Genomic DNA, 54936 nt, shown 5'->3' on the forward strand with positions numbered 1-54936 from the left:
AATCCACACCAGGCCAGAAGGCCCTCACCCATTTCAAGATCCCTCAGCGGAGACCTACATCACCCGTCCACAACCTCCCTGGACAGAACACCTAGCGACCTGGCGACGGCCTGGCGACGGCCTACGGACGGCCCAGCAGCGGGTCGTGGACGGCGCACGGCGGGCGCCGGGCCGGTGCGGGGACCCGGTAGTAGACCCGGTCGCGCAGGCGTCCCGTCCAGGGCTCCCGCTCCGAGCGCCGTTTGACCAGCAGGTGGCGGCTGCTGCCCTCCTCCAGGTGGGAGCGGTACGCGGCGAGCAGCGGGTCGGCGGGGCCGAGGAAGTCCCGGATCTGCTCTTCCACCAGGCAGAACGGGCAGTCGGGGCCGGCCACGAGGTGGAACTGGCGGCCCTCCGGGTGGGCGTCGTCGGCGAAGGCGGTCAGGGCGAGCGCGCCGCTGAACATCACGCACACGCCCACGACCTGGGGGCCGGCGGCTTCCGCGGCCCGCCGGATCAGGCCGCGGAAGGCTTCGGCGTCGACCCGCTGGATGCGGGCCGCCAGGGTCCGCGCCGCCGCCAGCAGGCTGTGGACCGCGGCCGCCAGGGACACCAGTGCGACGGCGGCCACGGCCCAGGCCGGCCCGGTGGCGGCGAGCAGCCACAGCACGCCCGCGTTCAGGAGGGCCATGAGGAGCACGGCGGCCCGCAGCCCGGCGCCACTCGTGCGGACCAGGCGGTACGACACGACCAGGAAGGCGCCGGCGAGGACCGGGTGGATCCAGTCGGGCATCAGCCGATCCTCCGTCAACTCCGGTGAGTACGCGGACCGTTACAGCATCGCCCGGCCGCGCCTCCTCGTCGACCCCCGTACCGGCCCGCGGCCGTTCGGGGCCGTTGGGGCATGCTGGGTCCGTGAAGATCGCAGCAGCGCAGCTCAGCTGCATTCCGGCCGACGTGCCCGCCAACACGGAGCGGTGCGTCGCACGCGCCGCCGAGGCCCGGGCGCAGGGCGCCGAGCTCGTCGTGTTCCCCGAGCTCGCCCTCACCGGCTACGAGTTGGAGGCCCTGGCCGCCGACCCGGGGCTGTGGCTGGCGGACGCCGACGACCCCCGGCTGGATCCGCTGCGCTCCGCCGGCATCGCCGTCGCGGTCAACGCCGCCCTGCGCACCGCCGGTCCGCTGCCCGCCCTCGCGACCCTGGTCTACGGCGCGGACGGCGGGCACGTGACGACGTACGCCAAGCAGCACCTGTACGGGCACGAGCAGGGCGTGTTCGCGGCCGGCGGGAGTCCGGGCCGGTTCGCGCTCGGCGGGATCCGCTTCTCGCTCGGCGTCTGCTACGACAACCACTTCCCGCAGCTCACCGGCCTCGCGGCGGCGGACGGCTGCCGGGTCCACCTGGCGAGCTCCCTGTACGGGACGGGCGACGGCATCCGGGAGCGCGCCACCGTGTACCCCGGGATCGCCGAGGAGCACGGCCTGTACGTGGTCCTCGCCAACCACGTCGGTCCGGCGGGCCCGTGGACCGGCTGCGGGCGCGCCGCGGTCTGGGCCCCGGGCGGCGCGCTGCTGGCCGAGGCGGACGACCGTACGGCCTCCGTGGCGACGGCCGAGGTGGCGACGGCCGAGGTGGCGACGGCCGAGGTGGCGACGGCCGAGACCGGCGCCTGACGGCCCGCCGGACCGGCGGGCAGGCGGATCGGCGGGGCCGGGCCGTCAGCTGATCGCCGGGACCTTCGAGTGCCGACCGGAGCGCGGGCCGTCCTCCCGCTCCGCGGGAGCCTCCACCGCCGCGGCGGGCTCGCGCTCCCGCACCAGCGCCGGCAGCACCAGGGCGAACGCCGCCGCCGTGTACACGCCGGTCCACAGCACCCAGCCGCCGGGCGGTGTCCAGTGCGCCGAGAACGGCACCCACGGCCCGTTGACGCCGACCGCGAAGCGCCGCAGCGCCCAGAAGAACGCCGCCGCGTTCGCCAGCGCCAGCCCGGCGACGCCGAAGCCGACGAGCCGGCGCCACGGGAACCCCCGCTCGGGCGCGCGGCTCGCGCAGATCAGGGCCGCCATCAGCGGCAGGCCCACGGCGAACGGCAGCAGGTAGCGGCCCTGCCAGACCATGCCGAGCTGCTCCGCCTGGGAGGCCTGGGCCACCACCGGCACCACCACGATGGCCACGAGCATGCCGACCAGCGCCACCACCTCGCGCATCCGCCCGTACGCCAGCCCCAGCGCGGTGACGACCGCGATCACGCCCAGCCAGACCAGCCAGGTGAAGGCGGGCGCCGGGGTGTCCAGCCAGCCGAAGTAGCCGAGCATCTGGTGGACGTACGTCTCGGTGTTGCCGAAGGTCTGCCGGGCGGCTTCCTTGGCGGTGAGCGTCTTGGGCGTGTTGATCACCGAGTTGTCGGGGTGGGCCCGCGCCCAGAGCAGCGCACCGGCCGTGGCCAGCCCGAGCAGCGCGGTCCAGACCCACAGGGCCTTGCGGCGCAGCACCGAGCGCAGGACGCCGCGGCGGGCGAGCAGCAGGCCGAAGAAGACCGCACCGGCGAACCAGATCAGCCCCAGCGGGCGGATGTTGATCAGCACGAGCCCGCCGATGCCCACCCGGGCCAGCCGCCGGCCCAGCAGCCGCGGATCGGGTGACATGAGGATCGACAGCAGGGCGGTCCACACGAGGATGCCCGCGGCGATCTCACCTCCGCTGGGGTTGACCATGCCGGCCATGTACAGGGCCATCGGCGTGGCCGCGGTGAACACGCCGAGCAGCGCCACCGAGCGCCGGCGCCGCCACTCGGCGGCCGTGACCACGGCACTGGCCAGCAGCGCCGAGCACAGCGCCGCCGACATCAGCCGCATCAGGTACAGCCCCTTCGGGCCGTCGACCAGCAGGCTCGGCCATCCGGTCACGAGGTAGTACGCCGGGTGGTAGCGGCCGGCGGCGGTGGTGACCTGGACGGTCTTCTCCGAGTGCCCGATCGCGGGCGCGCAGGAGGCGGGCTTGTCCTCGTGCCAGGCGTAGCACTCGTGCTGCTTGGGCAGCGGCTTGTACCACTCGGGGAGCTGCACGCCGGTCTCGGCGAACTTGCCCTCGATGCCCGCCACCATGTGCGGGACCATCACCTCGGGGCCGCCGAGCTGGCCCCGGGCGACGGCGGCCGCGCGGATGAAGTGGGCGTGCTCGTCCGGGGAGCCGCCGAGCGGGGTGGCGGCGGACCAGGAGGCCGCGAGCGTGAAGAACAGCGCGAAGGCGATGGCCCAGAGCCGCTTCGGGGTCCGGGCCGACCAGTCGGCCAGGCGCGTCAGTGCGGAGATCATCGCTTCCTTCTGATCATCGGATGTAGCTCAGCCAGCTCTGGTCGCCGTCCTTGGAGCACTCGCCCTTCGGCGCGAACTTCGGGCACTTCCCGTCCTGCTGCCGGACGGTGTGCGAAACCCAGGGCAGGATCCGGTAGGTGCCGTCCTGCGCCGGCATGTAGTGGTCGGACATCGAAGAGGAAACCGTGCCGAGCAGCAGGAGCAGGGCGCACAGGGTGCCGATCACTGCGCCCTCGCGGCCGGGGAAGCCGGTACGGACGGCGGCGGCCGCGGGCGCGCCGCCGACGGCCGCGGTCGCCTCCGACCCGGGCTCGGTCGCCTCGGACGCGGGCGCGGTCGCCTCGGACGCCGTGCGCCGCTCGGCCGACTTCAGCGAGACCAGGTGCGCCACCAGCGCGCACAGGATCAGCCCGCAGTAGAGCAGCTGGTTGTTGGTGCGCGTGTACAGCTGGACCGTCTGCGTCTCGTACATGTGCGAGGCGATGAACATGCGCATGATCCACGCGCTGATGAACATCGCGGCGATGGTGACGACGAGCGGCTTGCGCAGGCCCAGCCAGATCGCGGCTCCCAGGCACACGAAGGTCACCAGGGCGAACAGCCCGACCCCGCCGAACTCCCCCGGCGGCGGCCAGTCGCCCACCTTGCCGGGCATGTCCGTGCGCCACATCAGGTAGTAGGCCGGGTCGGTGAAGTTGTCGAAGCGGAAGTTGTAGTCCTTGGTGGTCTGCCCTTCCTTCAGCATGACCATCAGGTAGCGCCCGGCCACCACCAGGAACGCCGCCAGCGCGCTGCCCATGAACGCCGCGCCCTTGAGCCGGCCGGTCTTCCACGGGAAGTACAGCAGGGCGGCGAACAGCACGCCGGCCGCACTCCAAAGGAACCAGCCCGAATACGTGAGGAACAGCACGCCCAGCACCGCGCCGAAGCCGGCGCCCTTGAGCAGCAGCGGGCGCCAGCCCTCGGTGCCGCTGCGGCGCAGCGCCACGACCATGGCCACCAGCACCGGGACCAGCAGGACGAGCACGGTCTGGCTGTACGGCTTGTACGAGTCGATCAGCGCGAAGGCGGGCACGACGCCGAAGGCCAGCGCCCGGAGCGGGCTCAGCAGCATCCGCCAGGCGAGGTAGACGAGCGGGCCGAAGGCGGCGGCGCCGAGGATCTGGAGGTCCTTGAAGGCGTACGCGGTGTTGCCGCCGTGGAACCACTCGGCGTAGTAGCCGAGGGTGTAGAGCGGCATCGGCGGGTAGACCGGCGAACCCGAGGGCTGCCCGTTCGCGACGGCGTGGGCCCATTCGACGATGCGGCCGCTGTCGCCGTTGAGGCCGAACATCGGCCACGGCGTGCCCAGCAGCGCGACGACGGCGCCCGCCGCGACGAAGCCGCTGGCCAGGCCGGCGAGGCCCGCGGCGGCCAGGCGCGTGGCGAGGTCGAAGTGACGGCCGCCGCGCAGCCGCATCGCCAGCACCACGGCGGCGATGAGGAGCAGCCCGATCAGCGCGAACCGCAGCTGGATCGCGGCCAGGCCGCTGACCTGCGCGATCCGGTTGAGCGGGTTGAGCTTGAGGCCGCGTGCCAGCAGCGGGAGGACCAGTGCCGCGGCGAACGCCACGGCGGCTTCCAGCAGCAGGAGCCCGCCTCGGGAGCGCAGGGCGCGCCGCGGGGCCCGGTCCGCATCCGAGGACTTCGAGCTGCCGGGGGCGTTCGCGGCCGGCCCGCTCGGGGGAACGGGGCGCACGGCCGCCGACCCCTCGGTACTGACTGTCACTGACGGTGTCCCTACTGCTGGTCGGTGCTCGGCGCGACGGCCGGTCGTCGTTCTCGGCGATCCACTGCCCGGCTCCGGGCCCACGGCTTCGGCACCCGGAAGCTCCGACGGCTCCGAACGACGGCGGCGGGCAAGCGGACTCAAGGACGGTGTGGGACAGCCTCGGCTCTTGCCGCCACGCATACTATCGGTCCGCCGCTGACGGCCACCGGTCCCGGAACGGCGGCGGCCGACCGGGACGGCCCGGTCAGTTGAGAGCCCCGAACCCGGCGAGCAGGAAGAGCAGCACCCAGCCGCCCACCGACAGCCAGCCGAGCACCAGGCCGATCGTCGCGAGCCCGTCGCCCTCGTCGCCGCGCGCGCGGATCTGCGCCTTGGCGACGTGCCCGGTGGCGACGGCGCCCAGGCCCGCGGCGCCGAGCGTCGGCAGGCTCAGCACGCCGAGCGCGAGCGCGGTGATCGCCATCCCGTTGACCCGGCGGGCGGGCAACGGCATGGGCGGCGGAACCGGCATCGGCACCGGCCCGTACGCGGCGGGCAGCCCCGCCGCGGCCGCGCCGAACGGGCCCGGCATCGGCCCGGCCGGAAGGTCCGCGACCAGCTGCGCGAGCTGGCCGTACGTCTGCGCCTTGTACGCGGCGTCGAAGCGCTGCCCGTACTCCTCACGGGAGAGCCGGCCCTCGGCGTACGCGGCCTTGAGCACGTCCACCGTCCGGTCCCGGTCGGTGTTCGAGGCGCGCATCGCGGACTGCGCGGTGGGCGCGGGCTGCCACGGCTGCCCGTACGTCTGCTGCGGGCGGACCGGGTACGGCTGCCCCCACGGCTGTTCGGCCATCCGGCCACCTCCGAAGCCCCTGCGCGCGGTACGCGTCTCTCCAGGATGGAGGACGAACGGGCCGCCACGATAGTTGCGGGGCCGCCCGGCCCACACCTGTGACGAGGACGACGTGTGTGATGGGGTGTCGGGCATGACGGACTTCGAGACGATCACGGTTCCGGCCCGCCTCAGCGGATATCCCGGTGTGGCCTTCGGCGGCTACGTGGCCGGGGTGCTGGCCGCGCGGGCGGCCGCGAAGACCGTACGGGTGGACTTCCGCCGGCCGGTGCCCACGGACTCCCCGGTGCGGCTCGCCCCGACCTCCGACGGCGGCGCCCGGCTGGTGGACGGCGAGCTCCTGCTGGCGACGGCGAGCCCCGCCGAGCCGGCCGCGGAGGCCCCCGAGCCCCCGACCTGGGAACAGGCCTCGGCGGCGGCGGACGCCTACCGGGCGGCGCCCCCGGACGGGATGGTCGACTGCTTCGGCTGCGGTCTGCACCGCACCCCCGACACCGGACTGCGCCTGCACTGCGGCCGGGTCTCCGGCGGCCCGCTGGTCGCCGCCGCCTGGACCCCGGGTCCGGCACTCGGCGGTGCGGACGGACTGCTGCCGCCCGAGCTGGTGTGGGGCGCGCTGGACTGCCCGGGCAACGCGGCGGGGCGGCTGCTCGACGACCGGCGGGCCGGGGCGGTCACGGCAGCCCTGACCGCGCGGCTGCTGCGCCCGGTGCCGGTCGGCGCCGGCCTCGTCTCGTACGCCTGGCTGCTCGGCAGCGAGGGCCGCAAGTACCGCGTGGGCACGGCCCTGGCCACCGCGGACGGCGACCTGTGCGCGGTCGGCGAGGCCCTGTGGGTGGAACCCCGCGCGCAGCCCTAGGGCTACGAGTAGGCGGGCGGCGGCGGTCCGAATCCCCCGGCCGGAGCCTGCGCGCCCGCGCCCGCACCGGCATCAGCCCCGGACTCCGCAGCTCCGGCCTCCGGGGCCGCGTCCTCCCCGGTCAGGTCCCGGACCATCAGGGTCGCCCCGGCCACGGCGCCCGGCATGAGGAACACCGCCACCAGCGGCACCAGGAAGGCCAGCACCAGCGGGACGCCGAAACCGAGCACCAGCATCCGCCGCGTCCGCAGCAGGGCGAGCCGGTCGCCCAGTTCCACTGCGCGCCGCGCGAGCGCGACGGCGGTGAGCTCCTCGGCGAGGAAGAACCCGGACACGCAGAACCCGATCGCCGGGATCACGGTCTGCCCGACCACCGGGATGAATCCGAGCGCGAAGAGCAGGATCCCGTACAGCAGCACCCGGACCAGGACCTTCACGCTGTCCCGGGCCGAGACCCACAGCTCCCGCCAGAGCGGCAGCCCGGACTCGGGGGCGTCGCCGCCCTCGCTGCGGTCGACCTCCTCCGAGAGGGACTCGTAGAACGGCTGGCCGATCAGCAGGGTCACGGCGGTGAAGGTGATCACCGCGAGGAACAGGCCGAGGCAGAAGACGAGGGCGGTCAGGAAGCCGCGGAACAGCCCGAGCCACGGCGCGGACCAGTCGTCGGCGAAGGGCGTGGCCCAGGCGGTCAGGTCGTCGGCGCCGTAGCCGAGCCCGATCAGCGCCCCGGCGTACAACACGAGGGAGACCAGCCCCGGCAGCAGGCCGAAGCCCAGCCAGCGGCCGTGTCGCAGCACCCATCTCTGTCCGGCCAGCAGATAGCCGAATCCCCCCGCAAGATCACGCATGGGTCCAGCTTAGAACGGGCCCCGGACACGGCGAAGGCCGCACCCCGCGGAAGCGGGATGCGGCCTTCGGCGAGCGCGAGCCGGATCAGACGGCGAGCTCGACCGTGATGTTGCCGCGGGTCGCCTTGGAGTACGGGCAGACCTGGTGGGCCTTCTCGATGAGGTCCTTGGCGGTGGCGGCGTCCACGTTCGGGATCGAGGCGGAGATCTTGACGATCAGGCCGAAGCCGTCGTCGTTCTTGCCGATGCCGACCTCGGCGGTGACGGTCGAACCGGAGACGTCCGCGTTCTCGTTGCGGGCGACGACGCCGAGCGCGCCCTGGAAGCAGGCGCTGTAGCCGGCGGCGAACAGCTGCTCCGGGTTGGTGCCGGCGCCGCTGCCGCCCATCTCCTTCGGCGGGTTCACGACGACGTCGAGCTGGCCGTCGGTGGTCGCGACGCGGCCGTCACGGCCGTTCTCGGCGGTGGCGACGGCGGTGTACAGGACGTCGGACTGCTGGATGGACATGCGAAGAGATCCTCCTGGTAATCGCCGTGACTCGCGCCCACGATCACGACGGCGTGGGGTGAGCCTAGCCGGTGAAAGAAACGATCATCTTTCCGGTGTTGTCACCGCGGAGCATGCCGAGGAAGGCCTCGGTCGCGTTCTCCACGCCCTCGACGACGGTCTCGTCGGCCACGAGCTCACCGGAGCGCAGCCAGCCGGCGACGTCCTGGACGAACTGCGGCTGGAGCCCGGCGTGGTCGCCGACGAGCACGCCCTGCAGGCGCAGCCGCTTGCCGATGACCAGGGCCAGGTTGCGCGGGCCGGGAGTCGGCTCGGTCGCGTTGTACTGGGCGATCGCCCCGCACAGGGTGGCGCGGCCGTGCACGTTCAGGGAGGAGATGGCGGCCTCCAGGTGGTCGCCGCCGACGTTGTCGAAGTAGACGTCGATGCCCTCGGGGGCGGCCTCCTTCAGCTGCTCGCCGACGGGGCCGTTCTTGTAGTTGAAGGCGGCGTCGAAGCCGTACTTCTCCGTGAGGAGCGTCACCTTCTCGTCCGAGCCGGCCGAGCCGATGACCCGGGCGGCGCCCTTGATCTTCGCGAACTGGCCGACGAGGCTGCCGACCGCGCCCGCCGCGCCGGAGACGAAGACGGAGTCGCCCTCCTTGAAGGAGGCCACCTCGAAGAGGCCGGCGTAGGCGGTCAGGCCCGGCATGCCGAGCACGCCGAGGTAGGCGGAGAGCGGGGCGAGCGAGGCGTCGACCTTGGTGGCGTGCTGCGCGGGCACGTCGGCGTACTCGCGCCAGCCCAGGCCGTGCAGCACGTGGTCGCCGACCTCGAAGCCCTCGGCGGCGGAGGCCACGACCTCGCCGACCGCGCCGCCGTCCATCGGCTTGTCCAGCTGGAACGGCGGGACGTAGGACTTCACGTCGTTCATCCGGCCGCGCATGTAGGGGTCCACGGACATGTGCAGGTTGCGCACCAGGATCCGGCCGGGGGCCGGAGCCGCGACCTCGACCTCGCGCAGGGCGAAGTCCTCGGCGACGGGCCAGCCCTGCGGACGGCGGACGAGGTGCCACTCGCGGCTGACGGCAGGGATCTCAGACATGTGCGCTCCCGAATCGAGGAATCGACGAATACTTCAGTAGGTGAAACAACCATGCGCCTGGATATTTCATGTTGTCAAGTAAGTGGGTACGCTGGATCCATGCCCAGTCGTCGCGCAGATCCCCTGACCCTTGAGGTTGTCGAGCTCATCGGCTCCGTCGTGGCCCGCTACCACGAGGAGTACGAGGACGCGGCAGCCAGCCACCAGCTCACCGGCGCCCAGGCGCGGGTGCTGAACCTGCTGTCCCTGGAGCCGATGCCGATGCGCCGGATCGCGCAGCAGCTGAAGTGCGAGCCCTCGAACATCACGGGCATCGTGGACCGGCTGGAGTCGCGCGGCCTGGTCGAGCGCAGGCCGGACCCGGCGGACCGCAGGGTGAAGCTGGCCGCCCCGACGCCGGAGGGCCTGCAGACCGCGGACCGGCTGCGCGAGTCGCTGGACTTCGCCCGCGAACCGCTGGCCGGACTGTCCACGGCCGAGCGGGCGGTCCTGCGGGATCTGCTCAAGCGGATGCTGGGCTGAGCGCCCGGCCGCTCAGCAGAAGAAGATGAACCAGCAGCCGGTCTTGGTCGGCGCGGGGCTGGGGCTCGGCGACGGCGGCTGCGCCGACCCGGAAGCGCTCGGCGAGGGCTTCCCCGACTGACTCGGCTTTACGGACGGTCCCGGCCCGGTGGCCCCTTTGGTCGGCCCCGGCTTCCCCGATGCGGAGGCCGACGCCGTCGGACCCGGCTGCGCGGACCCCTCGGCGGAGGCCTCGGGCCCGCCCGGCTGCGTAGCGCCCGCGGTGGCCTTCGCGGACCCGGACGCCTTCACCGGCTTCAGTGCCGTGGGCGCGGCGGGAGTCCCCTTGCCGCTCGGCAGCGGACCCGGATCCTGCGGGCCGTTCCCGTCGGTGAGCTCCACCTGTGCGGCCCTGTCGCTCTTCTGCCCCTCGGTGACGATCCGGGCCAGCGCGACCGTGCCCCCGACCGCGAGCACCAGGCCCATCCCGAGCGTCAGCATGGTCCGGCGGCGCCTGCGGTGCGTGGCGCGGCGCCGCGCCCCGGCCCGGCCGCTCCGGTCGGCACCGGACAGCACGACGAGCGAGTCCGCGAACGGGTCCGCGAGCGGGGCGCCGCCCTCGGACCGTACGGAGCCGTAGGGAGCGGCGGGCACGGCCGACCCCCCGGGCGCGGCGGGCGGCAGGTACTCGACCGGGGTTCCGCAGCCGGCGCACGCCAGGGCGCCGTTCAGATGCCTCCGGCACGCGTGGCAGTAGTCCATGACGTCCGCACGCTACGTGGTTCCGCGCAACATCCGTATCGCGGGTTCGTGGAGGTCCTGTGTGGAATCGTGGCCTCCATGACACCGTCCGCGCCTTCGGGAACCTTCGGTCCGGCCGCCTTCCAGCTGGTGCTGCTGCGTCGGATGGCGGACTTCCAGCCGGGCCTCGCCGAGGCGGCGCGCCGGCGTCTGGGAGCCTCGCTCGCCGAGCAGCGGGAGGCCAACAAGCGCTGGCAGGCGATGGTCCGCTCGCCCCGCTCGCGCGGTGCGCTGGCCCGCTACCGCTCGGTGCTCGGGCCCCCCGAGTCCACGGCCGCCCGCGCCATCGGCGATCTGCGGTGCGAGGCCCTGCTGTGGCCGGTGCCGCTCTGGCCGGACCTGCGCTTCGAGGTGCTGGCCGCACCGGACGGGGCGGTGTGGAACGAGTGGCTGGTCCGGGCCCCGGGTGCGCACGGGCCCGTACTGGAGACGCCGCAGGACCTGTTGCCCTGGTCGGCCACGGTGGACGAGGTGGCGCGGGCCTTCGCCCCGGTGCGCCCGATGGAGGGGACGGCGCCGACCCGGTGGCGCCTCGCCTTCCGTGCGCAGGGGCGGCCGTGCGTGGCGGAGTTCACGTACGGCCTGCTCCAGCGCGTCGCGGTCGACGGGGCCGAGGTCCGGGCCGCGCCCTGAGCGGCGGGCCCTACGAGGCGAGGAAGGACCTGACCCCCGCCGAGGTGGCGTCGTCCCCCAAGAGGTCGTTGTGCCCCAGGCAGCCGACCGGCGTGTTGGCCGCCCCGACGAGCGGGACGCTGTCGTCCGGGTTGACGACCTCGTCGCAGTTCGACCAGAACGTCGCGTACTTCACCGCGCCCGGGGTCTCGTCCCCCGCGTTCAGGTTCTTCACCACGTACGAACCGGGGGTCATGTCCCGGCAGGCCTGGTCCCACAGGGCGCAGGCCCACGCCGTGGAGGTGCCGTGGTTGGGGCCGGCCAGCGACACCCAGTGGTCCACGGTGGCGGTGCCGCCGCCGAACTTCACGTACCAGCGGCCGACCAGCGAGCCGAGCGAGTGCGCCACGATGTCGACCCTCGCGGCGCCCGTCTGGCGGCGGACCTGGTCGACGTACGCGCCGAGCTGCCCGGCCACGACCTCGTTGACGGACCGGTGCGTGTCATAACCCCAGGAGAAGAGCTCCGAGTCCGTGTACCCGGCGGCGCGCAGGTCCTCGCGCAGGCCGCCCCAGACGCCCGGATCCGCGTTGTAGCCGTGGATGAAGACGATCGGGTTGTGCGGCTGCACAGGGGTGGCGGCCCGGGCCGGGAAGGGGGCGAGCAGCGCCGGGCAGAGCGTCAGGAGCCCGAGCAGTTTCTGGCGGGGCGTCAGCATGAGGTCGCCTTTACCTTGTTACGCGCGAGTAGCGCGGTCAGTGGCGGCATCGTGCTGCCTGTCGGTACAGAAATCCACCCCCGTGCAGCACCCCTCGCCCCGTGCGACACACCCGGCCGGAGCAGCCCAACGGGCGGTACGACCCATTCGCCCGAGAAGATATGAAATGCAACCGGCAGTCGCCGGACTCTTGCACCAGCGCTCTCGGGAGGATCTGCCGTGACCGTCAGTCTTGAGCAGTTGCGCCGCTGCCACGTCGCCGTCGACCTGGGAGCAGCCAGGACCCGCGTGTACGTCAAGGGCGCCGGCCTGGTGGTCGACGAGCCCAGCGTCGCCGCCGTCAACACCCGCACCGGCGCGCTCATCGCGGTCGGGTCCTTCGCCGAACGGATGACGGGCCGCACGCCCGACTACATCCGCGTCGTACGCCCCGTCTCCGGCGGCACCGTCGTCGACATCGACATGGCCCAGCGGATGCTGCGCCACCTGCTCGGCGAGAAGCTGCGCCGCGCCCTGCGCCGCAAGCCCCGGCTGCGGGCCGCCGCCTGCACCCCGCACGACGCCGACCCGCTCGCGCAGCGGGCCGCCGTCGAGACGATGGTCGGCCTCGGCGCCCGGCGCGTCGAACTCGTCGACACCCTGATCGCGGCGGCCGTCGGCTGCGGCCTGCCCGTGGAGCAGCCGACCGCGACGATGATCATGGTGTGCGGGGCCGCCGCCACGCAGGTCGCCGTCCTCTCCCTCGGCTCGATCGTGACCGCCCAGCGGATCCCGGTCGGCGGCGAGGCCATCGACCACGCCGTCGTCCAGCACCTGCGCCACGCGCACGAACTGATGCTGCCCAGCCAGGCCGTCCGGCCGCTCCAGGTGGCCCTGCACGGCAACGGCATCACCGGCGGGGGCCCCGCCTCCACCCTCATCCACGGCCGCGACGTGGCCACCGGACTGGCCCGCTCCGTCCACGTGGACACCGCCGCCGTCCGGGACGCCATCCACACCCCGCTGACCGCCGTCCTCGACGGCATCGGCAAGGTCCTCCGGGACTGCCCGCCGGACCTGGTCGCCGACCTGACGGACCGGGGGATCATGATGGTGGGAGGCAGCGCCCTGCTGCCGGGCCTGGACCAGATGCTGCGCGACGCCACCGGCATGCCCGTCGCCATCGCGGAACGGCCGGACGTGTGCGCCGTGCTCGGCCTCGGCATGATGCTGGAAGGGAAGATCGCCCCGATGGTCCTCAACCCGCTGGCCGAATGACGAACGCGGCGCCCGAGCCGGCCGGTCCCGCGGAACGGGCCAGTCTGCCCGTACTCCTGGAGGCGGTGCTCAGCGTCGACTCCGACCTGGAGCTGCAGGCCACCCTCCAGCACATCGTGGACTCGGCGGCCGAGCTGTGCGAGGCCCGGTACGGAGCGCTCGGGGTCATCGACCCCGAGCGCCTCCGGCTGACCGAGCTCTACACGGCCGGGCTCAGCGAGGCGGAGCGCGCCGCGATCCCCCGGCTGCCCGACGGGCGTACGGGCCTGATCGGAGCGCTGATCACCGATCCGCGCCCGCTCATGCTCGAGGACCTGACCGAGGACCCGCGCTCGGCGGGGTTCCCGCCGGGCCATCCCGTCATGCGCAGCTTCCTGGGCGTCCCCATCCGGGTCCACACGGAGGTCTTCGGCAACCTCTACCTCACCGAGAAGCAGGGCGGCGGGGCGTTCACGGACGAGGACCTCGCGCTGGCACGCGTCCTGGCCTCCCAGGCGGGGATAGCGATCGGCAACGCCCGGCTGTACGAGACGGCGCGCCGCCGGGAGCGCTGGATCGAGGGCGCCGCCGCGGTCACCACGACCCTGCTGGCCGGCCGCCCGGCCGCCGACGCGCTGATGTGCGTGGCCGAACGGGCCCGGCTGCTCGCGGACGCGGCGGCCGGGGTGGTGCTCCAGCCGACCCCGGAGGGCGGCATGGAGATCGTGGCGGCCTCCACGCACGGGGACCCCGGGGACCTGGTCGGGACGGCGATCGCCCCCGGCTCACCCGTCCTGGTGCAACTCCTCGGCGGCGAACCGGTCTTCATAGAGGACTCGGCGACGGACCCCCGGATGACCACGCACGTGCGGGAACGATTCGGCCCGAGCATGATGCTGCCGCTCCAGAGCGGCGGCCAGCTCATCGGCACCCTGGCCCTGCCGCGCACCCGCGGCGGGCGCCCGTACGACGCCGTGGACCGGCTGCTGGCCTCGCAGTTCGCCTCCCAGGCCGCGCTGGCCCTCGTGCTCGCCGACGCGCAGCACGACCGCGAGCAGCTGGCGATCTACGAGGACCGCGACCGGATCGCCCGGGACCTGCACGATCTGGTGGTCCAGCGGCTGTTCGCGACGGAGATGATGCTGGAGAGCACGAAGAAGCGGTCGGCGTCCGCGCCGGCCGGGGACACGGTCGGCGACGAACTCGGCCGGGCGGTGGACGAGCTCGACTCCACCATCCAGGAGGTCCGCACCGCCATCTTCGCCCTCCAGCAGCCGCCGACCGACGCCCCGACGACGTTCCGCGGCCGGGTCCTGCGGGAGACCGGCGGGGCGGCGGTCCTGCTGGGATTCCAGCCGTCGGTGCACTTCACGGGCGCGGTGGACGCGCTGCTCCCGGAGCCGGTGGCGGGCGACCTCCTCTCCGCACTGCGCGGAGCCCTGGCCGCGGCCCACCGCCGCGCGCAGACCACGTCGATCGACGTCACGGTGGCCGCGACCCCGGCCCGCGTCCGCCTGACGGTCACGGACGACGGCCGCACGGAGTCGGGCGCGCGGGGTACGACGCTGGAGTGGGAGTCGGCGCTCTAGGGGGGTTCTCCGGCTCGGGCCGGGTCAGTCCGCGGGGCGTGCGCGCCCTTGAGCGCGATCCGCGTACTGGACTGCGCCACGCCGGCCTCGCGCTTGAGCCGGCGCAGCAGCGCGTCGAGCGCGGCGGGATCGGCGGCCCGGGCCCGTACGAGGTAGTCGTACTCCCCCGTCACGTGTACGACCTCGGTGATCCCGGGAAGCGTGACCACCCGCGCCTCGAACTCCTCGTTGGTGGTGTCCTGGCGCAGGCTCAGGTCGATGAAGACCACCAGCCCGCCGCGGGTGTCGGCGGCCGGATCCACGATGACGGTGAACCCGCGGATCACCCCGTCCCGCCGCATCCTGCGCACCCGGTCGGCGGTGGCATTGGCACTGAGCCCGACGCGGACGCCGAGGTCGCGGTACGAGATCCGCGCATCCTGCTGCAGGATGCCGAGGATTTCCCTGTCGAGACGGTCCATACCGCGATTCTCGCAGTCGGGGCCGATAAGCGCTGCTGCACCCGATGCCCTTGCGTCCACCCTCGTCGCCATGAACGGATTTCTCTCCCCCGCGCTGTCGGGGGCGGTCGCGGGCCTGGGCGTGGCGATGCCCATGGGCGCGATGAGCGTGCTGCTGCTCCAGGAGGCGATACGGCACCGCCGTACGGCGATGGCCGCGGCGGCGGGCATCGCCGCGGTGGACCTCGCCTACGCGGCCCTGGCCACGGCCCTCGGCCCCTGGGTGGCCTCCCACGTCGCCCCGGTCGAGGCCTGGATCCGCCTCTTGTCGGCGGCGGTCCTCCTGTCGATCGCCGCCCACGCCCTCTACCGCAGCCGTGCGCTCCCGGCCCCGCCGGCGTCCGAGGCTCCGCAGCCGCCCCCGGCGGCGGCCGGGGCAGGGCCCGGACCGGCCAAGGCGTTCGCCCGGTACGTCGCCCTCACCGCCGTGAACCCCACCACCGCCCTCTACTTCGCCGCCCTCACCACCGCCCAGGCCTCCACCCTCACCGCCCCCGCCACCGCCGCCGCCTTCCTGAGCGGCGTCGCTGCCGCGTCCCTCCTCTGGCAGCAGACCCTCGTCGCCCTCGGCGCCGCGGCCGGCCGCCGGATCTCCCCCGCCGCGCGCGCCTGGACCTTCCGCCTCGGCTACGGCTTGGTCGCCGCCTACGCCCTCAAGCTCGCCTTTCCGTTGCCCTAGGAGGCCCATAGGGTGATCCCGTGACGACGACCCGCCTCTCGGCCCGCGCGGCCATCGCCTCCGTGACCGACCCCGGCAGCTTCGCCGAACTCCCCTCCCCGCAGCGGGTGTCCGCCCCGGACGGCCCCCTCGCCTGGGCCGGCTACGACGACTCGCGCGCCCGGGCCACCGCACGGACCGGCGAACAGGAGTCCGTCGTCACCGGAACCGCCCTCATCGGCGGCCGCCAAGCCGCCTTGATCTCCTTCGAGTTCGGCTTCCTCGGCGGTTCCCTCGGCGAGCGCACCGGAGACCGGCTCGAAGCCGCGTACACGTACGCTCGCGAGCACCGCCTCCCCCTCGTCTCGCTGATCGCCACCGGCGGCTCCCGCATGCAGGAGGGCATGCTCGCGCTGACCCAACTCCAGCGCGTGGCACGCCAGTCCGTCCTGACCCGGGCCGCCGGGCTCCCGCAGGTCGCCGTGCTGCGCGATCCGACCACCGGCGGCGGCTGGGCCACCCTCGGCGCCGGGGCGGACGTCGTGCTCGCGCTCCCCGGTGCGCAGGTCGGCTTCGCCGGCTCCCGGGTGCGGCCGGCGGACGCGGACCCGGCTGCGTACACCGCCGAGGGCCAGTACGCCGCCGGGCACGTGGACGCCGTCGTCCCGCCCGCCGAGCTGCCCGCACGCCTCGCCGACTGGCTGCGCGTCCTGGCCGCGCCCCGCTCCGCCGAACCCGTCGGGCCCCCGGCCGCGCTGGGCGGTGCACCCGGCGGCCTGCCCCCGCAGACCGGCTGGGACGCCGTACGGCAGGCCCGCCACCCCGACCGGCCGCGCGCCGAGGCGTACCTGGACGCGTACTTCGCGCTCCGCCTGCCCCTCTCCGGGGACCGGGCGGGCGGCACGGATCCCGGGATGCTGTGCGGATTCGGACTGCGGGAGGGCCGGGCCGTCGCGTACGCCGCCCAGTGCGGCACCGCCACACGCCCGGCCGGATACCGCACGGCGGCCCGCGTGATCCGCCTCGCGGACCGCCTCGGGATCCCGGTGCTCACCCTGGTGGACACCCCCGGCGCGGCCAACGACGCCGCCGCGGAACACGCCGGAGCCGGAGCCGCCATCGCGGACACGTTCGCGGCGGTCGCGGCGGCCGCGGTCCCGGTGACCACCCTCCTGATCGGCGAGGGGGGTTCGGGCGGAGCCCTGGCGCTGGCCGCGCCGGGCAACACCTGGGTCACCCCGGACAGCTACTTCTCGGTGATCGCCCCCGAACTGGCGGCGGCCATCCTCAAGCGCCCCGCCTCCGAGGCCCCCTCGACGGCGGACCAGCTCCGCATCCGCCCGCAGGACCTGGTCGCCCTGGGCGTCGCGCGGGGCGTGGTCGGCCCCGCCTGACCCGACTCCCCGGCGTTGTCACAGCCCTCGGCCAGAATGTCCGTCATGACGGACGGAATCACCTGGCTGGCGGCACCCCGGTCGATCGCCTTCGGCGGCTACAGCGTGGTCATGGCGCGCGGGCTCACCCCGGAGGAGCTCGTCGTGCGGCTCACGGAGACCCTGTACGGCCCCGAGCACACCGCCGTACCGGTCGGGAACCTCACCGGAGACGATCTCGTCGAGCTCATCGCCGACTCGTGCGGGAGCCGGTTCGACGGCATCGGCCTGCGCCACGGCCGGTGCGGCGAGTGGTCGTACGCGGTCGCCTACGGCGGCTGGATGGGCGAGTTCGAGGACGAATCGCCGATCTCCCGCGGCGGCGTCGACGTCTGCCGCCTGGAGTTCGAGGAGGAGAACGGCAAGCCGGTCCCGCCGCAGTTCGCGTACACCCGCGACGAGGTCCGCCTCGGTTCCTTCAACCTGCACCTGGACAGCTCTTGGGGCTATGACGGCGTCGACGGAGAGCCCGAGACGGCCTCGCGCCTGCATGCCGAGCTGACCGCGGCGGGCCTCCCGGCGGACGAGGACGCGGACGAGAGGGAGGTCCACCGCACCGCCCTGGGGGTGGTGGAGCGCTATTTCGGCCTCTCGCTGCCCCGGGAGGAGATCGTCACCGGCACCCTTGCGGCCGTACTCCTGGAACCGGCCTGACACCCGCCCCGGCCTGACACCCGCCCCGGCCGCCGCCGGGGGGTCCGGGCGCGGGCGTCACGCCTGCGGCGACCTCGCGTCGTACCGGGCGAACCCGCGCCAGCGCAGGGCCAGCAGGAGCAGTACCAGTACGCATCCCAGGCCGCCGCCCGTGATCGCCACGGCCGGGGAGGTCAGGTCGGCGGCGGTCCCGGCGAGGAAGTCACCGAGCCGGGGCCCGCCCGCGACGACCACGATGAACACGCCCTGCAGGCGCCCGCGCATCTCGTCCGGGGTCGCGGCCTGCATCATCGTGGAGCGGAACACCATGGAGATGGTGTCGGCGCAGCCCGCCAGGGCCAGGAAGAACAGCCCGAGCCACAGGTTCCGGGTCAGCCCGAACACGGCGATGGCCAGCCCCCAGGCGGCCACGGAGATCAGGATCGCCAGCCCGTGCCGGCGGATCCGGCCCTGCCAGCCGGAGAACAGCCCGCCCAGCAGAGCCCCGACGGCGGGCGCGGCCACCAGCAGGCCGACGGTCTTGGCGTCGCCGCCGTACCAGAGCACGGCGATGGCCGGGAACAGAGCCTTCGGCTGGGCCAGCACCATGGCGGCCATGTCGGAGAAGAAGGTCATCCGGATGTTCGGCCGGGTGCCGAGGAAGCGCAGGCCGTCCAGTACGGAGGCCCGCCCCCGCTTGCCGCCCTCCCGCTCGGGCAGCATCGCGGGCAGCCGCCACACCGCGTAGAGCGCGGCGCAGAAGGTCACGGCGTCGATCAGGTACGCGGCCTGGTAGCCCCACCAGCCGACGATGAGCCCGCCGAGCACCGGGCCGATCATCATCCCGGAGGTCATCGTGACCGAGTTCAGCGCGTTGGCGGCGGGCAGCTGCTCGGTCGGCAGCAGCCGCGGGATCATCGCGGAGCGGGCGGGCCCGTTGAGGGCGCCGCAGACCGCCTGGAGCGCGACGACCGTGTACAGCAGCCAGACCCGGTGGTAGTCGAGGAGTGCGGCGCCGGCCAGTGCGATCGACAGGGCCGTCAGACCGAGGGAGCTGTACAGGCCGAGCTTGCGCCGGTCGACGGTGTCGGCGATGGCCCCGCCGTAGAGGCCGAAGACGACGAGCGGGACGAGGGAGAAGAGTCCGACGAGCCCGACCGAGAAGCTGGAGCGGGTGATGTCGTAGACCTGGAGCGAGATCGCGAGGGCGGTCATCGCCTGGCCCATCCAGGAGACGGTGCCGCCGACCCACAGCCGCCGGTAGTCCGGGGACGTGCGCAGCGGGGTCAGGTCCGCGAATATGCGCGGCGGACGTCGGGCGGGGGTGGGCGTGGGGGTGCTCGTACCGGTCACAGCGGATGATAACCAGCGTGCGCTCGGCCGCCCCAGGCATTAACGGGCCGGGAGCCCGTCGCGTCCCGGCCCGTCCGCGTCCCGGCCCGTTCGCGCACGCGCACCAGTCGCCCCACCCGGATCCGCGGCCTCAGACCGGGTCGGTCCTTGCCGGTAACTCGCCACTATCACACGACATTTGACTGAATCGACGTGCGCTCCTCCCCTGCCGTTCCGCTCATGATGAAACGACTCGTATGTCCAGGGAGGCGTAGTGATCGAACCTGGCAACAGCACCACGAGCACCGGCAGCGCGGACAACGGAGTCCACGCGACCCCTCTCACAGCCCCGCTGACCGTGGGCGTCGAGGAGGAATTCCTCCTCGTCGACTCCCGCACCTTCCGGGTGGTCCCGGCCGCCCCGCTCGTCCTGGCCACCGCCGCGGGCCTGCCCCACGAAGTGCACCCCGAGGGCACCCGCTACCAGGTGGAGATCTCCACCCCCGTCGCCGACTCGGCGCCCGTGCTGCGTGCGGAGCTCGCCACGCTGCGGCGCACCCTCGCCCGGGCGGCCCGCGCCCACGGCTGCCGGCTGCTGGCCGCGCCCTCGCCGGTGGTGGCTGTGGAGGGGCCGCTGCACCTGACCGACGACGAGCCGCGCCAGCGCGAGCAGCACCGCCGCTTCGGCGCGCTGACCGACACCCTGGTCAGCTGCGGCCGGCACATCCACATCGGCACCTTCGACGTGGACACGGCGGTGGCGGTGTCGAACCGGGTCAGACCATGGCTGCCCACGCTGATCGCGCTGGCCGCCAACTCGCCGTTCTGGGGCGGCCGTGACACGGGTCACGCCAGCTGGCGGGCGATGGCCTGGTCGGGCTGGCCGTCGGCCGGCCTGCCCCCGCACTTCACGTCCACGGCCCACTTCCGGCGCTCGGTGCAGACCCTGCTCGGCTCCGGGGCGGCCCTGGACACGAAGATGGTCTATTGGGACCTGCGCCCGTCCGGGCACTGGCCGACGCTTGAGATCCGGGCGCCCGACATGTCCCCGGACATCGATACGGCGATCCTCCAGGCCGAGCTGGTACGCGCCCTGGTGGCGACGATCCTGCGGGACATCGCGGAGCAGCGCCCCGAACCCGCTCTGCGGGAGGACGTACTGCACCTCGCGCGCTGGCGGGCGGCCCACGACGGACTGGAGGGGTTCGGCCTCGACCCTTACACGGGAGTGGAGATCCCGGCGGCGGACCTGGCGGAGGCTCTGCTGGACCTGGTCGCCCCGGAACTCGCGGCCTCGGGCGAACTCGACCACGCGGCCAAGACCCTGGGAGGCCTCTTGCGCGACGGCTCGGGCGCCCACCGCCAACGCGCGGCCTACGCCCGCCGCCAGGACCTGAACGACGTACTGCGCCACTTGGCGGACGAGACGGAGAACTTCTAGCCATCAGGCCGGCGGGCCGGCAGCCGAGACATCCCGCGCGAACGCCGACGCCGCGGGTGCAGTCGTTTCTGCGCCTGCGGCCGGCAGGAGGACCGGTGGGCGGCCGCCGACCGGGTGCTGTGGACGCCCGGGCCTCACGGGCCCGTCGCCGTCCGGCTCGTCGCCGCCCCCATCCGGCTGACCGCGCGGCGGGTCGGTCCAGGTGGCCCACGGGCGGCTGGAACCATGCGTCCATGTCATCCCCGACGGGCACGGCCGAGAGTTCGGCGAAGTCGCGAGTCGTCCTCGTGACGCTCGCGGCCGGTCAGTTCCTGATGGCCCTCGACAGCTCCGTCATGAACGTCTCCATCGCCACGGTGGCCGAGGACGTGGGTACGACCGTCACGGGCATCCAGGGTGCGATCACGGCGTACACCCTCGTGATGGCGATGTTCATGATCCCGGGCGGCAAGGTCGGGGCGCTGATCGGCCGCAGACGCGCGTTCATGATCGGCTGCTGCATCTACGGTGCCGGCTCCCTCACCACGGCGCTCGCACCGAACCTGCCCGTGCTGCTGGTGGGCTGGGCGTTCCTGGAGGGGATCGGGGCGTCACTCATCCTGCCGGCGATCGTCGCGCTCGTCGCCGGTAACTTCGCCGTCGAACGCCGTCCCGCCGCCTACGGGCTCGTCGTCGCGGCAGGGGCGATCGCGATCGCGGTCGGGCCGCTCATCGGCGGCATCGCGACGACGTACTTCTCCTGGCGGTGGGTCTTCGCCGGAGAGGTCGTGGTGGTGCTCGGAATCCTCCTGCTCGCGCGCCGCGTCGCGGACGCGCCGCCCGGGGAGCGCCGGAGCATCGACTTCACTGGCGCCGTCCTCTCCGCGCTCGGGCTCGGTACCTTCGTCTACGGCGTGCTGCGGTCCGACGAATGGGGCTGGTTCCGCCCGAAGCCCGACGCGCCCGCGTGGCTCGGGGTGTCGCTGACGACGTGGCTGATGCTGGCGGGCCTGGCGCTGCTCTGGCTCTTCCTCCGGTGGGAGGCCAAGCTCGTCGAGCGGGGCCGGGATCCCCTCGTCGATCCCGGCATGCTGCAGAACAAGCAGCTCACCGGCGGCCTGACGATGTTCTTCTTCCAGTACCTCGTGCAGATGGGCGTGTTCTTCGTCGTCCCGCTCTACCTGTCCGTCGCCCTGGGCCTGTCGGCGCTGGAGACCGGGGTGCGCCTCCTGCCGCTCTCGGTGAGCCTGCTGGCGGCCGCGACCTTGATCCCGCGATTCCTCCCGGACGTCTCGCCGCGGCGAGTGGTGCGGCTCGGGATCTTCGCGCTGCTCGCGGGAGCGGTGGTCCTGATGGCCGCGCTCGACGCGGACGCCGGCGCGGAAGTCGTCACCGTCCCCCTCCTGCTGATCGGGCTCGGCATGGGCGCACTGGCGTCCCAGCTCGGGTCGGTCACCGTGTCCGCGGTACCGCAGGCGCAGAGCGCGGAAGTCGGCGGCGTGCAGAACGCCGTCACCAACCTCGGCGCCTCGATCGGTACGGCCCTCGCCGGGTCCATCATGATCGCCGCGCTCACGACTTCCTTCCTGACCTCGATCGAGGCGAACCCGGCGGTCCCGGACAGTGTCACGAGCCAGGCGACCGTCCAGCTCCAGAGCGGCGCGCCGTTCCTGTCCGACGCCCAGCTGGGGACCGCCCTCGACGCAGCGGGGGTGAACCCCGAGCTGTCCGAGGCGGCACTGGACGCGAACGCGGACGCCAGGCTCGACGGCCTGCGCGCGGCGCTCGCCATCCTGGCCCTGGCCGCGCTCATCGCCCTGTTCTTCACCCAGCGGATCCCGTCGGTCCAGCCGCGCTCGCCGGAGCCGTAGCCGCTGCCCGCGTACGGGGGCGGCGGCCCGCATGCGGGGGCCGGGCGGGGCGCGCAGCATGGAAGCACGGCCGCCGTCCTCCCGCCGGGGCCGGGACGATCGCCCCGGTCGGTGCCTGTCGGGCCCCGGCCTCCGCGCCCCCGCCCGCCTGGAGGCCACGTATGTCCCACCGCCTGCCGACCGGGCCGCCCCGGACCGCATCCGTAGCCGTCGCGGCCCTCGTGGCGGCCGCCCTCGCCGCCGTGCCGAGCGGCTCCGCCCGTGCCTTCACCGGTGACAACCACGAGGGCATCACCCGGGCCGCACTGCCCTGGGAGCCGACCACGCTGACGGCGATGGCCGACGCCCGCGACGGGGCGATCAACGCCGACGACCACCGCCCCTACTTCGACGTCGGCCCCCTGCACTGCGACAACGCCGACTACCTCGCCCCCCGCTACGCCCCCGACTACCCCCGCTCCCGGGACGAGGCCACCACCGAGCTCCTCGCCTGCATCCGCACCTCCGTCGCCCGTTTCCGCAACGCGGTCCGGGCCGCGGACGCCCTCGTCGGCGCGGACGGCAAGGTGCGCGCCGACCAGAGCGACCTGTCCTCCCCCTGCGCATGGGACGGGAAGCCCGGGCGGGCCAAATGCTCCGTGCTCGAACAGCTCGGCCGCGGCTGGCACCCGATCGAGGACTTCTACTCGCACTCGAACTGGAGCGACCGGCCCGCCCCCGGCCCGATCGGCCCCGACAACCCGCCCGGTCTGGAACGCACGGGCCCCGCGCCGTTCTTCGAGATCCGCCGCTACAGCGCCATGAAGGACGCCGCCTGGAGCGGGGAGGCGCGCGAGCACATCCCCGCGGACCTCGCCACCGGCTGCTACACCGACATCGATTCCACCGGCGTCAAACCCTCCGACTGCGCCGGCCGCATCCCCCACAACCGGGTCCTGAACAAGGACACCGCCGCGTCCGACCGCTCGAAGACGGGCGGCAACTTCGGCCGCGCGACGGCGGGGGCGACCGCCGAGATCACCCGGCAGTGGAACGACTTCAAGGCCGAGCTGCTCACGGCGTACCCCGATCACGGGCGCGGCGCGCAGATGGTCTGCGCGCTCGTCCACGACGACCCGGCCGCCGCCTGCCCGTGACGCGCCTGCCCGTGACGGCGGAGCGGGGGCAGTCGGCGGACCGCCGTACGTACGCCCGCTCCGCCGCTCCTGCCTACGGCGCCAGGACCTTGGCCTTGGCCTGCTCGAATTCGGCAGCCGAGATGTCGCCCCGGTCCCTGAGCTCGGCGAGCCGGGCCAGTTCCTCGGCCTGACTGGGGCCTGCGGCGCTCTGTACGTAGGAGCGGAACTCCTCCTCGTTGCGCTGGGCCCGCCGCAGCTCGCGTTCGCCCATCCCGCGCCCCCGGGCGATCAGGTACACGAACACCCCGAGGAAGGGCAGGATGATGACGAAGACGGTCCATCCCGTCTTTGCCCAGCCGTTCAAGTCGTCGTCCCGGAAGATGTCGCCGATGATCCGGAAGAGCAGCATGAACCAGAGCACCCAGATGAAGATCAGCATCATGGTCCAGAACATGTTCAGCAGTGGGTAGTCCACTGCCAGGTTGAACAACGACTCCCTCATGGCCGGTCTCCTATCGACTGCGGGCACAGGCGTCGGTCGTGGCGTCAGGCCGCCTGTGGGGCGAAGGGGAACATCGCGTCCGCTCCCGGCCGCACGACGCCGTAACTGCTCTCGGGCACCTCGTTCCAGGCGCCGGGCAAGTCGCCGAGGGGTTCGGACACGATGAGGCGGGTCTCGTCGGACACCTCCTGCAAGAAGGCCACGTCGGGGTGGAGTTTGCGCAGGGTGTCCACACGGCTGCTGTAGAACAGCGACCGGGATTCGCCCCTGCTGGAGTAGCGGAAGGCCCAGACGCTCACGCCGTCGGTCACGGCGACCGTCATCTGGAGCGGGAACTCGACCCCGTGCTCCCGGCCGACGCGTTCCACGACTCCCGCCATCCGCGCGACGGCGCCGGGCGCGTCCTGGTCCAGGCCGAAGGTGACGGCGAGGTAGAACATCATCTCGGAGTCCGTCGTTCCTTCGATGTCGTTGAACAGCGCGGGGTCGACGAGCAGGGCGAGTTCGCGCCGTATGAGGTGGAAGTCGGCGATGGCCCCGTTGTGCATCCACAGCCATCGGCCGTGCCGGAAGGGGTGGCAGTTCGTCTGCTGCACCGCCGTTCCGGTCGACGCCCGGATGTGGGCGAAGAACAGGGGGGAGCGGACGTGGTCCGCGATTTCCCGCAGGTTGCGGTTGTTCCAGGCGGGTCCCACGTCACGGAGGACCGCCGGAGCGCCGCCGTCCTCCGTGTACCACCCGACGCCGAAGCCGTCGCCGTTCGTCGTCTCCACACCCAGTTTGGAGTGCAGGCTCTGGTCGATCAGCGAGTGCGCGGGCTTGTACAGGATGGTGTCGAGCAGGAGCGGCGTTCCCGAGTACGCGAGCCATCGGCACATGAGCGATCACCTGTTCTCGTTCTCCAGCGCGGTCCGGGCTTGCTCGCGTCCGGCAGAGGCAGGTGCTCGCCTCGTCTCCTGGGCCGTTCCCGGCAGGGCCGGGGATGACGCCGACCGGACCGACCGGCAGTCCCATGATCTGCCCTCCGTGTGGTGATCGCCACGCGTGCGGAACACCCGGCCCACCGGCCACTTCTCGGCGAGCGTCAGGACACGTCTTTGCCCGGTCGGCTGCACCTGCTCGCGCTCGTCGCAGCGGCAGCTGCGGGCGGCAGGGGGGAATGCGGCCACGACGGGCCCTGAAAACGCCGAAGCCGCAAGCGAGAACGTTTCTTCGCCTGCGGCTCGCGGTGGGGCGGGTGGGACTCGAACCCACGGCCGACGGATTATGAGTCCGCTGCTCTAACCGGCTGAGCTACCGCCCCTTCACGGCGTGGCGCGTACATGTGTGCGCGCCGTCTGCCGCAGCATAGCCGCTCATACGATCTCCTGCCTCGGATGCCTCGCATGATCGGCTTCGCCTGCTCAGGGAGACCGTTCTGAGGGCTGCCCGGTTCCGAAACCAGGGCAAAAAGAAAGAGGACCTCGCGTGAGGTCCTCTTCTTTCACGCTCCCCCGACTGGACTCGAACCAGTAACCTGCCGGTTAACAGCCGGCTGCTCTGCCAATTGAGCTACAGGGGACTGCGCTCCCCCGACTGGACTCGAACCAGTAACCTGCCGGTTAACAGCCGGCTGCTCTGCCAATTGAGCTACAGGGGATTGCTGCGGTGCACCGAACAGCCCACCTCCGGCCTTGCTGGAGGGGCGAGCGCCCGTTGCGAGTCATAGATTAGCGCAAGCAGGGGGGTGCTCCGCCAATCGGTATCGCCAGCCGGCCGGGCACCACACGACGAAAGGTGGCAGGCATGCGGTACAAGGTCACGTTCGTGGTCGGACTGGCCCTCGGATACGTCCTCGGAACCCGCGCAGGACGTGAGCGTTACGAGCAGTTGAAGAAGTCCGCGCGCGAGCTCGCGCAGAACCCGGCGGTGCGCAACGCCGCCGAGACCGCCGGGCACACGGGCCGGCAGTACGCCGGGAAGGCCTACGCCGCCGTGAGCCACAAGGTCGGCGACGCGGTGCCCTCCTCCCTGGCCGGGCGGGTACGGGGACTGCGCGACCGGGCCGGCGGGGGCGCCGAGGACGAGTGGGGCACCAGCAACACCTGAACCGCCGCAACCGGGCGGGATCCGGCGCCTCCGGGCGCCGGATCCCGCCCCGGCGTGCGGCAGAATTCTCCGCATGGGGATAGTCGCCGGGCTGGACAGCTCTTCCGCCTTCACTCGCATCGTCGTCTGTGACACCGACACGGGTGCCGTGCTGCGCCAGGGGTACGCCCCGCATCCGCAGCCGGCGGGCGATCCCGAGAGCGTCCACCCCCACGAGACCGACCCGCAGGCCTGGCTGCTGTCCCTCGGCGAAGCCGCCGGCGGCGGGCTCCTCGAAGGCGTACAGGCCATCGGCGTCTCCGCGCAGCAGCACGGGCTGCTGCCCCTGGACCAGCAGGGCGCCCTCGTGCGCCCGGCCCTGATCGGCAACGACAAGCGCGGACAGGTGGCCGCCGCCGACCTGATCGAGGCGCTCGGCGGCCGGCAGGCCTGGGCCGAGGCCGTCGGGTCCGTCCCGCACTCCGCACAACCGGTGGCGAAGCTGGCCTGGCTGGCCCGCACCGAGCCGGAGGCGGCCCGCCGGGTGGCCGTCCTGATGTCCGCGCACGACTGGCTGGTCTGGCAGCTGCTGGGCCGGCCGGCCCGGCGGACCACCGACCGGGGCGGGGCCTCGGGTACCGGGTACTGGTCGCCGGCCACCGGCTCCTACCGCCCCGACCTGGTCGAACTGGCGCTCGGGCACATGGCGCTGCTGCCCGAGGTGCTCGGGCCGGCCGAGGCCGCCGGTATGACACCGGAGGGGCTGCTGATATCCGCCGGTACCGGGGAGACCATGGCCGCCGCGCTCGGGCTGGGCCTGGGCCCCGGCGACGCGGTGGTCTCGCTGGGCGCCTCCGGCTCGGTGATGGCCGTGCACCGCGAGGCGCTGTCGGAACCGGGCGGGCTGATCACCTCGCTGGCCGACGCCAGCGGCATGCACCTGCCGGTCGTGAACACCTCCAACGCGGTACGGGCGCTGCGCGGCACCGCCGAGCTGCTCGGCACCGATCTGGAGGGGCTGTCCGCGCTCGCGCTGAAGTCCACGCCGGGTGCGCACGGCCTGGTGCTCCTGCCGTACCTGGAGGGTGAGCGGACGCCGAACCTGCCGCACACCGCCGGGACCCTGTCCGGGCTGCGGCGGGACTCGATGAAGCCGGAGCACCTGGCGCGGGCCGCGTTCGAGGGCATGCTGTGCGGACTGGTCGACGCGCTCGACGTGCTGCGTTCGCGCGGGGTGGAGATCCGCCGGGTGTTCCTGCTGGGCGCGGCGGCCGAGCTGCCCGCCGTACAGGCCGCGGCTCCGGGGCTGTTCGGGACGCAGGTCGTCGTGCCGGCGCCGGCCGACTACGCGGCGCTGGGCGCCGCGCGCCAGGCCGCCTGGGCGCTCGGGGTGCAGCAGGGCACGCTGGCCCCGCACACCCCGCCGGTGTGGCCGGGTCCGGCGGCGCAGGTCTTCGAGCCGGGCGAGGAGTACCCGGCCTGGCAGGCGGTGCGCCAGCAGTACATCGCGACGCGGGAGCAGATCCACCCGGGGGCGTTCCAGGGCTGAGCGGCCGGGCGGCAGGGGGCGACCGGGCGCGAGCGGGCGGGCATCCCGACGACCGCTCGGGCGCGGGGCGTACTGCCGCTGGAGTAGGCCCGGGGGCCGGTCTACTCCTTTTGACCGGCCTTTGCGAAAACCGGTGGGGATCGGCCGCGCGGTGGCCGAAGATGGAGCGAACCCCCTCGATCTTGCCGACCGGAGCCTGCGCGTGCTCATACGACTTCTGCGGACCCATCTGGGTCCGTACCGGAAACCGATTGCCCTCCTGGTGCTGCTGCAACTGCTGCAGACCAGTGCAAGCCTCTACCTGCCCACGCTGAACGCGGACATCATCGACAACGGTGTCGTCAGCGGGGACACCGGCTACATCCTGCGCTTCGGCGCGCTGATGCTCGGCGTCTCCCTCGTCCAGCTCACGTGCAACATCGGCGCCGTCTACTTCGGCGCCCGTACCGCCGCCGCCGTCGGACGCGACATCCGCGCCTCGGTCTTCGACCGCGTGCAGAGCTTCTCCGCGCGCGAGCTCGGCCAGTTCGGCGCGCCCTCGCTGATCACGCGTACGACCAACGACGTGCAGCAGATCCAGATGCTGGTCCTGATGACCTTCACGCTGATGGTCTCGGCGCCGATCATGTGCATCGGCGGCATCGCCATGGCGCTCTCGCTCGACGTGAAGCTGTCGGGCGTCCTGCTGGCCGTGGTCCCCGTCCTCGGCCTGTCGGTCGGCGCGATCGTCTTCCGGACGCGGCCGCTGTTCCGCAAGATGCAGGTCCGCCTGGACACCGTGAACCGGGTGCTGCGCGAGCAGATCACCGGCAACCGCGTGATCCGCGCCTTCATCCGCGACGACTACGAGAAGGACCGCTTCCGGGAGGCCAACGCCGACCTGACCGGGGTCTCCCTCGCGGCCGGCAGGCTGCTCGCGCTGATGTTCCCGACCGTGATCGTGGTCGTGAACATCTCCAGCGTCGCCGTCATCTGGTTCGGCGCGATGCGCATCGACAGCGGGGGCATGGAGATCGGCCAGCTGACGGCCTTCCTCGCCTACCTCATGCAGATCGTCATGGCCGTGATGATGGCCACCTTCATGTTCATGATGGTGCCGCGCGCCGAGGTCTGCGCCGAGCGCGTCCAGGAGGTCCTGGACACCGAGTCCAGCGTGGTCCCGCCCGTCGACCCCGTGCGCAAGCTGCTCGCCCGCGGGCAGCTGGAGCTGCGCGGTGCCGACTTCCGCTACCCCGGCGCCGAGGCGCCGGTGCTGCGCGGGGTGGACCTGCTGGCCCGCCCCGGCGAGACGACCGCGGTCATCGGCTCCACCGGCAGCGGCAAGTCCACGCTGCTGGGCCTGGTGCCGCGGCTGTTCGACGCGACCGGCGGCGATGTGCTGGTCGACGGTGAGGACGTACGCCGCCTCGACCCGGAGCTGCTGGCCAAGACGGTCGGCATGGTCCCGCAGAAGCCGTACCTCTTCTCCGGAACCGTCGCCTCCAACCTGCGGTACGGGCGCCCCGACGCCACCGACGAGGAGCTGTGGCACGCGCTGGACGTGGCGCAGGCCAAGGGCTTCGTGTCGGAGCTGGAGGGCGGTCTGGACGCGCCCATCACCCAGGGCGGAACGAACGTCTCCGGCGGCCAGCGCCAGCGCCTGGCCATCGCCCGAACGCTGGTGCAGCGCCCCGAGATCTACCTCTTCGACGACTCCTTCTCGGCCCTCGACTACGCGACGGACGCGGCGCTGCGCGCGGCACTCGCCCGCGAGACGGAGGAGGCGACGGTGGTCATCGTCGCCCAGCGGGTCTCCACGATCCGCGACGCCGACCGGATCATCGTGCTGGACGAGGGCCAGGTCGTGGGCGAGGGACGCCACCACGAGCTGATGGCCGACAACGAGACCTACCGGGAGATCGTGCTCTCCCAGCTGACGGAGGCGGAGGCCGCATGAGCGGGCCCGGAGGACGGATGATGATGGGGCCGGCCGAGCGGTCCATGGATTTCAAGGGCTCGGGCAAGCGGCTGCTGGGCCAGATCGCGCAGGACCGGGTCAAGCTGTGGGGCATGGTCGTCGCCGTGGTCGGCAGCGTCGGCTGCTCGGTCGTCGGCCCGAAGATCCTCGGCGAGGCGACCGACCTGGTCTTCGCGGGGATCGTCGGACGGCAGATGCCGGCCGGGATCACCAAGCAGCAGGCGCTGGACGGGCTGCGCGCCAGGGGCGAGGGCGGGATGGCGGACATGCTGTCCGGCACCGACTTCACCCCCGGCGAGGGCATCGACTTCGGTGCCGTCGGGGCCGTGGCGATCTGGGCGCTGGTGGTCTTCACCCTCGCCGGCCTGCTGATGCTGGTCGCGACACGGCTGTCGAACCACATCATGAACGGCACCGTGTACCGGTTGCGCGAGGAGCTGCAGGCGAAGCTGTCGCGGCTGCCGCTGTCGTACTTCGACCGGCAGAAGCGCGGCGAGGTGCTCAGCCGGGCCACCAACGACATCGACAACATCGGGCAGACGCTCCAGCAGACGATGGGCCAGCTGCTCAACTCGCTGCTGACGATCGTCGGCGTGCTGGCGATGATGTTCTGGATCTCCCCGCTGCTGGCGCTGGTCGCGCTGGTGACGATCCCGGTGTCGGTCTTCGTCGCGGCGAAGATCGGCAAGAAGTCGCAGCCGCAGTTCGTGGCGCAGTGGAAGTCGACGGGCGCGCTCAACGCGCACGTCGAGGAGATGTACTCGGGCCACACGCTGGTCAAGGTCTTCGGCCGGCAGAAGGAGTCCGCGGCGGTCTTCGCCGAGCAGAACGAGGCGCTGTACCGGGCCTCGTTCAAGGCGCAGCTGGTCAGCGGCATCATGCAGCCGGTGATGTTCTTCATCTCGAACATCAACTACGTGCTGGTGGCGGTCGTCGGCGGTCTGCGGGTGGCCTCGGGCAGCCTGTCGATCGGTGACGTGCAGGCCTTCATCCAGTACTCGCGCCAGTTCTCGATGCCGCTGACGCAGGTCGCCTCGATGGCGAACCTGGTGCAGTCCGGTGTCGCCTCGGCGGAGCGGGTGTACGAGCTGCTCGACGCGGAGGAGCAGGAGCCGGACGCCGAGGTTCCGGAGCGTCCGGAGCGGATCCGCGGCCAGGTCACGCTCGACAAGGTGGCCTTCCGCTACGAGCCGGACAAGCCGCTGATCGAGAACCTGTCGCTGACGGTCGAGCCCGGCCACACGGTCGCGATCGTCGGCCCGACGGGCGCCGGCAAGACCACGCTCGTGAACCTGCTGATGCGGTTCTACGAGGTCACGGGCGGCGAGATCGCCCTGGACGGGGTGGACATCGCGAAGATGACCCGCGAGGAACTGCGCGGCGCCATCGGCATGGTGCTCCAGGACACCTGGCTGTTCGGCGGGACCATCGCGGAGAACATCGCGTACGGCGCGGCGCGCGAGGTCACGCGCGCCGAGATCGAGGAGGCGGCGCGCGCCGCCCACGCGGACCGGTTCATCCGCACCCTGCCGGACGGCTACGACACCGTCCTGGACGACGAGGGCGCGGGCGTCAGCGCGGGCGAGAAGCAGCTGATCACCATCGCCCGGGCGTTCCTGTCGGACCCGGTGATCCTGGTCCTCGACGAGGCGACGAGCTCGGTGGACACCCGTACCGAGGTGCTGATCCAGAAGGCGATGGCGCGCCTGGCGCACGGCCGTACGTCCTTCGTGATCGCGCACCGGCTGTCCACGATCCGCGACGCGGACGTGATCCTGGTGATGGAGAACGGCTCGATCGTGGAGCAGGGCACGCACGAGGAGCTGCTGGACGCGGAGGGCGCGTACGCGCGCCTGTACGCGGCGCAGTTCGCTCAGGCGGTGGCCGAGGTCGACTAGCGTCGGCGTGCCGGCTGGCTGTGGGGGTGCCCTCCGGACGGGGGGGCACCCCTTCTCCGTACCCCGTCCGCGATCTCCGGGCTCCGGGCTCCGGGCTCCGGGCTCCGGGCTCAGTCCAGGTAGCCGCGGAGCTGGTCTGCGAAGGCGTGGTCGCGCAGCTTGTTGAGCGTCTTGGACTCGATCTGCCGGATCCGTTCGCGGGTCACGCCGAAGATCCGCCCGATCTCCTCCAGGGTGCGGGGCCTGCCGTCGGCCAGGCCGTAGCGCAGCTGCACGACCTTGCGCTCGCGCTCGCCGAGGGTCGACAGCACGGCTTCCAGGTGCTCGCGGAGCAGGAAGAACGCGGCGGACTCCATGGGCGAGGCGGCGTCCCCGTCTTCGATCAGGTCGCCGAGGGCGACGTCGTCCTCCTCGCCGACCGGCGCGTGGAGCGAGACGGGCTCCTGGGCGAGGCGCAGTACTTCCAATACCCGCTCGGGGGTCAGCTCCAGGTGGACGGCGACCTCTTCGGCGGTGGGCTCGTACCCGCGCTCCTGCAGCATGCGGCGCTGGACGCGCACGACGCGGTTGATCAGCTCGACGACGTGGACGGGCACGCGGATGGTGCGGGCCTGGTCGGCGAGGGCCCGCGACATCGCCTGCCGGATCCACCAGGTGGCGTAGGTGGAGAACTTGTAGCCGCGGGCGTAGTCGAACTTCTCGACGGCCCGGATGAGTCCGAGGTTCCCCTCCTGCACGAGGTCGAGCATGGTGAGCCCGCGGCCCACGTAGCGCTTCGCGACGGAGACGACGAGCCGGAGGTTCGACTCGATGAGGCGCCTCTTGGCCATCCGGCCCATGACGACGAGCTTGTCGAGGTCGAGGGCGAGCCGCAGGTCGAGGTCGGGGGTGTTGCCCAGCTTCTCCTCGGCGAACAGGCCGGCTTCGACGCGGCGCGCGAGCTCGACCTCCTCGGCGGCGGAGAGCAGCGGGATCCTGCCTATCTCGCGCAGGTACTGGCGGAACAGGTCGGCGGAAGGGCCCGCTCCGCCGGTCTCGGCGCGCCGGCGCGGCGCGGGCACCTGCTCGGCGAGCTCCAGCACCTCGGGCTCTTCGGGCTCCTCGTCCACGGCGTCGACCTCGGGTTCTTCACCCACAGTGGCCTCGGTGTCTTGGACGGGCGGGCTCACGTTGACGGTCAGGATCTGGGTCTGCACGGGGGCGACCTCCAGGGCTCCGAGGACGGGGGCACCGCACTTCAGTGTGGGGTACGACACATCGCCGCCACGAGGGGCGTGCGAGCACTTTCTGAGTCCGGTGCGTGACCGGATGGTTACCCCCCGCCGGGAATCCCGATGCGGACCGGACGCATGTCCGAGAAGATCGACGCCATGTCCGAGTACGAAACCCACGTCACGGTGCGCTGCCAGGACCCGGGGGAGCTGGCGCGGCTCGAAGCGTGGGCCGGAGGGCGGGGGCTGAAGGTGACGCACATCCTGCTGGCCCGGGGCCGGATGGTCTCGCAGCCGATGCTGACGCTGCCGGACCGCGACGGCCACGAGGCCCTGGTGCCCCGGCTGCGGACGGCGGGCTTCGACCCGGTCCGGGTCAAGGTGGAGACGGTTCCCTGGACCACGGACCGCCCGGGCCGGGGCGGCGGCTACTTCGAGCACCACCTCAAGCTGCCACTGCCGGCGGACTTCGACCGGGCCGCCCTGGAAGCCCTGGTGACCCCCCACGGGGCGCACCTGTCGTGGAACGCGCGCCGGTGCCGTCCCGAGGGCCGCCACGAGCGGTTCGTGACCCAGCGGTGGCGGGGTACGGCGGAGGAGGCGACGGCGTCCTGCGACGCCCTGATCGCGGACCTCACGGGCGCCGGGTACGAAATCCGCTCCGAGGAGAGGGAGTTCGTGCTGTACGACAGCAACCTGTCGGTGGACGACGGCTGGATCGAAGCGGAGACGGTGGCACGAGCGGCGTGGGTGTGAGAGCGGGAGCGGGAGCGCGATGAGTACGTGGCGGGAGTTCGACTGGCGGAGCACCGAGCTGCCGCGGGAGCCGCTGGACGAGGAGACGCGGGCGAGGCGGGAACTGCCGCGGACGCTGCGGCCGGTGGCCGGGGCCGGCGTACGGCAGCGGCCCGTCTTCGACCCGTCCGTGAAACACCTCCAGCGGGCCTATCGTGCGGGTGATCCGGTCTTCGACGACCCGGAGCGGACCGCCGCGTGGACGAGTGCGCGGCGGGCGGCGATGGACGCCGTGCTGCTGGCCGTCTCGGGCTCCGAATGGGCGGACTCGCTGGTGCTGCGCGGCAGTGTGCTGCTCGCCGACTGGTTCGGGGAGGCCGCCCGGGAGCCGGGCGACCTGGACTTCGTGGTGGTCCCGGAGACACAGGCGTTGGCCGGCGGGCGCAGCGCGCGGATGCTGGACGGCATCGCGGCGGCGGCCGACGGGCGGGCCGGGCTCAAGGCCTCGGGCGCGGTCCGCGAGCGCATCTGGACGTACGACCGGGTGCCGGGGCAGCGGATGGTGCTGCCCTGGTCGGTGCCGGGGCTGCCCGCCGGGCAGGTCCAGCTGGACTTCGTCTTCAACGAGCACCTGGCGGCGCCGCCCGAGCCGGTCGAACTCGGCTGCGGCGCCGCCGTACTGGCGGCGTCGCCCGCGCTCTCGCTGGCCTGGAAACTGCTGTGGATCCTCAGCGACGCGCATCCGCAGGGCAAGGACCTCTACGACGCGGTCCTGCTGGCCGAGCGGTACGCGCTGCCGTACGGGCTGCTCCAGGACGTGTTCCGGCTGGCGGGCGAGTGGCCCCTGCCCGACCGGGAGGTTGAGCTCCAGGACTTCGCGAACCTGGCCGACGCCGCTTACCCCGGCACGGAGTGGGAGCACTTCGAGGCCGAGTACCCCCACCTGGCGTCAGCCGGCGAGGCGGCCTTCGTGGAGCGGCTGGTCGAGGCACTGCGCCCGGCCTTCGACTAGGCCGTCTCTTTCGGATCCTGCGGGTCGGGCGAGATCCGGAAGGGACGGCTCAGATGCCCTCCCGGACGGGCTCGACGCGGACCGCGCAGACCTTGAACTCCGGCATTCGGGAGACCGGGTCGAGGGCCGGGTTGGTCAGGCTGTTGGCGCGGCCCTCGCCCGGCCAGTGGAACGGCATGAAGACCGTGTCCGCGCGGATGGTGTCCGTGATGCGGGCCGGGGCCACGGCCCGGCCGCGGCGGGAGACGACCGCGAGCGGGGCTCCCTCGACCGCGCCGATGCGGGCCGCGAGACGCGGATGCAGTTCCACGAAGGGGCCGGGGGCGGCGGCGTTCAGCTCTTCCACGCGGCGGGTCTGGGCACCCGACTGGTACTGGGCGACCACGCGGCCGGTGGTGAGCAGGACCGGGTACTCGTCGTCCGGGACCTCGGCCGCGTCGCGGTGGGATACGGGGGCGAAGCGGGCCCGGCCGTCGTCGGTGGCGAAGCGGTCCAGGAAGAGGCGCGGGGTGCCTGCGTGGGAGTCGTCCGGGCAGGGCCAGAAGACGCCCTGTTCGGCTTCGATGCGGGCGTAGGAGATGCCCGAGTAGTCCGCCGGGCCGCCGGCCGAGGCGCGGCGGAGCTCCTCGAAGACCTCCTGGGGGTCGGTCGGGAAGCCCTTCTCGATGCCGAGGCGGGTGGCCAGGCCGTGCAGGACGTCCAGGTCGGTGCGCACCCCCGGCGGCGGGGTCAGGGCCCGGCGGCGCAGCAGGACCCGGCCTTCCAGGTTGGTGGTGGTCCCGGTCTCCTCCGCCCACTGGGCGACGGGGAGGACCACGTCCGCGAGGGCCGCCGTCTCGGAGAGGACCACGTCCGCCACCGCCAGGAAGTCCAGTGAGCGGATGCGGTCTTCGACGTGGGCGGCGCGGGGGGCCGAGACCACCGGGTTGGAGCCCATGAGGAGGAGGGCCTTCACCTCCGTGCCGAGGGCGTCGAGGAGTTCGTACGCGCTGCGGCCGGGCCCGGGCAGGCCGTCGGGGTCGACGCCCCAGACCTCGGCGACGTGCGCCCGCGCGGCCGGGTCGGTGAGCTTGCGGTAGCCGGGGAGCTGGTCGGCTTTCTGGCCGTGCTCGCGGCCGCCTTGCCCGTTGCCCTGGCCGGTGAGGCAGCCGTACCCGGACAGCGGGCGGCCGGCGCGGCCGGTGGCCAGGCAGAGGTTGATCCACGCGCCGACGGTGTCGGTGCCCTTGGACTGCTGCTCGGGCCCGCGGGCGGTCAGGACCATCGCGGAGGGCTGTGCGCAGAACAGGGCGACGGCCTCGCGGAGTTTGGGTACGGGCACGCCGGTGATCCGCTCCACCAGCTCCGGCCAGTGCGCCATGGCCGCGGCCCGGGCCTGCGCCCAGCCGGTGGTGCGCTCGGCGATGAACTCCTCGTCGGTGCGTCCCTCGGCGACGACCAGGTGCAGCAGGCCGAGGGCCAGGGCGAGGTCCGTCCCGGGACGGGGGGCCAGGTGCAGGTCGGCCTGCTCGGCGGTGCGGGTCCGGCGCGGGTCGACGACGATCAGCGTGCCGCCGTTCGCCTTGAGCTCGGTGAGGTAGCGCAGGGCCGGCGGCATGGTCTCGGCCGGGTTCGAGCCGACGAGGATGACGCAGCCGGTCCGCGGGATGTCCTCCAGGGGGAAGGGGAGTCCGCGGTCCAGCCCGAAGGCCCGCTGGTGGGCGGCGGCCGCCGAGGACATGCAGAAGCGGCCGTTGTAGTCGATCTGCGAGGTCCGCAGGGCGACGCGGGCGAACTTGCCGAGCGCGTAGGCCTTCTCGTTGGTCAGCCCGCCGCCCCCGAACACCCCGACCGCGTCGGGTCCGTGCGTACGGCCCGTCCGGGCGAGGCCCTCGGCGACGGCGTCGAGGGCCTCCTCCCAGGTGGCCGGCTCCAGCGCTCCGGTGGCGTGGGTGCGGACGAGCGGCCCGGTCAGGCGCACCCGGGAGGAGAGCACGGCGGGGGCGGTCCGCCCCTTGCCGCACAGCGCGCCCCGGTTCACGGGGAAGTCGGCCCGCTCCTCCACCGCCACGCTCGCGCCGCCCGGCTCAGGGCGGAGATTCATCCCGCACTGCAGCGCGCAGTACGGGCAGTGCGTGGCGGTGGCGGATTCCGGGGTGCGCATGCGGCCCAGCCTGCGCCACCGGTGTTACGCCGGCCGCAGCCCCCGGTTACGCCTCTCGTACGGCCACCTCAGCGCGGCCCGCGCCGCTCGGTGAGGGCGTGAGCCGGGTCAGAGGGATGCCGGCGGCTTGATCGGCGGTCCGGCCGTCCAGCCGCCGTCCACTGCCAGTTCGGCGCCGGTCATGTACGCGGCGGCGTCGGAGAGGAGGAAGGCGACTGCTGCGGCTGTCTCCTCGGGGGCACCGACGCGGCCCATCGGGGCGCCGGGGAAGCGGCCCTCGCCGGGCTGGATGCCGATCGGCGCCGTCATCGGGGTCAGCGTCATTCCCGGGTGCACGGAGTTGACGCGGATCCCCGCCTCGGCGAGCTCGACCGCGCCGATCTTCGACAGGCCGCGCACGCCCCACTTGGAGGCCCCGTACCCGGCGGTGAGCGCCAGGCCGGTGAGCCCGGCCGCGGAGGAGATGTTGACGATGGATCCGCCGCCGTTGGCCCGCAGCAGCGGTATCGCGGCCTTGATGCCGATGAAGGTGCCGACCAGGTTGACCTCGACGACCTGCCGGAAGTGCTCGATGCTCTCGTGCTCCAGGAGTCGGCCGGTGGCTATGCCGGCGTTGTTGACGAGCCCGTCGATCCGGCCGAACTGGGCCACCGCGTGGTCGAGGGCGGCCTGCCAGTCGGCCTCGCTCGTGACGTCGTGCCGCAGGAACCGGGCCTCGGCGCCGAGCCCCGCCGCCGTCCGCGCACCCTCCGCCTCCAGCACATCGGTGATCAGTACGCTGCCGCCCCCGTCCACGACGGCCCGCGCGGCCGCCGCGCCCAGCCCGCGCGCTCCCCCGGTGATGACGACGGCCTTGCCCGTCAGATCCACAACGGCCACGCTCCACACCCCTGACGAAGGCATATGACTAATCGGCATACCCTGCCGACGGTGCGTCAGTCTGCCAGAGCCCCCAGGACCCGCGACACCCCCGGCTCCTTCGGCCCCAGGAACCGCGGCTCCGGCTTGAAGGCCGCGTCCAGCGCCGCCTTGCCCGCCGCGAAGACCTCGCGCGTGCCCCCGTAGTACCAGGTCGCATCGTGCTCGTCGTCCACCCCGACCCCGTACGAATCCAGGCCCGCCGCACCGCACAGCGCCACGGCCCGGCGTATGTGGAAGCCCTGGCTGATCAGCACCGCCCGCTTCACCCCGAAGATCTCCTTGGCCCGGACGCAGGAGTCCCATGTGTCGAACCCGGCGAAGTCGCTGACGACGCGGTCACCCGGCACCCCGTGGGCCGTCAGGTACGTCCGCATCGCGTCGGGCTCGTCGTACTCGGTGCGGCTGTTGTCCCCGGAGACGAGCACGACCTTGACCTTGCCCGTGCGGTACAGCTCCACCGCCGCGTCGAGCCGTCTGGCCAGATACGGGGTCGGCTTCCCGTTCCACAGCCCCGCCCCGAACACCACCGCGACCTCGGCGGCCGGCGCGTCGGCCGTGCTCCGCAGCCGGTCCGCGGCCGCCGCGTGCGTCCACGCCGAGGGCAGCAGCAACAGCACGCACCCGGCCACCACCGCCCGGACGGCCCGCCGCCGACCCGCCACCGTCCTCATCCAGCCCGTCATCGGCTTCGGCTTCCGCTTCTGCTGCGAGTCCGCCCCCGTCCCCGACTCCGCCTTCGACTTCCACTTCATGGCCGATCCCCCCGTTGCACCACACGCCGTTCGCACACATTGACGATCTACGCCCGCACCCCAGTTCCCCTCCCCCCGCCTTTCACTCGTACGAATGAGCGGGTGAGCTCCCGGTAAACACCCGTCACCCCGGCGCAACGCCACCGACATCTGCGCCCCGCAGGATCGGTTCATGACGGAGCTGGTGCACCCTCCCGAGTCCCTGCCCCTCCCCTTTCCCCCCGCCACCGCCACGGAGCTGCTGACCCGGATCAGCACCCAACTCGGCACGCAGCTCAGCGGCTTGCGCCCGTGGCGCCCGGCGGGGGGCCGGTCCGACGGAGCCCCCGCATGCAGCACACCCTCGTCGCCGTCGCCCACGGCAGCCGCGACCCCCGCGCCCTCCCCGCCGTCCTGGCCCTCCTCGACCGGATCCGCGAGCTCCGCCCCCGTCTCGACGTCCGGCTCGGCCACATCGAGCTGAACCGGCCCCTGCTCGGCGAGACCCTCCGCGGCGCCGGGGGCTCGGCCGTGCTCGTCCCGCTGCTCCTGGGCCGCGGCCACCACGTCAAACGGGACCTCCCCGCGGCCGCCGCCCGCGCCGCCCACCTCGACACCCGCGTCGCCGCTCCGCTCGGCCCGCACCCCCTGCTGGTCGAGGCCCTGTACGAGCGGCTCCTGGAGGCCGGCTGGGCCGCCGGCGCCGACACCGCGGCCGTCCTCGCCGCCGCGGGCTCCCGCGACCCCGACTCGGCGGCCGACACCCGCCGCACCGCCGCCCTGCTCTCCGAACGCCTCGGCGGCGCGGCCGTCGTACCGGCCTACGCCTCCGCAGCCGCCCCGACCGTCCCCGACGCCGTCCGCGCCCTCACCGCCCGCGGCCACCACCGGATCGCGGTGGCCTCGTACTTCACCGCCCCCGGGCGCTTCGCCACGCAGTGCGCCGCCGCCGCGCCGGGACCTGCGGCCGCCCCGCTCGGCGACCACCCGGCCCTGGCCCGCCTCGTGCTCCAGCGCTACGACGAGGCCCTGGCACGGCAGCTCACCCCCCTGCCCTCCGCGGCCCCCCTGAAACTGGCCACCGCATAAAGACCGCGTTGGCGCCTATTGCTCAGATTGGTCGCATTGTCGGTGTTCCCGGTTACCGTCTGAGCATGGAAGGCATGGAACGCACCGGCACCCCACCCGTCCCGCACCCCGGCCCGGACGCCCCCGGCGCCCCGTACGACGCGTCCGACACCGAGCGCTGGGCGGCCGAGCCCGACAAACGCCCCGGCCGGACCGCCTTCCAGCGCGACCGGGCCCGTGTGCTGCACTCCGGCGCGCTGCGCCGCCTCGCCGGGAAGACCCAGGTGGTCACCCCCGGCAGCCGCTCGTACGACTGGGACGCCAGCCCCCGTACCCGCCTGACGCACTCCCTGGAGTGCGCCCAGGTCGGCCGCGAGCTCGGAGCGGCCCTCGGCTGCGATCCCGACCTGGTCGAGGCCGCCTGCCTCTCGCACGACATGGGCCATCCGCCGTTCGGGCACAACGGCGAGGAGGCGCTGAACGAGTTCGCCAAGGACTGCGGCGGCTTCGAGGGCAACGCCCAGTCGCTGCGCCTGCTGACCCGCCTGGAGCCGAAGCGGTTCGTGCCCGACCCGGCCACCGGCGAGCTCGTCAGCGTCGGCCTCAACCTCACCCGCGCCTGCCTGGACGCCGCCACCAAGTACCCCTGGGCCCGCGGCGGCCATCCCACCGATCCCGACTCGGTCAAGTTCGGCGCGTACGAGGACGACCTGCCGGTCTTCGAGTGGCTGCGGCGCGGCGCGCCCGCGGACCGCAAGTGCTTCGAGGCCCAGGTGATGGATTGGTCGGACGACGTCGCGTACTCCGTCCACGACTTCGAGGACGGGCTGCACGCCGGGCACCTCGACCCCAACCTCCTCTTCGCCGAGCCCGAGCGCACCACCATCTGGCAGGTCGCGATCGGCCGGTACGTGCCGGCCGGCACCGAGCCGGAGGAGCTGCGCGAGGCCCTCGACCGGTTGATGGAGCAGGAGTGGTGGCCGCACGGGTACGACGGGTCGGCCGTGGCCCAGGCCCGACTCAAGGACGCCACCAGCCAGCTGATCGGCCGCTTCTGTCTGGCCGCCGAGGGCGCCACCCGCGAGGCGTACGGCTCCGGCCGGCTGACCCGGTACGCGGCCGAGCTGGTCGTCCCGCGGGAGGCGCGCAACGAGTGCGCGGTCCTCAAGGCCGTGGCCGACCTGTACGTGATGCAGCGCGACGAGCAGGAGCGGCTCCGCGCCGACCAGCGCATCGTCCTGGCCGAACTCGCCGAGGCCCTCAGCGCCCGCGCCCCCGAGGGCCTGGACCCCCAGTTCCGGGCGATCTTCGACGCCGCGCCCGACGACAGGGCGCGCAAACGGGCGGTCATCGACCAGATCGCGGCGCTCACGGACGCCTCCGCGCGCTCCCTGCACGCCCGGCTCACGCGGCGCGCGCGCCGTGCGGTCGGGTGAGCCGATCGGGCCATTCCCCCTTCACGCGGCAGGCTCAGTGCGGGACGCTCGCATGTGGTCGCATGTGGCGGAGAGGTTATGAGGAGGCATCAGGTGGTCGACGCACACCGGACATTCGTCATCGTCGGCGCAGGGCTCGCCGGGGCCAAGGCGGCGGAGGCGCTGAGGTCCGAGGGGTTCACGGGGCGGGTGATCCTGGTCGGCGACGAGCGCGACCATCCCTACGAACGGCCCCCGCTGTCCAAGGGGTACCTCCAGGGCAAGGAGGAGCGCGACAGTGTCTTCGTGCACGAGCCGTCCTGGTACGCGAAGGCCGACATCGAGCTGCACCTGGGCCAGCCGGCGGTCCAGCTGGACCGGGAGGCCCGCAAGGTGGTCCTCGGTGACGGCACCGCGCTGCACTACGACAAGCTGCTGCTGGCCACCGGGGCCGAGCCGCGCCGCCTCGACATCCCGGGCACGGGCCTGGCCGGGGTGCACCACCTGCGCCGGCTCGCCCACGCCGAGCGGCTGAAGGGCGTACTGGCCACCCTCGGCCGGGACAACGGGCACCTGCTGATCGCGGGCGCCGGGTGGATCGGGCTGGAGGTCGCCGCCGCGGCCCGCGGGTACGGGGCCGAGGTCACCGTGATCGAGCCGCTGGCCACCCCGCTGCACGCGGTGCTCGGTCCGGAGATCGGCCGGCTCTTCGGGGACCTGCACGCGGAGCACGGGGTCCGCTTCCACTTCGGTGCGCGGCTCACCGAGATCGTCGGGCACGACGGCATGGTGCTCGCGGCCCGGACCGACGACGGGGAGGAGCATCCGGCGCACGCCGTGCTCGCGGCGATCGGGGCGGCGCCGCGGACCGCGCTCGCCGAGACCTCCGGGCTGGCCCTGGTCGACCGGCAGCACGGCGGCGGCATCGCCGTGGACGCCTCGCTGCGGACCAGCGACCCGGACGTGTTCGCCGTCGGGGACGTGGCCGCGGCGCACCACCCCCTGCTCGGGACCCGGCTGCGGGTCGAGCACTGGGCCAACGCGCTCAACGGCGGCCCGGCCGCGGCGCGGGCGATGCTGGGCCAGCCGGTCTCGTACGACCGGGTCCCGTACTTCTTCTCCGACCAGTACGACGTGGGCCTGGAGTACTCGGGGTACGCCCCGGCCGGCGGCTACGACCAGGTGCTGATCCGCGGCGACGTGGCCAAGCGGGAGTTCATCGCGTTCTGGCTGTCGGACGGGCGGGTGCTGGCCGGGATGAACGTGAATGTGTGGGATGTCACCGAGCACATCCAGGCCCTGATCCGGTCGAAGGCGCCGGTCAACCGCGAGGCCCTGTCGGACCCGTCGGTTCCGCTTGACTCCCTGGTGGAGGCGCCTGGGGCCTGACGGCTGCGGCAGGGGGCCTGACGGGTTCACGGGCGCCCGGCCGTAGACTTCACGGGTGGCAGGACGGATCAACGACGACGATGTGAAGGCGGTACGGGACGCGGTCCCGATCGACGCCGTGGTCTCCGACTACCTCCAGCTGCGCAACGCGGGCGGCGGCAACCTCAAGGGCCTCTGCCCCTTCCACGACGAGAAGTCCCCGTCCTTCCAGGTCAGCCCCAGCAAGGGTCTCTACCACTGCTTCGGCTGCCAGGCGGGCGGGGACACCCTCGACTTCATCATGAAGATCGACCACCTGTCGTTCTCGGAGGCCGTCGAGCGCCTCGCCGGACAGGCCGGCATCACCCTCCGGTACGAGGAGGGCGGGTACACCGCCGGCACCAGTGGCCGCGGCGAGCGCATCCGGCTGGTCGAGGCCCACAAGGCGGCCGCCCAGTTCTACGTCGAGCAGCTGGGCAGCGCCGAGGCGGAGATCGGCCGCAGGTTCCTCGCCGAGCGCGGCTTCGACCAGGCCGCGGCCGAGCACTTCAGCGTCGGGTACAGCCCGGCGGGCTGGGACCACCTGACCCGCTTCCTGCGCGGCAAGGGCTTCAGCGACAAGGAGCTGATCACCTCCGGCCTGGCCCAGGACAGCCGCAGCGGCAAGCCCATCGACCGCTTCCGCGGCCGGCTGATGTGGCCGATCCGCGACATCAGCGGCGAGGTGGTCGGCTTCGGCGCGCGCAAGCTGCGCGACGACGACAACGGGCCGAAGTACCTGAACACGCCGGAGACGGCGATCTACAAGAAGTCCCAGGTGCTGTACGGCATCGACCTGGCGAAGAAGGAGATCGCGAAGACCTCGCGGGCCGTGGTGGTCGAGGGCTACACGGACGTGATGGCCTGCCACATGGCCGGGGTCACGACCGCGATCGCGACGTGCGGCACCGCCTTCGGCGGCGACCACATCAAGATCCTGCGCCGCCTGCTGATGGACAACGCGACCGCCGAGGTCATCTTCACCTTCGACGGCGACGCGGCCGGCCAGAAGGCCGCGCTTCGCGCCTTCGAGGACGACCAGAAGTTCGCCGCCGAAACCTCCATCACCATCGCCCCCGGCGGCATGGACCCGTGCGACCTGCGCCTGGCGCAGGGGGACGCCGCGGTGGCCGGGCTGGTGGAGGCCCGTACCCCGCTGTTCGAGTTCGCCCTGCGGCACATCGTGGCCCGGCACAACCTGGAGAACCCGGCGGGCCGGGCGGCCGCGCTGGACGAGGCGGCGCCGGTCGTCGCCAACATCAAGAACATCGCGATCCAGCACGAGTCGGCGGTCCAGCTGGCGGGCATGCTCGGCATCCGGGACGAGCAGTTCGTCGTCAAGCGGGTCGCCCAGCTGGCGCGCTGGGCGCGGGAGCGGGGCAACCAGCCCGGCGGGCAGCAGCAGGGCCGCGGCCGGCCGTCGCAGGCGTCCTCGTACGAGGCGGCCCCCGCGCCGAGCGCACCCGTGGGCGGCGGCCCGGCGCTCAACCTGCGCAGCCCCGCACACCGCACCGAGCGCGAGCTGCTCAAGCTGGCGCTCCAGCGGCCGGCCCTGGTCTCGCCGGCCTTCGACGCCTACGGGGTCGACGAGTTCACCGCCCCGCCGTACGCGGCGGTCCGCGAGGCCATCCAGGCCGCCGGCGGCGCGTCCCTGGGCACCGACGACTACCTGGCCCGGGTCCGTGACGCCGCGCCGAACGACACGGTCCGCGCGCTCGTCACCGAGCTGGCGGTCGAGGCCATCCACGCCAAGACGGTGGACGAGGTCTACGCCGGGGTCCAGCTGGTCCAGGTCCGGCTGCGCGCGGTCGACCGCCGGGTCCACGAGATCCAGGGCACGATGTCGCGCCTGGGCACCCAGGCCCCGCCGGAGCAGCTGGCAGCGGTCCAGGAGGAACTCTGGGTCCTCCAGCAGTACGGGCAGCGCCTGCGCAACCGCGGCGCCGAGGGCCTGTAGGCCCGGCGGCCTACGCCCGCCGGAACCAGTCGCCGCTCGGTATCCGGGTGCCGGACTCGCGCAGCCTGCGGGCCAGCAGCGGGGCCGCCAGGTAGACCCAGGCGGGGGTCCGGGTGCCGTCCGGGCGGACCGCGTCCCGGCGGACCCGGTCGTAGACGTTCAGCGGCCGGTCGGGGCCGTGGTACTCCTCCAGCCGGTCCAGTTCGGCCAGCAGCCCCCCGTACGCGCCGGGTGCCGCGGTGATCAGCTCGCCTACGATCTCCGATCCCGGCTGCGGGACCGCGTACGGGTAGCCGGGGCCGTCGTACAGCAGCGCGTCCGGGAGCCGGGCGGGCTCCTCGGCGGCCGTGCGGCCCCGCAGGAACAGGTCGTGGTTGACCTCCCCCGGGCGCAGGGTCCCGTACACGAAGAAGGGGAGCTCGGCGGTCATCCGGCCGTCACCTCGGAGCGGGCGGGAACCGCGCCCTGCCCGGCCGAGTCGGCCGTGATCACCACGTTGGGTACGGCGAGCGCCGGATGCCGTGCCGGCTGCCCGGGCTGTGGCGGCTGTGGCCGATCGGCTGATGTCACGGGGCCCTCCCTCGGGTACGGCGGACAGCGCGCGGTCCGGGACTTTGGTCCCGAGTCCGCCTGCGTCCCTCCACCGTACGCACCGCTGTTACACAACCTCCCGGTGCCCGTGATCGTCGCCGTCTACCGTCGGTTCGTCCCGCCTCAGACCCTTTGGCTCCTCATGACGCGACCCATCCGCCGGCTCACCGCCGCCCTCCTGTGCGCCCTCACGTGCGCGCTCGCCGTCGGCGGCTGCTCCGCGCCCGGAGGGCTGGGCGTGGGCGAGCCCGCGCCGCCCGTGTCGGCACAGCCGCGGCCCGAGTCGCTCTGGCCGCTGTGGACCGACCACTCCGTCTCGGGGCCGGGCAAACCGGTCGGCACCCGGGAGCCCCCGCCGCAGCCGCTGAAGAACGCGCCCGAGGTGGGGGCCGGCGGACTGCCCGCGGTGGACGTGCAGGACGTCGTACGCGCCGACAAGCAGATGAAGGCGTTCGCGGCGAAGGGCTGGATCGACGCGCCCGGCAAGGTCGGAATGCGCCCTCCCGTCTTCCGCGACCTCACGGGCGACGGGCAGCAGGAGCTGATCGTCGCCGCCGACGCGGAGACGGGGCGCACCGCGCTGGCCGTCTACACCGCCGAAGGGAGCCGGATCGTCCCCATCCTGTTCACCGTCGGCCGGCGGCTGGCCGTCGAGACCATCGGCGGCGACCTGCTGCTGCGCACCGCCGCCGACGACGGCTCGGAGCAGGCCGTCCGCTACCACTGGGACGGCGAGCGGATGAAGGTCGTCAGCGACGAGCGGCGGTACAGCAAGTCCTCGCCGGGCTGCGACAGCGAGCAGACCCCGCAGCCGAAGCGCACCGACCGGTACGGCCAGGTGTGCGAATGAGGCCCGTCCTGATCCGCTGCCGCCACTTCCTCCAGGCCCTCGGCCTGCGCTGGAAGATCTCGATCCTGCTCGCTGCCGGCTGCTCGTTGGTCGCGGTGGCCATCGGCGTACTGATCCACGAGGCGCGGTCCCACCAGGTGGGCGACGCCGCCAGGGAGAGCGCCCTCGCGCAGCTGATCCGGGTGCGCCAGGTGTACGAGCTCACCGGCCGGCTGGACGAGGACAAGGTCGGCGAGGCCGACGCGCGGATCGACTGCCCGGGGCTGCCGGGGCCGCTGCGCCGGGCGGCCCTCGCGGGGCAGCGCACCACCTACCTCGACCTGTCCGGGCCGGATCCGGCGGTGTGGGCGGCGCGCCCGGTCGGCGGCGAGCACGTGCTGTCCGTACGGCGTTCGCTGGCCGGCGAACAGGCCGAACTGGTCGAACTGGACCGGCAGCTGGTGGCCTACGGCGCCGGGGTCGTGACGCTCGCGGCGATCGCGGGGGCGCTGATGGCGAGCCGGCTGAGCAAGGACCTGCGCACGGCGGCCGAAACGGCCCGCCGGATCAGCGAGGGCGAACTGGACGCGCGGATCGGGGCTTCGGGCGCGCCGGGGACCCGGAACGAGGTCGCCGAGCTGTCCTCGGCGGTGGACACGATGGCGGCCAGTCTCCAGCAGCGGCTGGAAGCTGAGCAGCGGTTCACGGCCGACGTGGCGCACGAGCTGCGGACCCCGCTGACGGGGCTGCACACCGCGGCAGAGCTGCTGCCGGCAGGGCGGCCCACGGAGCTGGTCCGGGACCGGGTCGCGGCGCTGCGGACGCTGACCGAGGACCTGTTGGAGGTGGCGCGGCTGGACGCGCGCCGGGAGGAGGCGCAGCCGGCGGCGCACGCGCTGGGTCCGCTCGTCGCGGCGATCGTGCGCCGGTCGGGGGTGGCGGCGCAGGTGGTCGGCGCGGACGGCCCGGCGGTGGTCCGCACGGATGCCCGGCGCCTGGAGCGGATCCTGACGAACCTGCTGGTCAACGCCCATCGGCACGGCGGGGACCCGGTCACGGTGACGGTCTCCCGGAACACGGTGACGGTACGGGACCGCGGTCCGGGCTTCCCGGCGAAGCTGCTGCGGGAGGGGCCCCAGCGGTTCCTGACGGGTGCGGCCGAGCGCGGGCAGGGGACGGGGCTGGGCCTGACCATCGCGTTCGGCCAGGCGCAGGTGATCGGGGCGCGGGTGACCCTGTCGAACCCGCCTCCGGGGGGCGCGGCGGCGACGGTGACACTGCCCGCGGCCTGAGCCGGGGCGGGGTGGCGCCGGGGCGGGGTGGCGCCGGGGCGGGGTGGCGCCGGGGCGGGGCTCGCAACCCCGGCCCGGGCCCGGCCCGCGCCCCGGCTCACCCGGACGGGGTGGCACCCCCGAATGGCCGAAGGCGGAGCCGTGACCTGCGGCAACGGCAGCTGCCCGAGCAGATCTGACGGAACATCAGCAGGCGCTCCGCGGCCGGGCACGGTTTCCTCGGGAACACGACCCCGTGTCTCCAGGAGCCTCCATGCGCCGACGCACCGCCCACGTGCTCACCGCCACCGCGCTGACCGCCGCCGCGTTCACGGGCCCGGTCGCCGGGGCGGTCGCCGCCGCGGAGCTCGGCGCGGCGGGCTTCGCACCCGGCGACTTCGCGAAGCTGGAGATTTGGCCGAAAACAGCCGCTCCCGGGGCCAGCATCACCGTGAACACCACCGCCTGCGGCGCGGGCAGTCACGCCGACGGCGATGCCACCACGGTCGGCGGCGGCCGCTTCAAGCTGATCCCCGGCACCCACAAAGAGGTGGTCATCGGGCAGTTCCAGATCGCCCGGGACCTGCGCCCGGGCACCTACAACATCGGCGCGACCTGCGCCGACGGCAAGTTCGCCACCGGCGACCTGGTCGTCACCGAACGCGGCCCCAAGGGCCACGTCCGTACCGGAGTGGGTGGCGCGACGACCTCCACCGTCGACCCCACCAAGATCACGGCGGGAGCGGTCGTGCTGGCCGCGGCCGCCGTCGGCGGTACCTGGCTCCTGCGTCGCCGGGCGAGCGGCACGCGGAGCTGACGGGCGCCCACCGCGGCTTCGGCCGCGGTCCGACCGGTACCGTCCTCCGTCGCCCGCCCCGCGAGGTCCCCCCCGTTCGCGGGGCCGGGCGACGGCCTGCCACACGGAACACGGCCCCGGACGGGACCGGGACCGGGATTTCCGACCCGGGACCCGGGACCCGGCCCGGACTCGGAACACACCGCCAGGGGGCACCCATGGGCAGAGGCCAGGCCGGTCGCGGCGGGCTCGTCGCGCTCGCCGCCTGCGTCGGCATCTGGCTCGTCGGCAGCGGCTCCGGCCAGTCCGTCGGACCCCCGCTGCCCTCCCCCGCGGATGCGCTGGGCACGCAGGCGCACTACCCCGGGAGCATCGACCCGCTCCCCGGGTCACCGCCGGTCCGGATCCGGATCCCGTCCATCCGTGTCGACGCCCCACTGACCGGGCTGGGTCTCGATCCCGACGGCAGCATCGAGGTGCCGCCGCCCGCCCGCCGCGATCTGGCGGGCTGGTACCGCGACGGCACCACCCCCGGCGCGGTCGGCACCGCCGTCGTCGTCGGCCACGTCGACCACGCCACCGGCCCGGCGGTCTTCTACCACCTCGGCGCGCTGCACCGCGGAGCCGCGATCGAGGTGCAGCGCGCGGACGGACGTACGGCCGTGTTCACCGTCCACGCGGTCGAGGTCTACGAGGCCGACCGCTTCCCCGACTCCCGCGTGTACGGACCCTCGCCGCGCGCCGAGCTCCGCGTGATCACCTGCGGCGGCGGCTTCTCCCCGCGCACCGGCTACCAGGGCAACGTGGTCGTCTTCGCCCACCTCACCGGCACGTACTGACGACGGCGCAGGCCCGTCAGCCCCACTGCTCCAGACCGAGCTTGACCACCAGCGCGGCGACCACCGTCAGCAGCACGCCGCGTACGAACCCGCTGCCCTTCTTCAGCGCCATCCGGGCTCCGACCATGCCCCCGGCCAGGTTGAAGGCGGCCATCAGCGCGGCCAGCTGCCACAGCACCATGCCCTGGTACGCGAACATCGCGAGCGCCCCGGCGTTCGTGCAGCAGTTGACGATCTTGGCGGTGGCGGAGGCGGTGACCAGGTCGAGGTGGAGCAGCGCGGTCAGGGCGAGCACCAGGAAGGTGCCGGTACCGGGCCCGATGAGCCCGTCGTAGAAGCCGATGCCGAGGCCCGCGAGCCCGATGGCGAGCAGCACCCGCTGCCTGCTGACGGGCGCGGTGGAGGGGGCCGTGCCGAAGCCCGGCTTGAAGATCACGACGGCTGCGACGACCACGAGCACGCCCATGATGAGCGGGCGCATGGTGTCCTTGCTGATCCCGCCCGCCAGCGCGGCGCCGCCCATGGATCCGGCGAGCGCGGCGAGGCCGATCCGGACGGCGAGCTTCACGTCCACCGGTGCCTTGCGCGCGTACGTCACCGCCGCGCCCGCGGTGCCGACGATGGCAACGGCCTTGTTGGTGCCGAGGACTGCGGCGGGTTGGGCGTTCGGCAGGCCGAGGAGCAGGGCGGGCAGGAGCAGCAGTCCGCCGCCGCCCACCACCGCGTCGATCCAGCCGGCCGCTGCGGCGGCCACGCACAGCACGATGATCATGGTCGTTGATATGTCAGGCACGGCCACGACCCTATGGAGCCGATGGGTGCAGCAACCATCAATCGCCGGAAAGTTGCGCAAAGGTTGAGCTTTGCCTGGCCGGCCTCCCGGTCCGGGGCGGCCGGGTTCACGGTCGACGTCAGCGCAGTCGCGGCCGGCGCACCGGCGAGCCCGACCCCGGCCGTGAGCCGCCGCGCGGGCGGTACGGCGGCCAGCACGAGCACGCCCGCCCGCAGGCGGAGGGCCGGCGGGGCTTGCGGTTCCGGGCCGCAGGGCCGGGCGCGGCGGCGGCCCCGACCGGTACGAACAGGGGCACGTGCAGCGGGTGGCGCAGGGCGCGGCGGCCTCCCGGAATCCCGTACGGGTCGGCGGTCGGCAACTCGGGGCGTCGACAACGGCTCGGACCGCAGCACCAGCGGCTCCCCGCCCTTGACCTGCGTCGCCGCATCTCGCACACGGATCATGCCAAGGGGCCTCCCAGCGCCGCCGACCTGCCCGAACCGGTCCTCAAGCCGCCCTTGCGGGGCGCCTCACCGACCCGTAACCCGGGCGCTGAGGTGCGCGTTCCGTCCGGGTAACAGCGGCGATGCGGCGGGGAAACAGCGGGCGCGCACGCTCGTGCCATGACCTCGGAGCAGCAGCGTGTGGTGGTGATCGGCGGCGGCCTCGCGGGCCTGCGGCTCGCTGCGCGGCTGGCCGCGCAGGCCGGTGCGCGGACGAAGGTGACGGTCCTCGGAGAGGAGTCACACGTTCCGTACAACCGGGTCCTGCTGGCGGAGGTCCTGGCGGGCCGGTACGCGCCGGAGGTGACCGCCCTCCCGGACCCCGGCCCGGCGCTGCGCCGGGGCGTCCGCGCGGTCCGCGTCGACCGCGCCGACCGGGCGGTCCACTGCGACGACGGCAGCACCGAGCGGTACGACACGCTGGTCCTGGCCACGGGCTCCAACGCGGTACTGCCCCCGCTGCGCGGGCTGTTCGAGCCGCAGGGGCGGGAACTCCCCGACGGGGTCCACGCGTTCCGCACCATGGACGACTGCCTCGCCCTGACGGCCGCGGTGCCCGTGCGCCCCGGTGGCGGGTCCGAAGTACGGCCCGGGGGCGGATCCGGGGTGCGCGCGGTGGTGATCGGCGGCGGCCTCCTGGGTGTCTCCGCGGCCCGCGCCCTGGCCGAGCGCGGCGCCCAGGTGGTCCTGGCCCAGCAGGGCGAGCGCCTGATGGAGCGCCAGCTGGACGCGGAGGCCTCGGCCCTGCTGCACGCCCACCTGACCACCCTCGGCATCGAGATCCACACCCAGTGCCGGGTCCGCGGCCTGACGACGACCCCGACCCCCGGCCCCCGGCCGGACGCGGACGGCCGGCGGGTCACCGGGGTGGAGTTCGCCGACGGCTACCGGCTCGACGCCGATGTCGTCGTGCTCGCCTGCGGAGTGCGGCCCAGGACCGGGCTCGCACTCGCCGCCGGGCTCGACGTGCGCACCGGGATCGTCGTGGACGACCGGCTCCGGACCAGCGACCCCCGTATCCACGCCATCGGCGACTGCGCCGAGCACGCCGGCCGGGTGTACGGCCTCGCGGGCCCCGCGCTGGAACAGGCCGACGCCCTCGCGGACCACCTCACGAACCTCACCACCACCACCGACACCACCGACACCACCGCGCCCGGATACACCGGAACCCGCGCCCTCACCCGCCTCACCCTCGCCACCGCCGCGGGCACGGGCACCGCTCCCGGCGGCCCCGGCCCGCTCGACCTCGCCGCCTTCGGCGAGACCACCCCGCTCCCCGGCGACGACGTGGTCCGCCTCGCCGACGCCACCCGCCGGACCTACCGGAAGGTCGTCGTCCGCGGCGATCGCCTCGTCGGCGGGGTCCTCCTCGGCGAACTCTCCACCGTGGGCGCCCTCGCCCGCAGCTGGGAGGACGCCGAGGTCCTCACCGACCTGTTCCACCTGCTCACCGACGACGGAGGCTCCTGATCATGGCCGCAGCCACGCCCACGCCCACCCCCGCCATCGTGCTCATCGGCCACGGCATGGTCGGCCAGCGCTACCTGGAGGCCCTCGCCGAGCGGGGGGCCACCGCCACGCACCGGATCACCGTGCTCTGCGAGGAGCCCCGGCCCGCCTACGACCGCGTACACCTCACCTCGTACTTCTCCGGAAGCACCCCCGATGACCTCTCCCTCACCCCCGCCGGCTTCATGGAGCAGCACGGGATAGAGCTGCACCTCGGCGACCCCGCCGAGACCATCGACCGCGACGCCCGCACCGTCACCTCCCGCTCCGGGCGGGTGTTCCCGTACGACGTGCTCGTCCTCGCGACCGGCAGCTACCCCTTCGTGCCGCCCGTCCCCGGCAAGGACGCCCCCGGCTGCTTCGTCTACCGCACCATCGAGGACCTGCTCGCCATCGAGGAGTACGCGAAGACCCGCACCAGCGGCGCGGTCGTCGGCGGCGGGCTCCTCGGGCTGGAGGCAGCCGGCGCCCTCCAGGGCCTCGGCCTCGCGACCCGCATCGTGGAGTTCGCCCCGCGCCTGATGCCCGTCCAGGTCGACGACGGCGGCGGCGCGGCCCTGCTGCGCACCATCGAATCGATGGGGCTGACGGTCCACACCGGCGTCGGCACCCAGGAGGTACTCACCGGAGCGGACGGTTCCGTCACCGGCATGCGGCTCTCCGACGGCTCCACCGTCGACACCGACCTCGTCGTCTTCTCCGCCGGGGTCCGCCCCCGCGACCAGCTCGCCCGCGACTCGGGCCTGACCGTCGGCGAGCGCGGCGGCATCGGCGTCGACGCCCGCTGCCGCACCTCGGACCCGCGCGTCTACGCCATCGGCGAGTGCGCGCTGGCCGCCGACGGCCGGGTGTACGGGCTGGTCGGCCCCGGGTACGAGATGGCCGAGACGGCCGCCGAGGACCTCCTGGGCCGGGACAGGGAGTTCACCGGAGCCGACCTCTCCACCAAGCTCAAGCTGCTCGGCGTGGACGTGGCCTCCTTCGGCGACGCCCACGGCGCGGCACCCGGCAGCCTCGACGTCGTCTACTCCGACTCCCGCTCCGGCGTCTACAAGAAGCTGGTGGTCTCCCCGGACGGGGTCCTGCTCGGCGGTGTCCTGGTCGGCGACGCGGACTCGTACAGCCTGCTGCGCCCGCTCACCGGCAGCGTCCCGCCGGTCAGCCCCGACCAGCTGGTCCTGCCCGCCGGTCTCGGCGCGCCGGTCGCCCTCGGCCCGTCGGCGCTGCCCGACTCCGCGGTGATCTGCTCCTGCCACAACGTCACCAAGAAGGCGATCACCGCCTGCGCCACCCTTCCCGAGGTCAAGCAGTGCACCAAGGCGGGCACCGGCTGCGGCAGCTGCCTCAAGGTGATCGGCCAGCTGCTGCCCGCCGCCGCCGACAAGGGGCTGTGCGACTGCTTCCCCTTCACCCGCGCCGAGCTCTACGAGATCGTCCGGACCCGCCGGCTCACCTCGTACGAGCAGCTCCTCGACGGCCACGGCCGGGAGGCGGCCCGCGGCGGGGACGGCTGCGAGGTCTGCAAGCCGACCGTCGGCTCGATCATCGCCTCGCTCGCCCCCACCCTCGGAGCGAGCGGGTACGTCCTCGACGGGGAGCAGGCCGCCCTCCAGGACACCAACGACCACTTCCTGGCGAACCTCCAGCGCAACGGCTCGTACTCGGTCGTCCCGCGCATCCCCGGCGGCGAGATCACCCCCGACAAGCTCATCGTGATCGGCGAGGTGGCCCGCGACTTCGGGCTCTACACGAAGATCACCGGCGGCCAGCGCATCGACCTCTTCGGGGCCAGCGTCGACCAGCTCCCGCGGATCTGGGCCCGGCTCGTGGAGGCCGGATTCGAGTCCGGGCACGCGTACGGGAAGGCCCTGCGCACGGTGAAGTCCTGCGTGGGCCAGACCTGGTGCCGGTACGGGGTCCAGGACTCCGTACGCATGGCCATCGACCTGGAACTGCGCTACCGGGGCCTGCGGGCTCCGCACAAGCTCAAGTCGGCGGTGTCCGGCTGCGCCCGCGAGTGCGCGGAGGCGCAGAGCAAGGACTTCGGGGTGATCGCGACGGCGAACGGCTGGAACCTCTACGTCGGCGGGAACGGCGGGGCCACCCCGCGCCACGCCGACCTGCTGGCCCAGGACCTGTCGGACGCCGAACTGGTCCGGCTCATCGACCGGTTCCTGATGTTCTACATCCGCACGGCGGACCGTCTGGAGCGCACCTCCACCTGGCTGGACCGGTTGGAGGGCGGCCTGGACCACCTCCGGGACGTGGTCGTGCACGACTCGCTCGGGCTGTGCGCGGAGCTGGAGTCCCTGATGGCCGACCACGTGGCGCACTACCGCGACGAATGGGCCGAGACGCTCCAGGACCCGGAGAGGCTGCGCCGGTTCGTGTCCTTCGTGAACGCGCCCGGCGCCCCCGACCCGACCGTGAAGTTCGTCCCCGAACGCGACCAGGTCAAGCCCGACCTGACCATTCTCGACATCCGGCCGCTGGAGGCCGTGGGAGGCACCCGATGACCGTGGAACTGCACGTGGCCGAAGGCTGGCTGACGGTGTGCGAGCTGTCCGATCTGACCCCGGGGCGCGGGGTGGCGGTCCTGCTGCCCGACGGGAGCCAGGCCGCGGTGTTCATCGACCGGTCGGGGCGTACGTACGCCATCGACAACCGGGATCCGTTCACCGGGGCGGCCGTCCTCTCGCGGGGGCTGGTCGGGCGCGCGGAGGGCGGGCCCTTCGTGGCCTCGCCGCTGCTGAAGCAGCGCTTCGACCTCGGATCGGGGCGCTGCCTGGACGACGAGGCGGCGGCGGTCCGGACCTACCCGGTACGGACCGCCGCGACCTCGGCGGCGGTGGCGGTGGCGTAGCGGGGCATCAGCCCTGGACGGCCGCCGGGTCCATCCAGATGTACTCCCAGACGTGGCCCTCCAGGTCCTCGAAGGCTCGGCCGTACATGAAGCCGAGGTCCTGGGCCGGGCGGGGTTCGGTGGCGCCCGCCGCGAGGGCGGCGCCGACCACCTCGTCGACCTGCTCGCGGCTCTCCGCGCTCAGGGCGAGCATCACCTCGGTGGTCTTGGTGGCGTCCGCGACCTCCTTGGTCGCGAAGTCCTTGAAGCGGGCCTCGGTCATCAGCATCGCGAAGATCGTGTCGCTGATGACGAGGCAGCCGGTCTTCTCGTCGCTGAACTGGGGGTTGAAGGAGTAGCCGAGCTTGCCCCAGAACGCCTTGGAGGCCTCGATGTCCTTGACCGGCAGGTTGACGAAGATCATGGTGGGCATCTCGGTCCCTCTTCTTTCGTGTGTGCGTCGCGTGCGTGCTTTCGAGAGATAGACCGGGGGGCCCGGGAAAACTCATCGCCCCTGTGGAAACTTTTCCGAGGATTGCGCCGAAGATCGCTGCGAGCCGTCAGGCGAGGCACATCTGCGCAGGTCAGGCCGGGGATCGGAGCTTCAGGGCGGTCAGCGGGATGAAGCCGCGGGCGTCCTTCCGGTGGAGCAGCGCGGGGTCCGGCCCGGCCAGCCGCTTGTGCAGGGCCAGGGCGATCCGCTCGCCCGTGGCCTTCGCCCGCTCCGCGTTCGGCCCCCGGTGCAGGCCGTCGACGGCGGCGTTCCACAGCTGCACCCAGCGCCCGAAGT

Annotated in this window: 51 protein-coding genes and 3 tRNA genes (1 of these 54 only partly in view); 29 read left to right on the plus strand and 25 right to left on the minus strand. The window is 73.3% G+C overall.

Translation table 11 applies throughout. The features are described from left to right. Positions 1-121: 121 nt before the first annotated feature. Positions 122-772 (minus strand): hypothetical protein, encoded by a 651-nt coding sequence (locus ACIBAD_RS08795; RefSeq protein WP_134075372.1) that lies wholly within the window; start codon positions 770-772, stop codon positions 122-124. A 122-nt stretch (positions 773-894) separates the two neighbouring features. Here ACIBAD_RS08795 and ACIBAD_RS08800 point away from each other — a divergent pair, with 122 nt between their 5' ends. After that, the gene (locus ACIBAD_RS08800) at positions 895-1653 is read left to right on the plus strand and encodes a carbon-nitrogen hydrolase family protein (protein WP_398905449.1); all 759 of its coding nucleotides are present in this window, start codon (positions 895-897) and stop codon (positions 1651-1653) included. 45 nt (positions 1654-1698) lie between these two features. On the opposite strand, the gene ACIBAD_RS08805 is transcribed toward ACIBAD_RS08800, so the two are convergent. The 3 genes from ACIBAD_RS08805 to ACIBAD_RS08815 all read right to left on the minus strand — a co-directional run bounded on the left by ACIBAD_RS08805 (position 1699) and on the right by ACIBAD_RS08815 (position 5897). Then, positions 1699-3294, minus strand: a complete 1596-nt coding sequence (locus tag ACIBAD_RS08805) for a DUF2142 domain-containing protein (protein ID WP_398905451.1) — start codon at positions 3292-3294, stop codon at positions 1699-1701. Positions 3295-3307: 13 nt separating this feature from the next. Beyond that, positions 3308-5062, minus strand: coding sequence for a hypothetical protein (locus tag ACIBAD_RS08810; protein WP_398905453.1), 1755 nt, complete (start codon positions 5060-5062; stop codon positions 3308-3310). A 247-nt stretch (positions 5063-5309) separates the two neighbouring features. Then, complete coding sequence (locus ACIBAD_RS08815) at positions 5310-5897, minus strand: DUF1707 and DUF4190 domain-containing protein (protein ID WP_398905455.1); 588 nt, start codon at positions 5895-5897, stop codon at positions 5310-5312. A gap of 133 nt (positions 5898-6030) precedes the next feature. On the opposite strand from ACIBAD_RS08815, the gene ACIBAD_RS08820 reads away from it, so the two are divergent. Further along, positions 6031-6756 carry a hotdog fold domain-containing protein gene (locus tag ACIBAD_RS08820; protein ID WP_134075376.1) on the plus strand — a complete coding sequence of 242 codons (726 nt, stop codon included), beginning with the start codon at positions 6031-6033 and terminating at the stop codon, positions 6754-6756. Positions 6757-6758: 2 nt separating this feature from the next. On the opposite strand, the gene ACIBAD_RS08825 is transcribed toward ACIBAD_RS08820, so the two are convergent. The 3 genes from ACIBAD_RS08825 to ACIBAD_RS08835 form a co-directional block, all read right to left on the minus strand. Then, the gene (locus ACIBAD_RS08825; protein ID WP_134075377.1) at positions 6759-7604 is read right to left on the minus strand and encodes an EI24 domain-containing protein; all 846 of its coding nucleotides are present in this window, start codon (positions 7602-7604) and stop codon (positions 6759-6761) included. Between the two features lie 85 nt (positions 7605-7689). Then, a complete protein-coding gene (locus ACIBAD_RS08830; protein WP_134075378.1) occupies positions 7690-8112 on the minus strand; it encodes an organic hydroperoxide resistance protein in 423 nt (140 codons plus the stop codon). A 64-nt stretch (positions 8113-8176) separates the two neighbouring features. Continuing rightward, the gene (locus ACIBAD_RS08835) at positions 8177-9196 is read right to left on the minus strand and encodes an NADP-dependent oxidoreductase (protein WP_398905459.1); all 1020 of its coding nucleotides are present in this window, start codon (positions 9194-9196) and stop codon (positions 8177-8179) included. 99 nt (positions 9197-9295) lie between these two features. On the opposite strand from ACIBAD_RS08835, the gene ACIBAD_RS08840 reads away from it, so the two are divergent. Then, a complete protein-coding gene (locus tag ACIBAD_RS08840) occupies positions 9296-9718 on the plus strand; it encodes a MarR family transcriptional regulator (protein WP_134075379.1) in 423 nt (140 codons plus the stop codon). Between the two features lie 12 nt (positions 9719-9730). Here the strand turns inward: ACIBAD_RS08840 and ACIBAD_RS08845 are convergent, their stop codons facing one another. After that, the gene (locus tag ACIBAD_RS08845; protein ID WP_134075380.1) at positions 9731-10459 is read right to left on the minus strand and encodes a hypothetical protein; all 729 of its coding nucleotides are present in this window, start codon (positions 10457-10459) and stop codon (positions 9731-9733) included. A gap of 78 nt (positions 10460-10537) precedes the next feature. Here ACIBAD_RS08845 and ACIBAD_RS08850 point away from each other — a divergent pair, with 78 nt between their 5' ends. After that, positions 10538-11131, plus strand: a complete 594-nt coding sequence (locus ACIBAD_RS08850) for a hypothetical protein (protein WP_134075381.1) — start codon at positions 10538-10540, stop codon at positions 11129-11131. Positions 11132-11141: 10 nt separating this feature from the next. On the opposite strand, the gene ACIBAD_RS08855 is transcribed toward ACIBAD_RS08850, so the two are convergent. Then, entirely contained in the window at positions 11142-11828 is a 687-nt protein-coding gene (locus ACIBAD_RS08855) for a triacylglycerol lipase (protein ID WP_134075382.1), read from the minus strand. Between the two features lie 219 nt (positions 11829-12047). Here ACIBAD_RS08855 and ACIBAD_RS08860 point away from each other — a divergent pair, with 219 nt between their 5' ends. Beyond that, on the plus strand, positions 12048-13085 hold the full coding sequence (locus ACIBAD_RS08860) for a rod shape-determining protein (protein ID WP_134075383.1): 1038 nt from the start codon (positions 12048-12050) through the stop codon (positions 13083-13085). Next, the gene (locus tag ACIBAD_RS08865) at positions 13082-14653 is read left to right on the plus strand and encodes a GAF domain-containing protein (RefSeq protein WP_398905463.1); all 1572 of its coding nucleotides are present in this window, start codon (positions 13082-13084) and stop codon (positions 14651-14653) included. Before ACIBAD_RS08860 ends, ACIBAD_RS08865 begins: the two co-directional genes overlap by 4 nt. Here ACIBAD_RS08865 and ACIBAD_RS08870 read toward each other — a convergent pair. After that, on the minus strand, positions 14650-15114 hold the full coding sequence (locus ACIBAD_RS08870) for an Lrp/AsnC family transcriptional regulator (protein WP_398905465.1): 465 nt from the start codon (positions 15112-15114) through the stop codon (positions 14650-14652). The genes ACIBAD_RS08865 and ACIBAD_RS08870 overlap by 4 nt on opposite strands. A 70-nt stretch (positions 15115-15184) precedes the next feature. Here ACIBAD_RS08870 and ACIBAD_RS08875 point away from each other — a divergent pair, with 70 nt between their 5' ends. From ACIBAD_RS08875 to ACIBAD_RS08885, 3 genes are read left to right on the plus strand one after another with little or no spacing between them, the layout of a single operon-like run. Further along, positions 15185-15832: a LysE family transporter gene (locus tag ACIBAD_RS08875; RefSeq protein WP_166682170.1), complete on the plus strand. Its 648-nt coding sequence runs from the start codon at positions 15185-15187 to the stop codon at positions 15830-15832. A 20-nt stretch (positions 15833-15852) separates the two neighbouring features. Next, the gene (locus ACIBAD_RS08880; protein WP_134075386.1) at positions 15853-17205 is read left to right on the plus strand and encodes a carboxyl transferase domain-containing protein; all 1353 of its coding nucleotides are present in this window, start codon (positions 15853-15855) and stop codon (positions 17203-17205) included. A 45-nt stretch (positions 17206-17250) separates the two neighbouring features. Continuing rightward, entirely contained in the window at positions 17251-17898 is a 648-nt protein-coding gene (locus ACIBAD_RS08885; protein WP_398905468.1) for a hypothetical protein, read from the plus strand. A 57-nt stretch (positions 17899-17955) separates the two neighbouring features. On the opposite strand, the gene ACIBAD_RS08890 is transcribed toward ACIBAD_RS08885, so the two are convergent. Further along, the gene (locus ACIBAD_RS08890) at positions 17956-19230 is read right to left on the minus strand and encodes an MFS transporter (RefSeq protein WP_134075388.1); all 1275 of its coding nucleotides are present in this window, start codon (positions 19228-19230) and stop codon (positions 17956-17958) included. A 253-nt stretch (positions 19231-19483) separates the two neighbouring features. On the opposite strand from ACIBAD_RS08890, the gene ACIBAD_RS08895 reads away from it, so the two are divergent. The 3 genes from ACIBAD_RS08895 to ACIBAD_RS08905 all read left to right on the plus strand — a co-directional run bounded on the left by ACIBAD_RS08895 (position 19484) and on the right by ACIBAD_RS08905 (position 23636). Next, complete coding sequence (locus tag ACIBAD_RS08895; protein ID WP_134075389.1) at positions 19484-20650, plus strand: glutamate--cysteine ligase; 1167 nt, start codon at positions 19484-19486, stop codon at positions 20648-20650. 233 nt (positions 20651-20883) lie between these two features. Then, positions 20884-22500: an MFS transporter gene (locus tag ACIBAD_RS08900; protein ID WP_134075390.1), complete on the plus strand. Its 1617-nt coding sequence runs from the start codon at positions 20884-20886 to the stop codon at positions 22498-22500. Positions 22501-22661: 161 nt separating this feature from the next. Then, complete coding sequence (locus ACIBAD_RS08905; RefSeq protein WP_398905471.1) at positions 22662-23636, plus strand: hypothetical protein; 975 nt, start codon at positions 22662-22664, stop codon at positions 23634-23636. Between the two features lie 73 nt (positions 23637-23709). On the opposite strand, the gene ACIBAD_RS08910 is transcribed toward ACIBAD_RS08905, so the two are convergent. The 5 genes from ACIBAD_RS08910 to ACIBAD_RS08930 all read right to left on the minus strand — a co-directional run bounded on the left by ACIBAD_RS08910 (position 23710) and on the right by ACIBAD_RS08930 (position 25759). Next, positions 23710-24120, minus strand: coding sequence for an SHOCT domain-containing protein (locus tag ACIBAD_RS08910; protein WP_134075392.1), 411 nt, complete (start codon positions 24118-24120; stop codon positions 23710-23712). 44 nt (positions 24121-24164) lie between these two features. Then, positions 24165-24998, minus strand: coding sequence for a class II glutamine amidotransferase (locus ACIBAD_RS08915; protein ID WP_134075393.1), 834 nt, complete (start codon positions 24996-24998; stop codon positions 24165-24167). A 351-nt stretch (positions 24999-25349) separates the two neighbouring features. Beyond that, a tRNA-Ile gene (locus ACIBAD_RS08920) sits at positions 25350-25423 on the minus strand. Positions 25424-25608: 185 nt separating this feature from the next. Beyond that, a tRNA-Asn gene (locus ACIBAD_RS08925) sits at positions 25609-25681 on the minus strand. Positions 25682-25686: 5 nt separating this feature from the next. Then, a tRNA-Asn gene (locus ACIBAD_RS08930) sits at positions 25687-25759 on the minus strand. Positions 25760-25905: 146 nt separating this feature from the next. On the opposite strand from ACIBAD_RS08930, the gene ACIBAD_RS08935 reads away from it, so the two are divergent. The 4 genes from ACIBAD_RS08935 (at position 25906) to ACIBAD_RS08950 (ending at position 31591) form a co-directional block, all read left to right on the plus strand. Further along, positions 25906-26208, plus strand: a complete 303-nt coding sequence (locus tag ACIBAD_RS08935) for a YtxH domain-containing protein (protein ID WP_134075394.1) — start codon at positions 25906-25908, stop codon at positions 26206-26208. A gap of 73 nt (positions 26209-26281) precedes the next feature. Further along, entirely contained in the window at positions 26282-27736 is a 1455-nt protein-coding gene (locus ACIBAD_RS08940) for an FGGY family carbohydrate kinase (protein WP_134075395.1), read from the plus strand. Positions 27737-27938: 202 nt separating this feature from the next. Then, positions 27939-29672, plus strand: a complete 1734-nt coding sequence (locus tag ACIBAD_RS08945) for an ABC transporter ATP-binding protein (protein ID WP_134075396.1) — start codon at positions 27939-27941, stop codon at positions 29670-29672. Next, positions 29669-31591, plus strand: coding sequence for an ABC transporter ATP-binding protein (locus ACIBAD_RS08950; RefSeq protein WP_134075397.1), 1923 nt, complete (start codon positions 29669-29671; stop codon positions 31589-31591). The genes ACIBAD_RS08945 and ACIBAD_RS08950 overlap by 4 nt, the downstream gene beginning before the upstream one ends. Before the next feature lie 110 nt (positions 31592-31701). Here the strand turns inward: ACIBAD_RS08950 and ACIBAD_RS08955 are convergent, their stop codons facing one another. Then, positions 31702-32847 (minus strand): RNA polymerase sigma factor, encoded by a 1146-nt coding sequence (locus ACIBAD_RS08955; protein ID WP_398905476.1) that lies wholly within the window; start codon positions 32845-32847, stop codon positions 31702-31704. 93 nt (positions 32848-32940) lie between these two features. On the opposite strand from ACIBAD_RS08955, the gene ACIBAD_RS08960 reads away from it, so the two are divergent. Together ACIBAD_RS08960 and ACIBAD_RS08965 are read left to right on the plus strand one after the other, a co-directional pair. Further along, the gene (locus ACIBAD_RS08960) at positions 32941-33558 is read left to right on the plus strand and encodes a hypothetical protein (RefSeq protein WP_134075398.1); all 618 of its coding nucleotides are present in this window, start codon (positions 32941-32943) and stop codon (positions 33556-33558) included. 19 nt (positions 33559-33577) lie between these two features. Next, on the plus strand, positions 33578-34549 hold the full coding sequence (locus ACIBAD_RS08965; RefSeq protein ID WP_398905479.1) for a nucleotidyl transferase AbiEii/AbiGii toxin family protein: 972 nt from the start codon (positions 33578-33580) through the stop codon (positions 34547-34549). A 49-nt stretch (positions 34550-34598) separates the two neighbouring features. On the opposite strand, the gene ACIBAD_RS08970 is transcribed toward ACIBAD_RS08965, so the two are convergent. The 3 genes from ACIBAD_RS08970 to ACIBAD_RS08980 all read right to left on the minus strand — a co-directional run bounded on the left by ACIBAD_RS08970 (position 34599) and on the right by ACIBAD_RS08980 (position 38296). Continuing rightward, positions 34599-36692, minus strand: coding sequence for a molybdopterin oxidoreductase family protein (locus ACIBAD_RS08970; RefSeq protein ID WP_398905481.1), 2094 nt, complete (start codon positions 36690-36692; stop codon positions 34599-34601). 108 nt (positions 36693-36800) lie between these two features. Continuing rightward, the gene (locus ACIBAD_RS08975; protein WP_398905483.1) at positions 36801-37571 is read right to left on the minus strand and encodes an SDR family oxidoreductase; all 771 of its coding nucleotides are present in this window, start codon (positions 37569-37571) and stop codon (positions 36801-36803) included. 56 nt (positions 37572-37627) lie between these two features. After that, entirely contained in the window at positions 37628-38296 is a 669-nt protein-coding gene (locus tag ACIBAD_RS08980; protein WP_134075866.1) for an ElyC/SanA/YdcF family protein, read from the minus strand. A 399-nt stretch (positions 38297-38695) separates the two neighbouring features. On the opposite strand from ACIBAD_RS08980, the gene ACIBAD_RS08985 reads away from it, so the two are divergent. The 4 genes from ACIBAD_RS08985 (at position 38696) to dnaG (ending at position 44191) form a co-directional block, all read left to right on the plus strand. Continuing rightward, a complete protein-coding gene (locus tag ACIBAD_RS08985) occupies positions 38696-39433 on the plus strand; it encodes a CbiX/SirB N-terminal domain-containing protein (RefSeq protein ID WP_134075402.1) in 738 nt (245 codons plus the stop codon). A 74-nt stretch (positions 39434-39507) separates the two neighbouring features. Then, positions 39508-40848, plus strand: coding sequence for a deoxyguanosinetriphosphate triphosphohydrolase (locus tag ACIBAD_RS08990; protein WP_134075868.1), 1341 nt, complete (start codon positions 39508-39510; stop codon positions 40846-40848). Between the two features lie 93 nt (positions 40849-40941). Next, a complete protein-coding gene (locus ACIBAD_RS08995; protein ID WP_134075403.1) occupies positions 40942-42216 on the plus strand; it encodes an FAD-dependent oxidoreductase in 1275 nt (424 codons plus the stop codon). 55 nt (positions 42217-42271) lie between these two features. Continuing rightward, positions 42272-44191, plus strand: coding sequence for a DNA primase (gene dnaG / locus ACIBAD_RS09000; RefSeq protein WP_134075404.1), 1920 nt, complete (start codon positions 42272-42274; stop codon positions 44189-44191). A 10-nt stretch (positions 44192-44201) separates the two neighbouring features. On the opposite strand, the gene ACIBAD_RS09005 is transcribed toward dnaG, so the two are convergent. Then, positions 44202-44621 carry a gamma-glutamylcyclotransferase family protein gene (locus ACIBAD_RS09005; RefSeq protein ID WP_134075405.1) on the minus strand — a complete coding sequence of 140 codons (420 nt, stop codon included), beginning with the start codon at positions 44619-44621 and terminating at the stop codon, positions 44202-44204. Next, positions 44618-44761: a hypothetical protein gene (locus ACIBAD_RS09010; protein WP_166682171.1), complete on the minus strand. Its 144-nt coding sequence runs from the start codon at positions 44759-44761 to the stop codon at positions 44618-44620. Before ACIBAD_RS09010 ends, ACIBAD_RS09005 begins: the two co-directional genes overlap by 4 nt. A gap of 163 nt (positions 44762-44924) precedes the next feature. Here ACIBAD_RS09010 and ACIBAD_RS09015 point away from each other — a divergent pair, with 163 nt between their 5' ends. The 4 genes from ACIBAD_RS09015 to ACIBAD_RS09030 all read left to right on the plus strand — a co-directional run bounded on the left by ACIBAD_RS09015 (position 44925) and on the right by ACIBAD_RS09030 (position 48517). After that, positions 44925-45632 (plus strand): hypothetical protein, encoded by a 708-nt coding sequence (locus ACIBAD_RS09015; RefSeq protein ID WP_134075406.1) that lies wholly within the window; start codon positions 44925-44927, stop codon positions 45630-45632. Beyond that, positions 45629-46903: a HAMP domain-containing sensor histidine kinase gene (locus tag ACIBAD_RS09020; RefSeq protein WP_134075407.1), complete on the plus strand. Its 1275-nt coding sequence runs from the start codon at positions 45629-45631 to the stop codon at positions 46901-46903. Before ACIBAD_RS09015 ends, ACIBAD_RS09020 begins: the two co-directional genes overlap by 4 nt. 253 nt (positions 46904-47156) lie before the next feature. Continuing rightward, positions 47157-47699 carry a hypothetical protein gene (locus ACIBAD_RS09025; protein ID WP_398905488.1) on the plus strand — a complete coding sequence of 181 codons (543 nt, stop codon included), beginning with the start codon at positions 47157-47159 and terminating at the stop codon, positions 47697-47699. A gap of 197 nt (positions 47700-47896) precedes the next feature. Further along, on the plus strand, positions 47897-48517 hold the full coding sequence (locus ACIBAD_RS09030; RefSeq protein ID WP_134075408.1) for a class F sortase: 621 nt from the start codon (positions 47897-47899) through the stop codon (positions 48515-48517). A gap of 16 nt (positions 48518-48533) precedes the next feature. On the opposite strand, the gene ACIBAD_RS09035 is transcribed toward ACIBAD_RS09030, so the two are convergent. Next, the gene (locus tag ACIBAD_RS09035) at positions 48534-49310 is read right to left on the minus strand and encodes a TSUP family transporter (RefSeq protein WP_134075409.1); all 777 of its coding nucleotides are present in this window, start codon (positions 49308-49310) and stop codon (positions 48534-48536) included. A gap of 602 nt (positions 49311-49912) precedes the next feature. Between ACIBAD_RS09035 and ACIBAD_RS09040 the strand changes: the two genes are divergently transcribed. From ACIBAD_RS09040 to nirD, 3 genes are read left to right on the plus strand one after another with little or no spacing between them, the layout of a single operon-like run. Continuing rightward, complete coding sequence (locus ACIBAD_RS09040) at positions 49913-51265, plus strand: FAD-dependent oxidoreductase (RefSeq protein ID WP_134075410.1); 1353 nt, start codon at positions 49913-49915, stop codon at positions 51263-51265. 2 nt (positions 51266-51267) lie between these two features. Continuing rightward, complete coding sequence (gene nirB / locus ACIBAD_RS09045; RefSeq protein WP_134075411.1) at positions 51268-53820, plus strand: nitrite reductase large subunit NirB; 2553 nt, start codon at positions 51268-51270, stop codon at positions 53818-53820. Continuing rightward, positions 53817-54167 (plus strand): nitrite reductase small subunit NirD, encoded by a 351-nt coding sequence (nirD, locus tag ACIBAD_RS09050; RefSeq protein ID WP_134075412.1) that lies wholly within the window; start codon positions 53817-53819, stop codon positions 54165-54167. Before nirB ends, nirD begins: the two co-directional genes overlap by 4 nt. A gap of 7 nt (positions 54168-54174) precedes the next feature. Here nirD and ACIBAD_RS09055 read toward each other — a convergent pair whose 3' ends face one another. Next, positions 54175-54579 carry a glyoxalase gene (locus ACIBAD_RS09055; protein WP_134075413.1) on the minus strand — a complete coding sequence of 135 codons (405 nt, stop codon included), beginning with the start codon at positions 54577-54579 and terminating at the stop codon, positions 54175-54177. Positions 54580-54730: 151 nt separating this feature from the next. After that, positions 54731-54936, minus strand: the final stretch of a protein-coding gene (locus tag ACIBAD_RS09060) for a group III truncated hemoglobin (RefSeq protein ID WP_134075414.1). Its footprint extends 259 nt past the window's final position; the window shows 206 of its 465 coding nt (coding positions 260-465); its start codon lies beyond the right edge, outside the window — the gene reads right to left on this strand; it ends in the stop codon at positions 54731-54733.

The organism is Streptomyces sp. NPDC051109, assembly GCF_044455885.1.
Classification (GTDB): domain Bacteria; phylum Actinomycetota; class Actinomycetes; order Streptomycetales; family Streptomycetaceae; genus Streptomyces.

Excerpts from the sequence above, each read along its gene's own strand:
- ACIBAD_RS08795 (WP_134075372.1), bottom strand. The coding sequence starts at position 772 with ATGCCCGACTGGATCCACCCGGTCCTCGCCGGCGCCTTCCTGGTCGTG.
- ACIBAD_RS08805 (WP_398905451.1), bottom strand. The coding sequence starts at position 3,294 with ATGATCTCCGCACTGACGCGCCTGGCCGACTGGTCGGCCCGGACCCCG.
- ACIBAD_RS08815 (WP_398905455.1), bottom strand. The coding sequence starts at position 5,897 with ATGGCCGAACAGCCGTGGGGGCAGCCGTACCCGGTCCGCCCGCAGCAG.
- ACIBAD_RS08820 (WP_134075376.1), top strand. The coding sequence starts at position 6,031 with ATGACGGACTTCGAGACGATCACGGTTCCGGCCCGCCTCAGCGGATAT.
- ACIBAD_RS08825 (WP_134075377.1), bottom strand. The coding sequence starts at position 7,604 with ATGCGTGATCTTGCGGGGGGATTCGGCTATCTGCTGGCCGGACAGAGA.
- ACIBAD_RS08830 (WP_134075378.1), bottom strand. The coding sequence starts at position 8,112 with ATGTCCATCCAGCAGTCCGACGTCCTGTACACCGCCGTCGCCACCGCC.
- ACIBAD_RS08835 (WP_398905459.1), bottom strand. The coding sequence starts at position 9,196 with ATGTCTGAGATCCCTGCCGTCAGCCGCGAGTGGCACCTCGTCCGCCGT.
- ACIBAD_RS08840 (WP_134075379.1), top strand. The coding sequence starts at position 9,296 with ATGCCCAGTCGTCGCGCAGATCCCCTGACCCTTGAGGTTGTCGAGCTC.
- ACIBAD_RS08845 (WP_134075380.1), bottom strand. The coding sequence starts at position 10,459 with ATGGACTACTGCCACGCGTGCCGGAGGCATCTGAACGGCGCCCTGGCG.
- ACIBAD_RS08850 (WP_134075381.1), top strand. The coding sequence starts at position 10,538 with ATGACACCGTCCGCGCCTTCGGGAACCTTCGGTCCGGCCGCCTTCCAG.
- ACIBAD_RS08855 (WP_134075382.1), bottom strand. The coding sequence starts at position 11,828 with ATGCTGACGCCCCGCCAGAAACTGCTCGGGCTCCTGACGCTCTGCCCG.
- ACIBAD_RS08865 (WP_398905463.1), top strand. The coding sequence starts at position 13,082 with ATGACGAACGCGGCGCCCGAGCCGGCCGGTCCCGCGGAACGGGCCAGT.
- ACIBAD_RS08870 (WP_398905465.1), bottom strand. The coding sequence starts at position 15,114 with ATGGACCGTCTCGACAGGGAAATCCTCGGCATCCTGCAGCAGGATGCG.
- ACIBAD_RS08875 (WP_166682170.1), top strand. The coding sequence starts at position 15,185 with ATGAACGGATTTCTCTCCCCCGCGCTGTCGGGGGCGGTCGCGGGCCTG.
- ACIBAD_RS08885 (WP_398905468.1), top strand. The coding sequence starts at position 17,251 with ATGACGGACGGAATCACCTGGCTGGCGGCACCCCGGTCGATCGCCTTC.
- ACIBAD_RS08900 (WP_134075390.1), top strand. The coding sequence starts at position 20,884 with ATGTCATCCCCGACGGGCACGGCCGAGAGTTCGGCGAAGTCGCGAGTC.
- ACIBAD_RS08905 (WP_398905471.1), top strand. The coding sequence starts at position 22,662 with ATGTCCCACCGCCTGCCGACCGGGCCGCCCCGGACCGCATCCGTAGCC.
- ACIBAD_RS08910 (WP_134075392.1), bottom strand. The coding sequence starts at position 24,120 with ATGAGGGAGTCGTTGTTCAACCTGGCAGTGGACTACCCACTGCTGAAC.
- ACIBAD_RS08915 (WP_134075393.1), bottom strand. The coding sequence starts at position 24,998 with ATGTGCCGATGGCTCGCGTACTCGGGAACGCCGCTCCTGCTCGACACC.
- ACIBAD_RS08935 (WP_134075394.1), top strand. The coding sequence starts at position 25,906 with ATGCGGTACAAGGTCACGTTCGTGGTCGGACTGGCCCTCGGATACGTC.
- ACIBAD_RS08940 (WP_134075395.1), top strand. The coding sequence starts at position 26,282 with ATGGGGATAGTCGCCGGGCTGGACAGCTCTTCCGCCTTCACTCGCATC.
- ACIBAD_RS08950 (WP_134075397.1), top strand. The coding sequence starts at position 29,669 with ATGAGCGGGCCCGGAGGACGGATGATGATGGGGCCGGCCGAGCGGTCC.
- ACIBAD_RS08960 (WP_134075398.1), top strand. The coding sequence starts at position 32,941 with ATGTCCGAGAAGATCGACGCCATGTCCGAGTACGAAACCCACGTCACG.
- ACIBAD_RS08965 (WP_398905479.1), top strand. The coding sequence starts at position 33,578 with ATGAGTACGTGGCGGGAGTTCGACTGGCGGAGCACCGAGCTGCCGCGG.
- ACIBAD_RS08970 (WP_398905481.1), bottom strand. The coding sequence starts at position 36,692 with ATGCGCACCCCGGAATCCGCCACCGCCACGCACTGCCCGTACTGCGCG.
- ACIBAD_RS08980 (WP_134075866.1), bottom strand. The coding sequence starts at position 38,296 with ATGACGGGCTGGATGAGGACGGTGGCGGGTCGGCGGCGGGCCGTCCGG.
- ACIBAD_RS08985 (WP_134075402.1), top strand. The coding sequence starts at position 38,696 with ATGCAGCACACCCTCGTCGCCGTCGCCCACGGCAGCCGCGACCCCCGC.
- ACIBAD_RS08990 (WP_134075868.1), top strand. The coding sequence starts at position 39,508 with ATGGAACGCACCGGCACCCCACCCGTCCCGCACCCCGGCCCGGACGCC.
- ACIBAD_RS09005 (WP_134075405.1), bottom strand. The coding sequence starts at position 44,621 with ATGACCGCCGAGCTCCCCTTCTTCGTGTACGGGACCCTGCGCCCGGGG.
- ACIBAD_RS09015 (WP_134075406.1), top strand. The coding sequence starts at position 44,925 with ATGACGCGACCCATCCGCCGGCTCACCGCCGCCCTCCTGTGCGCCCTC.
- ACIBAD_RS09020 (WP_134075407.1), top strand. The coding sequence starts at position 45,629 with ATGAGGCCCGTCCTGATCCGCTGCCGCCACTTCCTCCAGGCCCTCGGC.
- ACIBAD_RS09025 (WP_398905488.1), top strand. The coding sequence starts at position 47,157 with ATGCGCCGACGCACCGCCCACGTGCTCACCGCCACCGCGCTGACCGCC.
- ACIBAD_RS09030 (WP_134075408.1), top strand. The coding sequence starts at position 47,897 with ATGGGCAGAGGCCAGGCCGGTCGCGGCGGGCTCGTCGCGCTCGCCGCC.
- ACIBAD_RS09040 (WP_134075410.1), top strand. The coding sequence starts at position 49,913 with ATGACCTCGGAGCAGCAGCGTGTGGTGGTGATCGGCGGCGGCCTCGCG.
- nirB (WP_134075411.1), top strand. The coding sequence starts at position 51,268 with ATGGCCGCAGCCACGCCCACGCCCACCCCCGCCATCGTGCTCATCGGC.
- nirD (WP_134075412.1), top strand. The coding sequence starts at position 53,817 with ATGACCGTGGAACTGCACGTGGCCGAAGGCTGGCTGACGGTGTGCGAG.
- ACIBAD_RS09055 (WP_134075413.1), bottom strand. The coding sequence starts at position 54,579 with ATGCCCACCATGATCTTCGTCAACCTGCCGGTCAAGGACATCGAGGCC.